Raw genomic sequence first — 57,515 nt, 5'->3', positions numbered from 1 at the left:
GTCCAGCCCGAGCCAACCTGACGGACCCATGTAGGCGGGGTAGTAGAAGCGCGAATCCTGTTCCAGCGCAGCGCGGTCGGACTCGTCGACCTTGACCAGTAGTGAGTGTGGATAGGCGACCATCTCGCCCGTCGACTTCGAATTGCCGCCGTACATCGCGAACATCTTGGGTGCGCAGAACACCGGCCGGCCCCACGACACCTTCTCGAACGCCTCGGGAAAGCTCAGCGCCACCGCTCGCAGCTCGCTCAGGCCGGGGTCGTCATCGTCGAACATGATCGGATGCGGCACGGTGCCACGGTAACCCTCGGGAGCGCGGAAGGCGACCAACCTTCGAGGTGACTGTGGGTCAGGTTGGCGATTCCTGTGCGCCCGGTAATTGTCGCGCGTTATACATTCCGAATGACAGCTGGAAGATGCATTGGTCGGGTCGGGGGACTGGCGGTCGCGCTGGGGATCGGTACCGCGCTGGCGGGGTGGAGCGACTGCCCCGCGTGGGCCGACACCACCGCAGGTGCAGCAGGGTCGACGGCATCATCGCAGCCGGTGGGGGCGCCGTCGGACGCTCCGGCGAAGAAACAGCGCAAACCGGCCAAGCCGAAGCCCAACAAACACTCGGACAAGGCTGACAAGGACAAGGCCGACAAGCCCGAGAAGAAGGTGCAGAAGCCCGCTGCCGCCGACAAGCCCGAGAAGCACAAGGACGACCAGGACACCGGCGGCAGAGCGGACCAGCCGGCACCGCGGGTGAGCGTGCCACGCGTCGCGGCCGCAGTTCCGGCCAAGACCGCGGCGGCGCCGTCGGTGACCGCCGCCGTCACGGCGCAGGCCGGCACGCAGCAGCCCACTGTCAAGGTGGCCGCGCTGTCGGCGGACCCCATCGCCAAACTCACCAAGGCGCTGCGGTCGTTGCAGCTGCCGGTATCACCGCTCAGTTCGACATCGGTGATGGTGGCCCTGGCCGCAGTGCGCGATGAATTGGAACGCAGAACGCTCAAGCCCACCAGTGCCGCAGCGCCACAGTCGGTTTCGACAGTTGCCGACACCACGCCCAACGTGCTGGTGATCGGCGTCGACGGCACCAACCTCAGCCGGGTGCTGGCCGATCCGGCCAACGCCCACTTCTTCGAATTGATGCAGGGCGGCACCACGGCGCCGGCGAGCATCGTCGGGCACACCACCATCAGCAATCCGTCGTGGACCGCCATCCTCACCGGTGTCTGGGGTGAGAAGACGGGCGTCATCAACAACATCTTCAATCCGGCCGTCTATGACCGGTTCCCGACGGTGTTCAACCAACTCGAGACGTTCAACTCCGGTATCCAGACCACAGCGATCGCTAACTGGGACGTCATCTCGGCCATCGCGGTGTCGGGTTCTGTCGGTGCCGACCACGTCGTCAACATCTCGCACATCGTGGGCGACTCCAACTGGTCGCTCACGGACGACGCCGTCGGTGACGCCACCGAGGCCGCCATCGGCGCCGCCGACCCGACCAAGCCGAACTTCGTGTTCAGCTACTTCGTCGGGGTCGACGAGAACGGGCACGCGCACGGCGGCGCGTCGCAGCAGTACGCAGACGCGGTGCGGAATGTCGACCGGAACATCGGCGAGATCATGCAGTCGGTCAACGACTGGGAGGCCGCCACCGGGGAACAGTGGACCGTCATCGTCGTCACCGACCATGGCCACCAGGCCAGCCAGGGCTTCGGGCACGGCTTCCAATCACCCAATGAGACATCGACTTTCGTCATCGCGAACAACCCGGATCTGTTCACTCCCGGTGGCGTCAACCTGAAATACCAGATCGTCGACGTCACGCCGACGGTCGTGACGTTGTTCGGTGGCACGCCCGCCGCGTCCGACGGTGAATCCATCACCAACTTCGGTGGCAGCACCGTCACGCCCATCGACAACGACGCGGCACTGCGCGCCGCCGTGCTGGAAGTGATCGGGAAATACGGGTACCCCAACATCGGCACCGATCTGACGCTCGGCATCCGGACGGTCTTCGCATCCGTGCCCTATTTCCTCAATCAGGGGTTCGACGCGGTCACGGCGCAGCTGGAGTCGATCGCCGACAAGAACATCTTCGTCATCAGCCCGCTGGCGCAGGTGGCGATCGTTCCGGTCAAGGTGATCGGCAGCCTGGCGTACGCGGCGACCAACGTGGTGGCACAGGTTGTCGCGAGGCTGACGGGCGTGACGGGGGCCAGCCTCGTGCCGATCTTCATGCCGCCGCTGCCGCCGCTCGTCGGTACCGAGGACCCGGCCCCGGCAGCTGCTTGCACCGTCCTCGTGGCGTGCGGGCCGGCGTCAGGGATCATCGCGGCTTAGCGGCCCAACCCGTGTCAGTGCCCTTCGCTAGCCTTACCGGGTGAGCTCACCTGACCCTGACGTGCGCCGGCAATGGCAGGAACTGGCCGAAGAAGTTCGCGGCCACCAGTTCCGCTACTACGTCAAGGACGCGCCGATCATCTCCGACGGTGAGTTCGACGCACTGCTGGGACAGTTGCAGCAGCTCGAAGAGACGTACCCCGAACTGCGGACGCCGGATTCGCCGACGCAGCTGGTCGGCGGCGCCGGATTCGCGACCGAGTTCGGGGAGGCCCAGCACCTGGAGCGCATGTTGTCGCTCGATAACGCGTTCAACACCGATGAGCTGACGGCATGGGCGGCCCGGCTCACCAACGAGCTCGGCAGCGACCTCGAGTACCTCTGTGAGCTGAAGGTCGACGGCGTCGCGCTGGCGCTGGTCTACCGCGACGGCAAGCTGGTGCGCGGTGCCACGCGCGGTGACGGGCGTACCGGTGAGGACGTGACGCTCAATGCGCGCACCATCACCGACGTGCCCGAGGTGCTCGTCGGCACCGATGAATTCCCGGTGCCCGCCGTGCTGGAGGTCCGCGGCGAGGTGTACTTCCGCGTCGAGGATTTCGCCGCGCTCAACGCCAGCCTGGTCGAGGAGGGCAAGGCGCCGTTCGCCAATCCGCGCAACAGCGCCGCGGGATCGCTGCGCCAGAAGAATCCGGCCGTGACGGCCCGTCGTCGGCTGCACATGATCTGCCACGGGCTGGGCCTGACCGAAGGTTTCGAGCCCGCGTCGCTACACGACGCCTATCGCGCTCTGAAGGCCTGGGGTCTGCCGGTGTCAGAGCACACCACGCGGGTCACCGGCATTGCCGCGGTGGCCGAGCGGGTCGCCTACTGGGGTGAGCACCGCCACGACGTCGACCACGAAATCGACGGTCTGGTGGTCAAATTGGACGACCGGACCCTGCAGCGGCGGCTCGGCGCCACCAGCCGCGCGCCGCGCTGGGCCATCGCCTACAAGTACCCGCCCGAGGAAGTCACCACCAAGCTGCTCGACATCCGGGTCAGCGTGGGACGTACCGGCCGGGTCACGCCGTTCGCCTACATGGAGCCCGTCACCGTGGCCGGTTCGACGGTCGGTCTCGCGACGCTGCACAACGCCACCGAGGTGAAGCGCAAGGGCGTGCTGATCGGTGACACCGTGGTGATCCGCAAGGCCGGTGACGTCATCCCCGAGGTGCTCGGTCCGGTCGTCGATCTGCGTGACGGCACCGAACGTGAATTCGTCATGCCCGCAACGTGTCCCGAGTGCGGCAGCACTCTCGCGCCCTCGAAGGAGGGTGACGCCGACATCCGCTGCCCCAACACCCGGTCGTGCCCCGCGCAGTTGCGCGAGCGGGTTTTCCACGTCGCGGGCCGTGGTGCCTTCGACATCGAGGGCCTGGGCTACGAGGCGGCGACCGCGCTGCTGGCCGCCGGCGTGATTACCGATGAGGGCGACATCTTCGAGCTCACGGCCGATGAGCTGTTGCGCACCAACCTGTTCAAGACCCAGAAGGGTGAGCTCTCGGCCAACGGCGCCAGGCTGCTGGCCAACCTCGGCAAGGCCAAGCAGCAGCCGCTGTGGCGGGTGCTGGTGGCGCTGTCCATCCGGCACGTCGGTCCGACGGCGGCCCGGGCGCTGGCCGCGGAATTCGGTGATCTGCAAGCGATCACCGAAGCCTCGGAGGAACAGCTGGCCGCGGTCGAGGGCGTCGGCCCGACCATCGCCGCCGCGGTGATCGACTGGTTCACCGTCGACTGGCACCGCGCCATCGTCGACAAGTGGCGGGCTGCGGGCGTCCGGATGGCCGACGAACGCGACGCCGGTATCGAGCGGAATCTGGAGGGCCTGTCGATCGTGGTGACCGGTTCACTGACCGGGTTCTCGCGCGACGAGGCCAAGGAGGCCATCCTGGTCCGCGGCGGCAAGGCGGCCGGCTCGGTGTCGAAGAAGACCGCTTATGTGGTGGCCGGTGACGCACCGGGATCCAAGTACGACAAGGCCGTTGAGCTCGGCGTGCCGATTCTCGACGAGGACGGCTTCCGGCGGTTGTTGGCAGACGGTCCGGACGGGGTCTAGCGGTATCCGCGCCGCATGTCGTCGACGATCAGCGGATGTTCCAGCGTCGACGGCGGTAGGTGTTGCGGTGCCGTGTCGGGTGCGAAGACGGTGGCGGCGTCGAGCACCTGTTGATTCAGGAACCGCAGTGGCGGAGCATCTTTGGGCACCACCGGCGCGGGCGGCAGGGGACCGCGACCGGCCAGGGTGAAGCCCCAATCGCCGAACGTCGGCACCTCCACGTGGTACGGCGTCACCGCCAGTCCCGCCGAGGCGATGGAGGAAACCGTGCGCCAGAACGCGATCGGCGTCGAGTAGGGGCTGCCGGACTGCACCACCAGCAGCCCTTCGGGTGCCAGAACCCGGGCGATCAGGCTGTAGAACTCGGTGGAGTACAGCCGGCCGAGGACCGGGTTGTCCGGGTCGGGCAGGTCGACGATGACGGCGTCGAACCCGCCCGGCGGTATGACGTCCCGGTGGGGGACCCGCAGCCACGTCATGGCATCGTCGAGAATCAGCTGGACGCGGGGATCGTCGAGTGCGCCGGCATTCGCGTCGCGCAGCTTGGTGCGCGCCACCGCGACCACCGCGGGGTCCAACTCGACCTGGACGATGCGGTCGACACCCTTCTGGCGTAACAACTCTCGCGCCGCCAGACCGTCACCGCCACCGATGACCAGCACCGAGCGCGCGCCCCGACCCAGCGCCGGATACACCAGCGACTCGGTGTACCGGTACTCATCGCGTGTCGAGAACTGTAGTCCGCCATCGAGATACAGCCGGGTGTCATCGCCCCGCCGGGTCACCACGATCTCCTGGTACGCCGAATGCTGGTAGGCCACGATCGGATCGGCGTACAGCCGCTGGCGGGACGTGGTCTCGATACCGTCGGCGGACGCCATCAGCGTGGCCAGTACCGCGAACGCCAGCACGAGGACGCTCAGCGCGGCGACGAACTCCCGCCGGCTCAGGATGCGGCGCAGCAGGAACACCGACACCACCGCTGCGGCAGCCAGATTGATCATCCCGGTGGCGGCCGCGCCACGGATCATGCCCAGATACGGCAACACCAGGAAGGGCCATGCCAGACCGCCCAGCAGCGCGCCCAGATAGTCGGCGGCATTGAGATTGGCCAACACCCGCCCGGCGTCGGTGGCCCCGGCGACCCGGCCACGCTGCAGCAGCGTCATCAGCAGGGGTACTTCCGCTCCGACCAATCCACCTATCAGCGCCGTCGCGACACCCAGCACCCAGTCGGAGTCACCGAGGAACGCAAACGTCACATACAGCACCGTCGCTGACAGGCCGCCCACGACGCCCAGCGTCGTCTCGACCGCGATGAAGCTGATGGCCGCGCGCGCCAGCAGCGCCTTGGCCAGCAGCCCACCGACGCCGAGGGCTGCCACGTAGCCCGCGACGATCAGCGACGTCGACACCACGCCGCCGCCGTTGAGGCTCGTCGAAAGGGTCAGCAGCGCAAGCTCGTAGACGATGCCGCACGCGGCGCACGCCGCCACGGCCGCCAAAAGCAGCGCGCGCCACCGGGTTCCGATGACCGGATCGGGCGCTTCAGGGGCCGCCGGGGCCGTGGTGACCATCAGGTGAGCGCGGCGGCGTTGATGCCGCCGATGGCCAGCAACACCACGGCGACCGACAGGGCCGCGGGATGGAATTCCTCGGCGTTGATGTCGTTGCGAAAGTGGCCGGGCGCCAACAACTCCACGACCACCAGGGCCAGACACTGCAGGGCGACGCCGATCAGCCCGTAGATCAGCGTGTCGATCAAACCCTGGCCCAGGCGGTCGGAGCTGGAGTGGATCGCGGTGATGATGACGGCGGCCAGTGAGACATCCATCGCCGCGGTGATCGCCACGGCGTTGGGCCGACGCTCCACGAACACCTGGCGGCGCAGATTTCCGGGCGTCAACACGTCGACCATGACGAAACCGGCGGCCAACACGAGTACGCCCACGAGGAAGTACAGCACCGAGCCGACCACGTTCTGGATGATCGCGTCGGTGTGGACGGTGCCGAAGTCGATGGCGGCCAGGTTCATCGGATTCTCCTCGGAATTGGTGTGGTCACTTGACGCCGCCCGGTCCGCCCGAGCTGCCGCCGGAACTGTGCGACGGTGATCCCGGGCTGAAGCCCGGGCCCAGAAACACGTAACTGCCGTGGTTGTAACCGGAGTTGAGGTTCTCCAGCCGGATGGCGCACGTCTGCCCGGAGCCCGCGCCGACGATCGCGATGGAGTCGCTGTACCGCAGGTAGTAATTGCCGCGATCGGTCGCGCGCGCCTGCGGTCAGTGGGCTCGGGCGAGATCGTCGGCGACGGCGCTCGGCGACCCACTGCACCGGTAGGTGTTGTAGCCGACGTTCTGATAGCGGTCTTTGACGTACGACTCGATGGTGCGGGCGGTGCTGATGCCGATCGCCAGGCAGATCACCGATGCGACCGCGAGCACCCCGGCGAGAATCAACATCCTGCCCCGGGTCATGGCGCCCTACGAACCCGCAGGGGGAGCGGGGTACACCGTGAGCTCACCAGGCGACATGACCTTGCCGGTTGATACCTCCCACGGCGAATTCGGTGACCACTGCTCAAAACTCAGCAGCGCGGCGCGGCCGGCGCTGGCGTAGTCGACGTAGTTCATCTGGCCGTTTTCGGGCAGGCCGGTGGTGCCCTCCGAGGTGTAGTGCGCATCGCCGGTCTCGACCTCGTTGTACTGCACGCCGTCGATGGTGTGCGGGCCGACTGGCTGTAGCGCCAGGTCGGGTCGCTTGGTCCAGAACGCGAGCTCGAGCCGTCCCTCGTCCTCTTCGACGCTGAACCAGATCGGTTCGCCCTGACCGCCTTCCAGCAGATGCTCCCACCAGACGAACGGGCCTTCGCGGTAGGTCACCGAGCCGCGCACCACGTAGTCGACTCCGCCATGGCTGACGATCGCGCCGGGACCCAACTGTTTCGGTCCGAAAACCGGCATCTCGCCGGCCTTCAGCGGGTCCTGGCGGGCGCCGGGCTTGTCCGCTTTCTTGGCCCGGGTGAAGGCGAGCACCACGACGACGACGGCCGCGATCATCAGCACGACGCCGACGACGATCAGGAATGTGCTCACGTGTGCCCTCCAGCGAGATGTCGGCCCACGCTAGCAGTTTCGACGCCGGCGTAACCGTATTCGCGCTGGTGAAGTGGCTGAGAACCAGACGGTCAGCGCAGGATGGTCGCGACGATTCCGGCCAGATATCCCAGCCGCGCGACCTCCGACGGACGGAAGGCCGGTCCGCCCGGGCGGCCGAGCATCACTGCGGTGTGCGGGTCACCCAACGGCGCCGCGGCCAGGGTGGTGTCGATCTCCCGCCAGAACTGCGGCACCCAGTCGCCCGTGGCGTCCAGGGCGGCAGCGTGTTCCAGCGGCAGCCAGGGCGCCGAGTCTGCGAGCGTCTCGGGCGCACCGGGGCTGCCGGCGATGCGGCGGGGTAGTACGCCTTCCTTGCCGCCCGTCACCACGACACACCAGCCGACCCGCAGTACACGCGGTGCTTCGTCGGCCAGCATCTGGAGCCGGGCGGCCTTGCCTTTGGCGGCGGCGACATGGTCGATGAGTTCGAGTTCGCGGTGGGCCTCGAGTAGTCCGGTGTGGGGCCGGATGCTGTCGACGTACACGCCCTTGAGAGCCTCGGCGGCAGTGATCAGGGCATCGGGCATGGCCCCGAGCGGCAGCTCGACCACCAGGTCGTCGACGGCGAAGCCCGGACCGCGCTCGACGACGTCGAGCGACAGGATGTCGGCGCCCACCGAGCCGAGAGCCACCGCCAGGGAGCCGAGGCTACCGGGGCGGTCTTCGAGCTGCACCCGCAGCAGATAGGAGGACACGCGACAACTGTTGCACAGCGTCGTGGCGATGGCAGGACGGGCAGGTGCGGCGCGTGTCACCGGTATATTCCCCGTCGCTTCGCTCGCCTCGGATGCGTTCCCCGCCGCGGGGCCCATCGAGCCCCCCACTAGGCTGTTTCGACGTGTCGAAGATTTCCCGGGACGATGTCGCCCATCTGGCGAATCTGGCCCGGCTCGCCCTGACCGACGGTGAGCTGGACAGTTTCGCAGGCCAGCTCGATGCCATCCTGGCGCACGTCGGCAAGATTCAGGCCGTCGACGTCACCGGTATCGAGGCGACCGGCAACCCCCTCAAAGAGGTCAACATCACTCGGTCCGACGTCGAGGTGCCCAGCCTGACGCAGGACGAGGCGCTGGCCGAGGCTCCGCGAGCAGAGGATGGCCGGTTCGCCGTGCCGCGCATCTTGGGAGAATCACAGTGAGCGACCTGATCCGTTTCGACGCCGCCACGCTCGGCGAGAAGATCGCCGCGGGCGAGGTGTCGGCCACCGAGGTCACCCAGGCGCACCTGGACCAGATCTCCGCCACCGACGAGACCTACCACTCCTTCCTGCACGTGGGTGCCGAGGCGGCACTGGCCGCTGCCGCCGCCGTCGACAAGCAGGTGGCCGCAGGCGAGCCGCTGGCGTCGCCACTCGCCGGAGTTCCGTTGGCGCTCAAGGACGTTTTCACCACCACCGACGCGCCGACCACGGCCGGCTCGAAGATCCTCGAGGGCTGGCAGTCACCGTACGACGCGACCGTCACCGCGAAGCTGCGCGCGGCCGGCATCCCGATCCTCGGCAAGACCAACATGGACGAGTTCGCCATGGGCTCCTCCACCGAGAACTCGGCCTATGGCCCGACCCGCAACCCGTGGGACGTCAACCGCGTGCCGGGTGGTTCCGGTGGCGGTAGCGCCGCGGCGCTCGCGGCGTTCCAGGCGCCGCTGGCGATCGGTACCGACACCGGTGGCTCGATCCGTCAGCCCGCCGCGCTGACCGCGACCGTCGGCGTCAAGCCCACCTACGGCACCGTCTCGCGGTATGGCCTGATCGCCTGTGCGTCGTCGCTGGACCAGGGCGGGCCGTGTGCCCGCACGGTGCTCGACACCGCACTGCTGCACCAGGTGATCGCCGGTCACGACCCGCGCGACTCCACCTCGGTCGACGCCCCCGTGCCCGACGTCGTCGGGGCGGCCCGCGCCGGCGCCGGCGGTGACCTCAAGGGCGTCCGGATCGGTGTGGTCAAGCAGTTGCACACCGGCGAGGGCTACCAGCCCGGCGTGCTGTCGTCGTTCAACGCCGCGGTGGACCAGCTGACCGAGCTCGGCGCCGAGATCACCGAGGTCGACTGCCCGCATTTCGACTACTCGCTGGCGTCCTACTACCTGATCCTGCCGTCCGAGGTGTCGTCGAACCTCGCCCGCTTCGACGCGATGCGGTACGGCCTGCGGGTCGGCGACGACGGCACGCACAGCGCCGAAGAGGTCATGGCCCTGACCCGCGCCGCCGGTTTCGGCCCGGAAGTCAAGCGCCGCATCATGATCGGCACCTACGCCCTGTCGTCGGGCTACTACGACGCCTACTACAACCAGGCCCAGCGGGTGCGCACCCTGATCGCCCGTGACCTGGATCAGGCGTACGAGAAGGTCGATGTACTGGTCACCCCGACCACCCCGACCACCGCGTTCGGCATTGGCGAGAAGGTCGACGATCCGCTGGCGATGTACCTGTTCGACCTCTGCACGCTGCCGCTGAACCTGGCGGGGCACTGCGGCATGTCGGTGCCCTCGGGCCTGTCGCCGGACGACAACCTGCCGGTGGGTCTGCAGATCATGGCGCCGGCCCTGGCCGACGACCGGCTGTACCGCGTCGGCGCGGCCTACGAAGCCGCGCGCGGCGCACTGCCCACGGCCGTCTAGCGCCGAGCGGCCGCACGTTCGGCGAGACCGAGAACCGGCGAGCGGGCAGTATGGGGGGCATGCGGATAGGCGTGCTGACCGGTGGCGGGGACTGTCCTGGCTTGAATGCGGTGATCCGGGCGGTGGTCCGCACGTGCGATGTGCGGTACGGCTCGACGGTCGTCGGGTTCCGCGACGGCTGGCGCGGCCTGCTCGAGAACCGGCGCGAGCAGCTCAAGAACGACGACCGCAACGACCGTCTACTGGCCAAGGGCGGCACCATGCTGGGCACCGCGCGTGTCAACCCCGACAAGCTGCGGGCCGGGCTGGACCAGATCAAACAGACGCTCGAGGACAACGGCATCGACGTGCTGATCCCCATCGGCGGCGAGGGCACGCTGACCGCGGCGCACTGGCTGGCCGAGGAGAACGTCCCAGTGATCGGCGTGCCCAAGACCATCGACAACGACATCGATTGCACCGACGTCACTTTCGGCCACGACACCGCGCTGATGATCGCGACCGAGGCCATCGACAGGCTGCACAGCACCGCCGAATCACACCAGCGGGTCATGCTCGTCGAGGTGATGGGCCGGCACGCCGGGTGGATCGCGCTGAACGCCGGTCTGGCGTCGGGTGCGCACATGACGCTCATCCCAGAACAGCCCTTCGACATCGAAGAGGTGTGCCGGCTGGTGAAACAGCGCTTCGTGCGCGGTGATTCGCACTTCATCTGTGTCGTCGCCGAAGGGGCGCGCCCGGCCGAGGGCTCAATGCAGTTGCGTGACGGCGGAATTGATGAATTCGGGCATGTGAAGTTCACCGGCGTCGCGCAGCAGCTGGCCGTCGAGATCGAGAAGCGCATCAAGAAGGAAGTCCGCACCACGGTGCTGGGCCACGTGCAGCGCGGCGGTACCCCGACAGCCCATGACCGGGTGCTGGCCACCCGGTTCGGGGTCAACGCCGCCGACGCCGCGCATTCGGGGGAGTACGGGATGATGGTGTCGTTGCGGGGCCAGGAGATCGGCCGGGTGCCGCTGGCCGACGCCGTGCGGCAACTGAAGCTGGTGCCGCAGAGCCGGTACGACGATGCCGCGGAGTTCTTCGGTTAGCGGTAGGCCTTCGGCAGCGGCATGCCCAGCTCGGACTCCACCGCACGCAGCCGCGCTGGGTAATCGGTGATGATGCCGTCGGCGCCGGCGGCGATCTGGGCCCGCATGGTGTCGGCATCGTTGATGGTCCACGGAATCACCTTGAGCCCCAGGGCGTGTGCGCGGTCGATGAACCCTCTGTCGGCCACCAGAGCGAAACCGGGATCCTTCGGCGTGAGTCCGTAGGGCACCGAGTAGCCGGGGGACAGGATGTTCGCGCCGACAGCTGCCGCCCCGGTGATCGGATCGCTGACCACCGCCGGATTCACGTCGGCCGTCCACGCCGAGTTCGGCACCCAGGTCGTCTCATCCCACAGCGCCACCAGGGGGATGCCGGGCTCCTGCCGGTGGACCAGGGGCAGCGAGCGCCAGTCGAAACTCTGGATCTCGACCTTGTCGACCTTCTTGGCGGCACGTACGGCGCCGAGGATGACGTCGACGAATTGCTGTGGCGTGGCGGAGGTTTCGGGTTTGTCGGCTTCGATCTTGGTCTCGATGTTGTACCGGACATCAGCGTGATGGGAGTCCGCGAGCGCGAAGACCTGCTCGAGGGTGGCGATCTTGTTGTCGCTGACGACTTCGGCGGCAGGGAATCCGCTGAGCAGCTTGCCGCAGTTCAGCGTGTGCAGCTGCGCACGAGTGAGGTCGTGCACGAGCTTGCCGACGTAGGGGTATTGCGGGTCGCCGCCGAAGGCGGGGCCGGTGTCGGCGCACTTGTCGGCCTGGACGGTCGAGTCGTGCCACACCATGGGCGCGCCGTCCTGGGAGAGGACGATGTCGAGCTCCAGTGTGGTGACACCGAGCTCGATGGCCTTGGTGAACGCGCGCAGCGATTCCTCGGTGGTCTCGCCCCGTCCGCCGCGGTGCGCTTGCAGGTCGAAAGTGCCGGAATCGGCCGACGCGACGGGCATGGCCGTCAGCGCGAAAGTGGTCAGCAGGGTGCCGATGCGTGCGAGCATCCGCGGAGGTTAACCGGGCCGAGGAAATGGCCGGTGAACGACAACTAGGATCGGGCGCATGGCTGACGCAGATCTTCTCGACTACGACGACGTCCTCGCGACGTACGAGCCCGTCATGGGCATGGAAGTGCATGTCGAGCTGTCCACCGAGACCAAGATGTTCTGTGGCTGCGCCAACCGGTTCGGTGCCGAGCCGAACACGCTGGTGTGCCCGGTGTGCCTGGGCCTGCCCGGGGCACTGCCGGTGGTCAACGAGGCCGCCGTCGAGTCCGCGATCCGGATCGGCCTCGCGCTGAACTGCGACATCGCGCCGTGGGGCCGGTTCGCCCGGAAGAACTACTTCTACCCGGATCAGCCGAAGAACTACCAGATCAGTCAGTACGACGAGCCCATCGCCGTCAACGGCTACCTGGACGTTCCGCTGGAGGACGGCAGCACCTGGCGCGTCGAGATCGAGCGCGCCCACATGGAGGAGGACACGGGCAAGCTGACCCACCTGGGTAGCGACACCGGCCGTATCTCGGGCGCCACCACCTCGCTGGCCGACTTCAACCGTGCCGGCGTGCCGCTGGTCGAGATCGTCACCAAGCCCATCGAGGGCGCCGCCGAGCGCGCCCCGGAGATCGCCCGCGCCTACGTGACGGCGCTGCGGGATCTGTTGCGCGGCTTGGACGTTTCCGACGTCCGCATGGACCAGGGCTCGATGCGGTGTGACTCCAACGTCTCGCTCAAGCTCAAGGGCGCGGCGGAGTTCGGCACCCGCACCGAGACCAAGAACGTCAACTCGCTCAAGAGCGTCGAGGTGGCGGTTCGCTACGAGATGCGCCGGCAGGCCGCCGTGCTGCAGTCGGGTGGCACCATCACGCAGGAGACCCGGCACTTCCACGAGGACGGGCACACCACGTCCGGCCGCAGCAAGGAAACCGCCGAGGACTACCGGTACTTCCCTGAGCCGGACCTGGAGCCCATCGCGCCGTCGGACGAGTTGGTGGAGCGGCTGCGCGGCACCATCCCCGAGCTTCCGTGGTTGGTGCGCAAGCGGATTCAGGAAGACTGGGGCATCTCCGACGAGGTCATGCGCGACCTGGTCAACGCCGGCGCGGTGGAGCTGGTGGCGGCGACCGTCGAGCACGGCGCGTCCAGTGAGGCCGCCCGCGCGTGGTGGGGCAACTTCCTGACGCAGAAGGCCAACGAGAGCGAAGTGACGCTCGACGAGCTGGCCATCACCCCGGCCCAGGTCGCCGCGGTGGTCAAGCTGGTCGACGACGGCAAGCTGTCCAACAAGCTGGCCCGTCAGGTCGTCGAGGGCGTGCTGGCCGGCGAGGGTGAGCCCGAGCAGGTCATGAACGACCGCGGACTCGTTGTGGTGCGCGATGATTCGCTCATTCAGGCCGCCATCGACGAGGCATTGGCGGCGCAGCCCGACATCGCCGACAAGATTCGGGGCGGCAAGGTTCAGGCCGCCGGTGCGATCGTCGGCGCGGTGATGAAGGCGACCAAGGGCCAGGCCGACGCGGCGCGCGTCCGCGAACTGGTGATCGCGGCCTGCAGCTAGCGCAGTGCTTCCTGCGGCGCGGGTGCGGTCTTCGGCTTGAGCGATGACACGCCCGCGACGCAGTAGCCCGCGATGACGAAACACACGGCGGCGCACGGCAGATTGCCGGTCGGGGTGCCGGCCCCGGTGACGCCGTCGATGGCGCCGGCGAAGTCCGGCAGTGCGGTCAGCCACAGCACCGTGAAGGTGAGCAGGTACAGGATCCCGAACACCCGGACGTACTGACTCGGGTGCTGGGTCCCGACGCGGCGCGTGATGCGCCAGTCCTGCACCAGGACCGGCACCGCGACGAAGGTGAAGATCGCGACCTCCACACCGAGCACCGCGTACTGCATCGCGCTGTGGTGCGCGGAGAGCAACGTCGGCAGGCTCAGCACACCCATGATCACCGGCGCCAGCACGCTGATGACGGGGATGCGCCAGGCCAGCGACAACAGCCCCGGTGGCGTGCCCGCCGTCACCTCGCGCTCGACCAGCAGATAGACCAGGAACGCGACTGCCGCGGGGCCGACCACGGCCAGGCTGACCCAACTGCTCACCGGTACGCACCCGAGCGTCGGATGATTCAGCGGGTTCGCGGTGTTCCAGACCCACCAGCGCAGCTGCGGTCCGAGATGGTCGAAGACGCCGTACACGCAGCCGTGCACGAAGCCGACGCAGATGGCGCCGACGACCGCGCCCCGCCGTTCGAAGACCCCGGTGGCACGGACGATGTCATAGGCCAGGGTGATGGTCGCCGGGTACAGCGCCACGATGTACAGCGGCAGCCGTCCGTCGACGAAATCGACGCTGAACACGTTGTGCACCAACATCACCCCGAGCCGGGTGCCGGCGAAGATGTCCGGTGGATGCCGGGGCAGTTCGGTCACCAGGGCGTACACCAGCGACGCCAGCCAGATCGCGATCCCCGTGGGGTCTCGGCGCACCCGCCGCAGTGCATACGCCAGCGCCAGCGCTGCGCCGATCAGCATCAGCAACTCGACCACCGGCATGGTCCAGTGGGCCAGGGTCAACGGGTTCCGCAGCTTGACCCAGGAATCGTCATCGCAGGAGAAGCCCAGGTAGCCCGCCAGCCGAGCGAAGTCGGCCGGGCAGGCGCGCATCATCGAGCGACCCCTCGCACGTCGGCTACCAATTACGTCTTGTCGTCGGTGCTACGCGGGAATCCGCCCTGCGGGAACAGCGGGAACACGACGTCGTCGAACTTCTCGACGTCGCCGGCCGTCTTGTTCACCGTGGCGCCCCAGATGTTGCCGTCGGGGGAGAGCTTCAGCGCGAAGACGTGGCCGTGGGTGTCGGTGCGCAGCGCCTCGGGATCACCTGTCACTGCGCCGGTGTCCTTCGCCAACCGCAGCGCCACCGTCTTCTTGGTGTTGACGAGGTTGACCATGACGGTGTTGTCGGTCGCCACGCAGCCGGCGACACCGGGCCGGTCGGGCCAGCTCCACACCGTGGACACCTTCGAGTCCTTGGTGATCTTCTGCAGCCGATCGGCCGTCGGCGTGCGGTCGGTGACATACAGCGCCCCGCTGGCGCCGTCGATGCACAGGGCGCCGCCGGCGCCCATGCCCGACAACGCGGTGGTCGGCGGCGCCTGGCCCACGGTCGTCGGCTGCTCGATGCGCAGCAGCTTGCCCGCCAGCGAAGCCGGATCGGCCGCGGCGGCAGGGTTTCCGGCGTCCCCGGTGAGCACCATGAGGGTCGTCGGGCTGGTGAAGATCAGTGCTCCGGTGTTGCCTGTGGGGCCCTTGGGGATGCCGGTGAGGATGGGCTTGGGGACGTCGCCGTCGGCGATCCGGACCACCCGGTTGTCGGTGGGGGTGGTGATGTACGCGTACATCAGCCGGTCCTGCTGGTAGCTCGGCGACAGGACGATGTCCATCAGGCCGCCGTCACCGGATGCGTCGACCGGAATCACGGTCTTGACCTTGGGTTCCGCGTTGGTGGCGATGTTCTTGACGGCGCCGGTGACACGCTCGGCGACGATGGCCGACTTGCTGTCGCCGCCCATGATCAGGCCGCTGGTGCTCTCGAGACAGCCCTGCAGGACAGCCGGTGCCGGGCATGCCTTCGGGAACGGGTTCGGCGGCAGCGGCGGCGGTGGCGGCGGCGTCGAGCTCGGGGCACCACCGAGGTCGGGCTCGATGGTGAACGGCTCGGAGGCGGCCGAATCGAAACGGGCGCAGCCCGGGAGCGCCAGCAAAGCGATGGCGCACAGCGCCAGGACCCGTCGAGCGGGTGCGGAGCTGGGGCGCTCAGGCCGGCGTCGGGGCTTCGTCAGCGCAGTCTGCGTCGACCGCCGCAATGTCATGCCCGCCAGGTTACGGACTGTTCGGCAGTGCTCGCCACGGTGGGGCCGTGCGCCGGGCGCGGCAAATCCGGTGAACAAGCCGGTCAAACCACCCTTTAAATCCACGGTCAGCGGTGCAACTGCACTTACCCTGGCAATCATGACCAGTACTTCCCATGACCCGCGTGCATGGCAACGGCCCGATGAGTCGGCCGCCAGGCCCGCGTCGGCACGCCTGGTCGATCCCGAAGACGACCTGCCCATCACGACCTACCGCGGTAGTGGCGGTGCGGATGGCGGTGAGGCGGCGGCGACCACCGCCATCCCACGGTTCGACACCGCATCATCGGAAGACGTCACCGAGGTGACCTCAGCGTCGTCTCCGTCGCCGTCCTCGATGGCGTTCGACCTGATGCACGAACCCGAGCCGCTGCCGTACGTGCAACCCCGAGAGAGAAGTACGAAGCAGGGCTCGCAGGATGTATTGGAGCCCGCCGAGATCGAGCCCGACCCCGAGACCGACGCCCGGGTGCGGGTGGCCAAGCGCCGCGGCACCCAGGACCTGGGACTGATGGTGCTGCGGATCGGCCTGGGCGCCTGGCTGGTGGTCCACGGACTGCAGAAGACGTTCGGCTGGTGGGGTGGTCAGGGACTGAACGGTTATGAGCACGCACTGGCCGCCGCGGGCTTCCAGCATGCGGGGGTCCTGACCTACCTCGCCACCGGGGCGCAGATCGGCGCCGGCGTGCTGCTGGTACTGGGGCTGTTCACGCCGGTGGCCGCCGCTGTCGCGCTGGCGTACCTGACCAACGCGCTCGCGGTGGAGGTCGCCGCACAACCCGTGCACGGCTACTTCCCGTACTTCCTGCCCGAAGGGCACGAGTACCTGGTGACCATGATCGTGCTGGCGGCGGGGCTGACCCTGACCGGGCCGGGGCTCTACGGTTTCGACGCCGGACGCGGCTGGGCGCGACGACCTTTCATCGGGTCGGTCCTGTGCCTGCTGATCGGTGTCGGCGCGGGCGTCGGCGTGTGGATGCTGCTGAACGGATCAAACCCGCTGCACTGAGCTCGATCGGCGCTCGACCGGCCTCACTCGTTGTACGGATTGGGCACGACGCCGCCGCTCGCGGCGGTCAGCACCGGCAGTGACGCGAACGTCACACCCGGCAGTCGCAGGTCGGTGCCGTCGGTCAATTCGGCCTTGGCCCATTTGGATCCGTCGAAGCGCAGGCCTTTGATGTCCTGCCACGTCACCGTCCGGCTACCCAGCAGCGACCGTGCCGTCACGCCCTTCTTGTCCGCCACGGTGCGGTAGCGAATCACCATCGCCGACAACAGAATCGGGATGACGAGCAGCACCCCGCACCACGCCGGCCCGGCGAACACCAGGGCCAGCAGTCCGATGGCGAAGAATCCCACCGCCAGATGGGCGACCCCCGGAATCTTGATCACGACGGGTTTGGCTGCGGTCGAAGCGGTTCGGCGGCTCACACCATTCATTCTCCCAGGCGGCGGGTGTCCGGGTTGCCAGGTGTGCCGGCCTGTGGATCTGATTTGACCGCCACTGCGAGCTTGCGAGCGATGAATTTGACCGCAGTGCGCCGCGGGGACTACCGTCCTTGCCATGCAGAACTCGGGATTGCTTGTAGTAACTGGGCGCGTTGGTGCGTGACCAGGCTGAGTAAGCCGACTACAAGCATCGACGCGCAACCCTCGTACAGCCACCCACGCTGACGGGGGTTTTTTGTTTGCCCGGGAACGCCAAACCGAACACGATCAAGAGGACAAGAGTGAGCGCACCCACCACGCGACCGCCAGAGTCGACGCAACAGCAGAACGGTGCTGTCAACGGTCAGCCGAGAATTGTTGCCCCGCAACAGATGACCGGCGCCCAGGCCGTCGTCCGGTCGCTCGAGGAACTCGACGTCGACACCATCTTCGGCATCCCCGGCGGTGCCGTGCTGCCGGTGTACGACCCGCTGTTCGACTCCAAGAAGGTGCGCCACGTGCTGGTGCGGCACGAGCAGGGTGCCGGCCACGCCGCGTCGGGCTACGCCCATGCCACCGGCAAGGTCGGCGTGATGATGGCCACCTCGGGCCCGGGCGCCACCAACCTGGTCACGCCGCTGGCCGACGCCCAGATGGACTCCATCCCGGTCGTTGCGATCACCGGCCAGGTCGGCCGCGGACTGATCGGCACCGACGCCTTCCAGGAAGCCGACATCTCCGGCATCACCATGCCGATCACCAAGCACAACTTCCTGGTCCGCAACGGTGACGACATCGCCAAGGTCATCGCCGAGGCGTTCCACATCGCCGCCTCCGGCCGTCCCGGCGCCGTCCTCGTCGACATCCCGAAGGACGTGCTGCAGGCGCAGTGCACCTTCAGCTGGCCGCCGGTCATCGACCTGCCCGGCTACAAGCCGAACACCAAGCCGCACAGCCGCCAGGTGCGCGAGGCGGCCAAGCTGATCGCCGCGGCGCACAAGCCCGTGCTGTACGTCGGCGGCGGCGTGATCCGCGGCGAGGCGTCCGCGGAGCTGCTGGAACTCGCCGAACTGACCGGCATCCCCGTCGTCACCACCCTGATGGCGCGCGGTGCGTTCCCCGACAGCCACCCGCAGCACATGGGTATGCCCGGGATGCACGGCACGGTGTCGGCCGTGGCGGCGCTGCAGAAGAGTGACCTGCTGATCGCCCTCGGCACCCGCTTCGACGACCGGGTCACCGGCCAGCTGTCGTCGTTCGCGCCCGAGGCCAAGGTGATCCACGCGGACATCGACCCCGCGGAGATCGGCAAGAACCGCCACGCCGACGTGCCGATCGTCGGTGATATCAAGAACGTCATCGTGGATCTGCTCGCTGCTCTGCGTCGTGACGGTGTTGCCGCCGACACGCTGGACCTGGCCGATTGGTGGACCTACCTCCACGGCGTCAAGGACACCTACCCGCTGAGCTACGGCCCGCAGAGCGACGGCAGCCTCTCGCCGGAGTACGTCATCGAGAAGCTGGGCCAGATCGCCGGGCCGGACGCGCTGTACGTGGCAGGTGTCGGTCAGCACCAGATGTGGGCCGCGCAGTTCATCAAGTACGAGAACCCGAAGACCTGGCTGAACTCGGGCGGTCTCGGCACCATGGGCTTCTCCATCCCGGCCGCGATGGGCGCCAAGTTCGCCCGTCCGGAGGCCGAGGTGTGGGCCATCGACGGTGACGGCTGCTTCCAGATGACCAACCAGGAGCTGGCCACCTGCGCCCTGGAAGGGGCGCCGATCAAGGTTGCGCTGATCAACAACGGCAACCTGGGCATGGTGCGGCAGTGGCAGACGCTGTTCTACGACGAGCGTTACAGCCAGACCAACCTGTCGACGCACTCGCACCGCATTCCGGACTTCGTGATGCTGGCCGAGGCGCTGGGTTGCGTCGGTCTGCGCTGCGAGCGCGCCGAGGACGTCGAGGACGTCATCCGGCAGGCCCGCGAGATCAACGACCGCCCCGTCGTCATCGACTTCATCGTCGGCGCCGACGCCCAGGTGTGGCCGATGGTCGCCGCAGGCACCAGCAATGACGAGATCATGGCGGCGCGCGACATCCGTCCGCTGTTCGACAACGAGGATCAGGTGTAAGGGATATGGCGACTACTCACACACTCTCGGTTCTCGTCGAGGACACCCCCGGTGTGCTCGCCCGCGTGGCGGCGCTGTTCTCCCGGCGTGGCTTCAACATCCAGTCGCTGGCGGTCGGCGCCACCGAGCAGAAGAACATGTCACGCATGACCATCGTGGTCTGCGTCGAAGAGCAGCTGCCGCTGGAGCAGATCACCAAGCAGCTCAACAAGCTGATCAACGTCATCAAGATCGTCGAGCAGGAGCCGGACAACTCCGTCTCCCGCGAGCTGGCGCTCATCAAGGTGCGGGCCGACGCCACCACCCGCGGTCAGGTGATCGAGGCGGTCAACCTGTTCCGCGCGAAGGTCGTCGACGTGTCGACCGAGTCGCTGACCGTCGAGGCCACCGGCACCCAGGAGAAGCTCGACGCATTGCTGCGAGTGCTGGAGCCGTATGGTATTCGCGAGCTGGTGCAGTCCGGTGTGGTTTCGTTGGCGCGCGGCCCGCGCGGCATCGGCGCGGCCAAGTAACCGAGCTGGACCCCGAGCAGAACTTCGAACAAGAGAAACAAGGTAAGGAAAAGCAAGTGGCAGTTGAGATGTTCTATGACGACGATGCGGACCTGTCGATCATTCAGGGACGCAAGGTCGGCGTCATCGGCTACGGCAGCCAGGGACACGCGCATTCGCTTTCGCTGCGCGACTCGGGTGTGCAGGTCAAGGTCGGCCTGAAGGAGGGCTCGAAGTCCCGCGAGAAGGTCACCGAGCAGGGCCTCGAGGTCGACACCCCCGCGAACGTGGCCGCCTGGGCAGATGTGATCATGCTGCTCGCGCCCGACACCGCGCAGGCCGAGATCTTCACCAACGACATCGAGCCCAACCTCAAGGACGGCGACGCGCTGTTCTTCGGTCACGGCCTCAACATCCACTTCGGCCTGATCAAGCCCCCGGCCAACGTCACCATCGGCATGGTCGCCCCGAAGGGCCCCGGCCACCTCGTGCGTCGTCAGTTCGTCGACGGCAAGGGCGTGCCCGCGCTGATCGCCGTGCACCAGGACCCCAAGGGTGAGGGCCAGGCGCTGGCGCTGTCCTACGCCAAGGGCATCGGTGGCACCCGCGCCGGCGTCATCAAGACCGACTTCAAGGAAGAGACCGAGACCGACCTCTTCGGTGAGCAGGCTGTGCTCTGTGGTGGTACCGAGGAACTGGTCAAGGCCGGTTTCGAGGTCATGGTCGAGGCCGGTTACGCCCCTGAGATGGCCTACTTCGAGGTGCTGCACGAGCTCAAGCTCATCGTCGACCTCATGTACGAGGGTGGCATCGCCCGCATGAACTACTCGGTGTCCGACACCGCTGAGTTCGGTGGCTACCTGTCCGGCCCGCGCGTCATCGACGCCGACACTAAGGAGCGCATGCGCGCCATCCTGAAGGACATCCAGGACGGCACCTTCGTCAAGCGCCTGGTCGCCAACGTCGAGGGCGGCAACAAGGAGCTCGAGGGTCTGCGCAAGGCCAACGCCGAGCACCCGATCGAGGTCACCGGCAAGAAGCTGCGCGACCTGATGAGCTGGGTCGACCGGCCGATCACCGAGACTGCCTAGTCTCTGACGCCGGAAAGGCCGGTTACGGCACGCGAAACAGCGTGCGGTAACCGGCCTTTCGTCGTTTTCAGTAGACGGTGTATCCGATGGAGGCCAGCGCGCGGGCGACGTTGCGGCCACGGTGTCAGGTACTCGACATTTGTCGCCCCCAGCGCGGAGTGAATGCGGGCGCTCTCTCCCTCGGCACTGTTCGTCTGAAGCCGTCAAGGAAAGTTGACTCCGCCAAATCGCAAGTGCCACAGGAGAGCCGACACGCCGGCGCGAGTAGCGCGCTACCCGCCCAACCGGTCCGCCACCGAGACGACCCGCCGCGCCAGGTGGTCCAGCGCCGCGTAGGTGTTGTCATCGAACTGGCGGATGTTGTCGTGGTTGGCCAACAGGCTCACGCCGTAGGGGTTGCCGTCGGCGAACTTGAGCGGGTCGGTGTAGCCGGGCGGGACGATGATGCCGCCCCAGTGCATCAGGGTGATGTACAGCGAGAGCAGCGTGGTCTCCTGCCCGCCGTGCGCGGTGTTGGTCGAGGTGAACCCGGCGTACACCTTGTCGGCCAGAGCGCCCTGTGACCACAGGCCACCCAGAGAATCGAGGAAGCCCCGCAACTGCGACGCGACCGATCCGAACCGGGTCGGCGAGCCGAAGATCACGGCGTCGGCCCACACGATGTCGTCGCCCGTCGCGGTCGGAAGGTGTTTGGTTGCTTCGTAATTCGCGGTCCACGCCGGATTGTGGGCGAACGACTCGGGGGCCGCGGTCTCGGCGACGGGCCGTAGCCGCACCTGCGCGCCACACGATTCGGCGGTGCTCGCGACCCGCTGCGCCATGGAGCTGCCGTGTCCGGTTGCGGAGTAATAGATCACAGAAAGCTTGGCCATGCGCCAAGCCAACACTATGGCGCGAGCGACGGCAGCGTCTTCACTCCGAATTCACGACGCAGCACGGTGCGCGCGGCATAGAGGCCGGCCATGCCGTGCACGCCGGTGCCCGGCGGGGTGGCCGACGAGCACAGGTAGGCCTTGGGGATCGGCGTGGTCCACGGGTTGACTCGCAGCGTCGGCCCGATCATGGCGGCCTTGAGCGTCGCGCCACCGACGATGATGTCGCCGTCGACGTAATTGGCGTTGTGCCGCGACATCTCGGCGGCCGGCACCGAGCGCGCCGCGAGCACCAGATCGCGGAAACCCGGTGCGGCGTTTTCGAACAACGCCATGACCGTCTCGGTCTGGTCGACGGTCGATCCCGCCGGCACGTGGCAGTAGGTCCACAACGGCCGTCGGCCCTGGGTGTCGATGCGGGATGGGTCCGCCAGGTGGGGCAGTGACGCCAGCGTCATGGGGTGGGCGGCATGGCGGCCCTGCCAGATTTCCCGTTCGGCGTGCGCCATCTGGGCCCGGGTGCCGCCGAGGTGGACGGTCGGTGACGACGCCATCCGCGGGTCGCGCCAAGGGATCTCACCGGAGAGGACGAAATCGATCTTGCAGACCCCGGGACCGAACTTGTACCGCCGCAACGCTTTTGCGTAGCGACTCGGCACGGCCGCCCCGTAGATGTCCAGCAGGGCGGTGGGGGAGGTGTCGTAGATGACGACGCCCTCAGGTGGACTCGTCACCGGCGAGCCGGTGATCAGTTCGCCGCCGTGGGCCTGCAGATCGGCGATCAAGGCATCGGTGATGGTCTGCGTGCCGCCGATCGGCACCGGCCAACCTGCCGTGTGCGCGACAGTGCTCAGCATGATGCCTGCGCCACTGTTGACGGGCGACGGAACGGGGTGGATGGCGTGCGAGCCCACGCCGGTGAACAGTGCCCGGGCATCCTCACCGCGCAGCAGGCCCCATGCCGGGCTGCCCTGCGCCAGGACCCGCAGCCCGGCTCGCACGGTGCTGGGCAGGTCCGGTGGCAGCGACCGCTTGTCGCCGAGGAAGAAGCCGAGCACGCCGTCGACGTGCTCGACCAGCGGGCCGAGCAGCCTTCGCCACGATGAGCCGTGCTCCAGCTCCGCGCAGGTACGGTCCAGCGAGCGGTACCCGATGGCCGCCCGTCCTGAGGCCTTTCCCGTCGCTTCGCTCGCCCCAGCAGGCAGGGGATTGGCGTACGAAATCTCCGGCGTCACCATCTGCACACCACGAGCGGCCAGGTTGAACTCCGCGAAGAACGGTGACGCCACACCCAGCGGATGCACTGCCGAGCAGACGTCGTGCACAACGCCTGAGTATTCGGGGTCGGGGGCGCTGCGGGCGCCGCCTCCGGGAGTCGGCTGGGCTTCGATGACCCGTACCGACAGCCCCGCTCGGGCGCAGATGACGGCCGCCGCCAGTCCGTTGGGTCCACTACCGACGACGGTGACGTCCACCACTCGATGGTAGTGATTGGTAGCGCGGCGGTGCCGCCCACTAGTCTGTGCGCGTGAGCCTTCCTGTCGTACTCATCGCTGACAAACTCGCCGAATCGACCGTCGCCGCACTCGGCGACCAGGTAGAGGTCCGTTGGGTCGACGGACCCGACCGCGAAAAGCTGCTGGCCGCCGTGCCGGAAGCCGACGCCCTGCTGGTGCGCTCGGCCACCACGGTGGACGCCGAGGTGCTGGCCGCCGCACCCAAGCTCAAGATCGTCGCCCGTGCCGGTGTCGGTCTGGACAACGTCGACGTCGACGCCGCCACCGCGCGCGGCGTGCTGGTCGTCAACGCGCCCACCTCGAACATCCACAGTGCTGCCGAGCACGCCCTGGCGCTGCTGCTGTCGGCCGCTCGCCAGATCCCCGCCGCCGACGCCACGCTGCGCGAGCGCACCTGGAAGCGCTCGAAGTTCTCGGGCACCGAAATCTTCGGCAAGACCGTGGGTGTCGTAGGCATGGGCCGTATCGGCCAGCTCGTGGCACAGCGCCTGGCCGCGTTCGGCGCGCACATCGTCGCCTACGACCCCTACGTCTCGCAGGCTCGTGCCGCCCAGCTGGGCATCGAGCTGCTGCCCCTCGATGAGCTTTTGGGTCGCGCTGATTTCATCTCGGTGCACCTGCCCAAGACCAAGGAAACCGCCGGCCTGATCAACAAGGAGGCGCTGGCCAAGACCAAGCCGGGCGTCATCATCGTCAACGCGGCCCGCGGTGGCCTGATCGACGAGCAGGCCCTGGCCGACGCGATCACCAGCGGCCACGTGCGTGGCGCCGGCCTCGACGTTTTCGCGACCGAGCCCTGCACCGACAGCCCGCTGTTCGACCTGCCGCAGGTCGTCGTCACCCCGCACCTGGGCGCCTCCACCGAAGAGGCCCAGGACCGCGCCGGCACCGACGTCGCCGCGAGCGTGAAGCTGGCGCTGGCCGGCGAGTTCGTGCCGGACGCCGTCAACGTCGGCGGTGGTGTCGTCGGTGAGGAGGTCGCGCCGTGGCTGGACCTGGTGCGCAAGCTGGGTCTGCTGGTCGGCGCCCTGGCGCCGGCGCTGCCGGCCTCGTTGAACGTCGAGGTGCTCGGCGAGCTGGCCTCGGAAGACGTTGAGATTCTGAAGCTTTCGGCCATGCGCGGCCTGTTCTCGGCCGTCATCGAGGATCAGGTGACGTTCGTCAACGCGCCGGCCCTGGCCGCCGAGCGTGGTGTCGAGGCAGCCCTCACCACCGAGACGGAGAGCCCCAACCACCGCAGCGTCGTCGATGTGCGTGCCGTGGCGGCCGATGGTTCGGTGACCAACGTGTCGGGCACCCTGAGCGGCCCGCAGCAGGTCGAGAAGATCGTCCAGATCAACGGCCGCAACCTCGACCTGCGTGCCGAGGGCATCAACCTGATCCTCAACTACGGCGACCAGCCGGGCGCTCTCGGCAAGATCGGCACGCTGCTCGGCGGAGCCGACGTCAACATCCTGGCCGCGCAGATGTCTCAGGACGCAGAGGGTGGCGGTGCGACGGTCATGCTGCGGGTGGACCGCGAGGTGCCGGCCGACGTGCTCAGCGCGATCGGTGAGGCCGTCGGCGCCACCACGCTGGAACTGGTGGATCTGTCGTGAAGCTCGCCGTCATCGCCGGTGACGGCATCGGCCCCGAGGTCATCGGGGAGGCACTGAAGGTTCTCGACGTCGTGCTGCCGGGCGTGGAGCGCACCGAGTACAACGTCGGTGCCAAGCGCTACCACGAGACCGGGGAGACCCTGCCCGCGGGCATGGTCGACGAACTCAAGACGCACGACGCGATCCTGTTGGGCGCCATCGGGGATCCGTCGGTGCCCAGCGGCGTGCTCGAGCGCGGCCTGCTGCTGACCATGAGGTTCGCGCTGGATCACCACGTGAACCTGCGGCCGTCGCGGCTGTTCGCCGGTGTCGACAGCCCGCTGGCCGGTAACCCGGAGATCGACTTCGTCGTCGTTCGCGAAGGCACCGAGGGCCCGTACACCGGCACCGGCGGCGCCATCCGCGTCGGCACCCCGCACGAGGTGGCCACCGAGGTGTCCACCAACACGCGGTTCGGTGTCGAGCGTGTGGTGCGCTACGCCTTTGAAAAGGCCCGTGCCCGGCGCAAGCATCTGACCCTGGTGCACAAGAACAACGTGCTGGCCTACGCCGGTTCGCTGTGGACCCGCACGGTCGACGAGATCGGTGCCGAGTACCCGGACGTCCAGACCGCGTACATGCACATGGATGCGGCGACCATCTACATGGTCACCGACCCGGGCCGCTTCGACGTGATCGTCACCGACAACCTGTTCGGCGACATCATCACCGACCTGGCGGCGGCCGTTTCCGGCGGTATCGGCCTGGCGGCATCGGGCAACATCGACGCGACGGGCACCAACCCGTCGATGTTCGAGCCCGTGCACGGCAGCGCGCCCGACATCGCCGGCAAGGGTCTCGCGGACCCGACCGCAGCCATCATGAGCGTGGCGCTGCTGCTGACTCACCTCGGTGAGACCGAGGCCGCCGCCCGCGTGGACAAGGCTGTGGCCGAGCATCTTTCGACGCGCGGCGACGCCAAACTGTCGACGTCGGAGACCGGCGAGCGGATCCGTAGCTTCCTGTAATCCCGTGAACGGCATAACCGGCGTTGCCACCCTCACCAGGCAGTGCTGGCTGTTCGCCATCGGGTCGTCGTTCTTCGCGCTGGCCACGATCCCTGGGTTTTCCTCGGTGGTCGGGGCCGGCGCGTCGAACGTGCTGTGCTTCATCGGATCGTGGTTCTTCACCACGGCCGCGCTGATGCAGTATGTGCAGGCGCCGCCGGGAATCCAATGGTGGTCGGCGGCAATCCAATTCATGGGCACCATCCTGTTCAACGTGAGCACGGGCGCCGCGGTGTGGGCACACGCGGTGCTCGCCGAGCGCCGCTACGTCTGGGCGCCCGACGCCGCCGGCTCGCTGGCGTTCCTGCTCAGCGGTCTGCTTGCGGTCATGGTCGTCGGCCTCTGGTCGCCGAAATCCGTTGACTGGCAGGCATCGTGGATCAACATGATGGGCTGCGTCGCGTTCGAGGTCTCGGCGCTGGCGGCGTTCGTCCGCAAGAGTGGTGTGACGGTCGACGAGTGGCTGGCCAACTTCGGGACGTTCGTCGGGGCGCTGTGCTTCCTGGCGGCCGCTCTGCTGGTGCGGCCAAAGCATGACCCGCAGAAATCTCGTTTGGCGTAGCGCGCCGATACATGATTGGCTGGGCTGCGTGGGGGTACAGCTGAGCCGACGTGATTTCATCGTCGGGTTGGCCGCGACGGGTGTGCTGGCGGGATGCCGGCCCGAGGAGTCGGTCGAGCCGACGAGCTTTGAAGCCCTGGAAGATCGCTACCAGGCGTTAATCGGCGTCTATGCAGTGGATTTGGCGTCATCGGCGACGGTCGAGCACCGCGCCGACGAGCGGTTCGCGATCTGCTCGACCTTCAAAGCGTATGCGGCGGCTCGCATCTTGCAGATGGCCAAGGACGGTAAGGCCAATCTCGATGCCATGGTGCCCATCACTGCTGGTGACATCATCGTCAACTCACCGGTGTTGAGCCCCGCAGTGGGTGCCCGGATGGAGCTGCGGGAGATATGTGCCGCGGCCCTGACCCAGAGCGACAACGCGGCAGGCAACATCATGTTGCGGACCATCGGAGGGCCGTCCGCCCTCACTGATTTCGCCCGTTCGATCGGCGATTCGCAGACGCGGCTGGATCGGTGGGAACCGGCCCTCAACGAGGCTGCGCCCGGCGACCTGCGCGACACGACCACGCCGCGGGCTCTGTGCGGCGGGTATCGCGCCATTCTCGTCGGCGACGCGTTGTCCGGTGCGGCTCAGTTCCAGCTGCAACGGTGGATGGGTGAGACCGCAACGTCGACCCGCCGTTTTCGCGCCGGTCTGCCCGCAGGCTGGACCAGTGCAGACAAGACCGGCAGTGGTGACTACGGGTCGACCAACGACGCCGGGATGCTCATCGGTCCGAAAGGCGAGCGGGTCATGCTCACGGTGCTGATCCGGACGCGCACCCTGCGTCGGGACGCCGGGCCGTTCAATGAGGCGGTAGCGGAGTCCGTGCGATCAGTGCTGGCACGCCTCGGCCACAGTTAGTGTTGGATCGTGGGGATCCGGGAGCTGGCGCTTGTCGCGGCCACTTCCCTGTGTGTCGTGACGGCGTGTTCGACGACCACCTCGGGTACGGCGCGGTTCGGTGGCTCACTGAGCGACCCCGAACCCGACGTCAGCCAGCTGCGGACCGGCAACTACCAGATCAAGCCGAGTACCCCGTTCTTCAGCGCCGGTCCCAACCCCTCGACCCAGTCGATCGTCGAGTCGACCCGGCTGGCCGAATTCGTGGTTGGCCCTTGGGAAGTCGACTCATCGGTGACGACGCTGGTCCCTCTGGGTACGCACTCGGCAGACGCGATGTCTGTCGATCTGGTGCTCGGTCTGTCCGACGCGCCGGTGATGCGGAGCATTGCCCGTGCACACAATCTGGTCGCGGGCTTCGGGTCACGGCGCACTTCTGGGCAACGCGATCCAGCGCTGGACGTCCAGAACACGGTGCTGATATTTCCCGACGAGGGGCAGGCCGCGGCTGCCGCTGCTGAATTCGCGGCGCAGATCGGCCCCGTTGTCGCCGCCGGCGCACCGACCTTTCCGGTCGACGTGTCCGGCACAGGGAACCCGACGCCGGGCGCGGCGGGTATCGACCTCGGCAAGGTCGGTGCTGTGGCAGCATTCACCGCCCGAGGGCGGTACGTGTTCTTCCAGGGAGTCTTTGCGAAACCTTCCGAGACCCTGAGAGCCACCGAGCGGGCGAGGTTCCTGGCGTCCAGCCTTCTCAGCAGGCAGGAATCGCTCATCAAGGGTTTCGCGCCGACCGATCCGGCGAAACTGGCCGACCTGCCGAAAGATCCGAGTGACGACCAGCTGTTGTCGAAGACGCTCACCACACCGGACCAACAACAGGGATTCATGATCGGGACGTGGCGCCCAAGGGCGTGGCTGCACTTCGAGGCGGATCCGGTGACCGCAAGCACCCAGTTCGACCGGGCGGGAATCCAATGGGTGACGCAGCGGTGGGGACGGGTCTACCAGGCGCCCAATGCCGACTCGGCCGCTCAATTCCTCGATTTCATGACGGCGTCCATGATGGGTGATTCCGACGTGCAGATGGCCGGCCCGGTGCCCGGATTCCCTGGTGCACGGTGCTTTTGGCACATGAACGACTATGCGCCGCCCGACGCCAGCGTCACACTGCGTATCGAGAACTGGCATCACAGCTGTGTGGCGCGTACCGGCAAGTTCGTCTTTCAGGTTTTCGCCGACGATGAAACTGATGTGGATCAACAGATTTCGGCGCAATACCGGGTGTTGTCAGGGAAATAGCCGGTTGCCCCGATGAGTTTCGCCTCTGCCGATGGTCTATCTCACTGACAGACAGAATCGACTCGTCAGGAGCTGGAAATGGGCCAGATCAACCTTGCACTGTTCGCCACACTCGACCTCGTCGGGCAGGCTCCCGGTGGTCCCGGCGAAGACCCGGACGGCGGTTTTCCCTTCGAAGGCTGGCAGGCTCCGCTGATCGACGACGTATCGGGCGAGCAGGTCGGCGCCGCCTACGAAGGCACCGATGCGCTGCTTCTCGGCCGGCGGACCTACGACATCTTTGCCGGCTACTGGCCCCATCAGCATGACGAGTTCGGCAACATGTTCAACCGCATCCCCAAGTACGTCGCATCCCGCGGCAAGCCTGACCTGTCGTGGTCCGGTTCCACGCAGATCGGTACCGATCTGGTGGCCGAGGTGCGGGCGATCCGCGAGCGGCACGAGCACGTCAAAGTGGTCGGAAGTTTGAACTTCGTACAGACCCTGTTGCGCGAAAAACTGTTTGATCGGATGGACCTGTGGGTGCATCCTGTGGTCTTGGGGGTCGGCAAGAAGGTGTTCGACGGCGGCGCGGTGCCGTCGAATCTGACGTTGCTTGCGCCGCCCGTGTCGAGCCCTGCGGGAATTGTGTATCTGCAGTACGGGTTGGCAGAAGGTGTTCCGGCGACGGGGGACATGAGTGCGCCAGATCGGGGGGATGCTTGACTGGCACGGACTGGATGCGCGGCGTGCTCGCCGGCGCGGTACTCGGGGGAATCGGCTGGGGCCTGTTCGCTGTCGATGCGGTGGGCGCATCTGGCGGTCACGCGCACCCGGCCCGGGTCGGCGGTGGGTATTTGCCTGTGGCAGTGGGTATTTCGCTGGTGTGCCTGGTTGTTGCCGTGGTGCTGCCGCGCACCCGCGTATTGGGCACCGCTGCCGTCGCACTTGTGGTCGCCCCGATAAGTGGCTGGATCGTGGTCGGTCTGCTGTACCTGCAGGCTCTTGCGATGCTGGCGACATGGCGGTGAGCAGGGGGCTCGCCGATCGCCGTAGGGGGTAAGTATGTCGTTCGAGTATGAAAACTCACTCGACCCGCGCACCGAGCGGAAGGTCGATCCCAGGTATCTGGTCGGCGGTTATGTCCTTGGGCTGGTGGCGATGTCGCTGACGCCGCTGATGTTCTACTGGCTCTTCGTTCCTGCGGGTGCGCTGCTCGTCGCCGCGACAGCCGTTCTGGTCGCGACGGTGCGGCCACAATTCGACGACGTGGCGTGCGGGGCGTTTTTCGCGGCACTGTTCGGTTTGGTGGCGGTGCTCGTGCTGTTCTTTGCCGGCGCTGCGCACTGACCGGCGGCGACGTTCGTGCCGCGGAAAGCTGTGGTCGGAGCTGACGATGTTGTGCGCCTTGTCCGTTGGCGATTTGCGGTCAGCGCCAGTCGTCGATGGCGAATACGCCAGGCCGGCTGTAGCCGTCGGAATTGTGCCGATACATCGCGACCCCCTGGATGTCGGAGCGAAAACCACGGGCCAGCATGCCGCGGTAGGCCTCGTGACGGGCGGTGTTCACGCCGGCGGTCAGGCGTGCCAAACCACGTGTGGCGGAGAGTGTTTCGACAGCATCGAGCAGTTGGAAGAACGCGGCCTCGGCACCCGGGCCGGGACGCGCCGCGCCGAACTTGATGTAGCAGGTGCCGCTGCCCGCTTCGGTGCCTGCGCCGTGGTGGCATACGGCGACACCGGCGAGCGAGGCGTCGTCCCAGAGCAGGACTGTTTCACCCAGTTCCTGATCGGCGACCGCACGGATCTCGGAAGTGAGGTCGAGTCCGTCGTACAGGTTGTTGGTCAGGTCCCTACATTCGGCAAGAGCTGAATCCTGTTCGGCAGCAGTGAGTTCGGAGAAGAGAGTGGCATACGCCGCAGTCTGGTCCGGGTCGACAGGCTTGGACATCACCGCGGTGAGGAACCGCGGCCAGAAGCCGAAACGTTGGTAGAGCCCGACGTGTTTCGGACTTTCCGCGAAGGTGAACAGCCCGGCGTGCGTCGTCTGCCAACGGTCGAAGCAGCCGATGACGGGTTCCAGCAACAGCCGTCCGATGCCACGATCCCATAGGTCCGGGCGGATGGTCAGCGGGCCGAAGAAGCCGACGCTGCCCCAACGCGTCGCGAAGTTGGACCCGACGACCTCGCCCGAGTTCTCGGCTGCGAACGCGGCCGACGGGTCGGTTCGCCACCGGGTTCGTACGTAATCTGCGTCGCCCATGAAGGTCTCGGGCTCGGGGAGGCCGACGAAGGTGCCGAACGCGATGCGCGCGATGTGGTCGGCCGTCGCCAGGTCGTCCTCACGCAGCGGTCGGATACTGATCGTCATGGCTTCCCTTCCGGTCGTTGGCCATCAAATTGCGGTGCTCGATTGTCGCCTTCCGCGCCCGTTTTGCCAACGACAGGTCAGGCGCTGGCCAGCACTTCCGTGTTCACCCCGAGGGCGTCGTAGGTTGCCTTGGCTCGTGCATCGCGAGTGACCAAGACCGCACCGCGCTCACGAGCGGCCAACGCGACCAAGCCGTCATAGGTGGCGCCACCGGCGACGCCACGACGGGCGAATTCGCGATGGGCACCACGTGCGGCGTCGGCACCCAGCTGAAGGGGCTCTGGGAAGTTCTCGTCGATCAACGTCACCGCGTCAGCGGGGTCGACGCGAGCATCGCCGGGCAGACGCGTCAGAACCGAGTATGTCTCGGCCAGCGCATGCCCGCTGAGCCCAAGCCGTCGGCCCCTTGCCCATTGCGAGACCGCGACATGCTGCGGATGCGAGGTCACAAGCAACGGCACCGCGACACTGGTATCGATTGCCGTGACCTGCTGCGACGTCAGCGTCGCCCCGAATCGATGAGCGCGAACATCATTTCATCGGTGACGACTGTGTCTGCGTTGGCGACGAGGCGTCCGTCCTTGTTTCGCACGAGGCGCGCGGAGCGGCCGCCGGGGACAATCTGCAGTCCAGGGCCATATGCCGAAATATCGACCGTCGAACCGGGCGTCAGTCCCAACGCGTCGCGGAGTTGCTTGGGCACCAAGATGCGGCCGCCCGAGTCGATTACCGCTTCCATGGGACTATGGTACCAGTGAAATCCCATTTTTGAGTTTGCGCTGTGCAGAAACGCTCGACACTGTGGAGAGCCTTGTCAGCCCTTCCGGCTAGTCTCGCAGCGTGGCGATAACGTCCGCGGTCCTGCGCTTCCGGCGTCTACAGCAGGAGGCGCCGGAATGGTCGCTGCTGAGGGCCCGAAACGCCGGGCTCATCATCGCCGTGGTCCAGGACTACTTTCCGCCGGAACGTCGTATACGCCCGGCGGCCGAGGTGGTAGCCGAACTCGATCATGATCTCGAACTCCTCCGCGAGACCGGAGCTGAATTCGAATCGACGGCAACAGGATACGTCGCCGCATGGGTGCACGACGGCTACTTGGTCCGGCGTCCCGGCCAGACGCGGGGGACCGAAACGTTGGTGCCATCGGCGGCAGCATTGAACGCTGCCGCAGTGGTGAACGGAATCGATGCGCCGCAGCGCGCCGCGTCGGCGTCACGGCTGGGGTCGATTGCCGCTAACCTCATTGCACTGCAACGTGATTCAGACCCGGTTTCGGCATCGCGGCTGGCACTGCTGCAGTCCGAACGCAAGGCCGTCGAGCAGCGCATTGAAGAAGTCGAACGCGGCGAGTTCGCTGTGCTCGACGCGGAAACGGCAAAGGAGCGGGTCGCCGAGACGCTCGGCCTGGCGCAGGAGATACCCGTGGATTTCGCCCGGGTGCGGTCGACCATCGAAGAATTGAGCCGGGACCTCCGGGCCAAAATCCTTGACGACACCGCTGAGGGCGGTGCGACGTTGAGCAACGTTTTTCGCGGGGTTGATCTGTTGGCGGACTCAGAAGCCGGACGTTCCGTGAACGGCTTCTACGACGTGATCCTCGATGCCGAACAGTCGACCCGTCTTCAGGAAGCGATCACCGCCATCCTGTCACGGGACTTCGCAGCCGAGTTGACCCCTCAGACGCGTACGGACCTGAGCACTCTCCTCACCCGGCTGGAGAACGAAGCAGCCACGGTACGCCAGACCATGATCCTGCTATCGCGATCGCTGCGACATTTCGTGCTCTCGCGCCAATACGAAGAACATCGGCGGCTCCGCCAACTGATTCAGCGCTGCCAGTCGCTGGCTGTGCGAGTGAGTGCACAGCACCGACCCGAGAAGTCAATGAACTTGGAACTCACCAGAATTGGCATGCAGGTTCGTTCGATCGCCGCCCTCAAGCTGCACAACCCGGGCGAAGGCCGGGTGCCTACGGAGTTCGATCGGCATGACACCGACGAGGTCGACTTCGCCGAACTCGCTGCGCAGGCACATGAATCCGACATCGATTTCGAGGAACTCCGCAGCAACATCGTTGCCAGCCTCAGCCGGTCGGCTGGACCGGTCACCGCAGGGCAGGTCCTGGCCGAGTTCCCTGCCACCCAGGGCCTCGCCAGCATCGTCGGCCTGATGGTTCTCGGCGCTGAGCACGGTGCCGTCTCCGCCGACACCAGCGAACGGGTCGCCATGGACCGACGCACCGTTGTGCTTCCGACCATCACCTTCAGCCCCGATGCATTCGAGGATCACCGGTGAATCCCGAAGAGACCTTTCCGTTCGAGGCAAAGCGTGCGCTGGTCCAACTGCTCCGCGGTCCGGTGGTGACGCATGATGCGCATCGACAGCAATGGTCGGCAATTCTCGCCCACCGCAGCGAAATCGAACGCCGACTGGCCGACGTGTTCCTCGACCTCGTCCTCGACGAGGACGACGGCATCGCGTTCACCCGGCCGCAGCCCGCACCCGATGACCCCAAATTCGCTCCACCGCAGGTACTTCGGACAGAGACGCTGACCTTCATGGACACGCTGGTGGTACTCGCGTTGCGCTACCAGTTGCTCGTGGCACCGCCTGGACAACGGGTGATCGTCGATTACGACGACATCGCCGCCGACATGGAGCCCTACCGCGGGCGCTACACCACCGATGCGGGCGGCTTCCGGAAGCGGATCAACGCGTCATGGGAAAAGATGAAGAAGTACTCGCTGATCGCCGCCGCTGACACCGCGGGCCGGTTCGAAGTATCGCCCGTGCTCCGTCAGTTGTTCGACGCGGACGAGGTTGCCCTGGTCGAGGCGGAGTACCAGCGGCTCTTGGACGCCGGTAGCGACCAGGACTCCGATACCGAGGCCGACGATGAGTGAGGACGTGTTCCGGCATGGTCAGCACCGCCTGGCACGTGTTCAGCTGTTCAATTGGGGCACCTATGACGGCTATCACGACCTGTCCGTGGCGCGCCGGGGCTTCCTGATCACCGGTCCCTCGGGCTCGGGTAAGTCCACGTTGTTGGACGCGATCTCCACGGTGTTGGTGCCCCCGACGAAGCTCAGTTTCAATGCGGCCGCGCAGGGCCGCGGCCGCACCGTGGCCTCCTATATCCGAGGTGCGTATGCGCGCGGATCCGACACGGACACCCGCGAATTGCGGTCGCGCTACCTGCGGGAAGGTGCGACCTGGAGCGCCGTCGGGTTGACGATGGCCACTGCCGATCCTGATGGGGATACCGTCACCACCTTGGTCGCGCTGTTCCACCTCAAACGCGGCAGCAATGATCTTGGCGAATCGGGCCGCGCGTTCCTGCTTTTCGACCACGACCTGGACATCACCGAACTCAGACACGTGGTGTCTGACGGCATCGACGTCCGCGGGTTGAAGAAGCGCTGGCCCGATGTTCTCTACAACAAGAGCTACCCCCAGTTTGGTCAGCGGCTCCGTGCCCGGTTGGGAATCGCCGACGAGAACGCGCAACTGTTGCTGCACCGGGCGATGTCTGCCAAAGGGCTCGACAGCCTCGACCGGCTGTTCCGCGACTACATGCTCGACGAACCCGACACTTTTGCCGAAGCTCGTCGCGCCGTCGAGTTCTTCGCCGACCTCGACGAGGCGCATCGCAGGGTCGTGCAGACGCGTGAGCAGATCGCCGCACTGACACCGCTGGAGGAGTGGACCGAAACGCGGGACCGAGAGGCGCAACGGACTCAGGAACTCGGGGAGGAGCAGACAGCGCTCGAGGGCCTCGCCGCGCGCTTCGAGCTGCACCTGGCGCAGGGTTGGCACGCCGACGCTGAGGCCGCGCTCGCTGACGCCGTCACGCGTGACGAACACGCGAGTGCGGCCCGTCATCGTGCTGCCACCGCGCTGAAGGACGCCGAGCGTGCGCGTGACGGAAATCAGTCCCTGCGTGAGCTCACCGATGCCCTGGATAGCGCCGACGAAGCGGTCCGTCGGGTGGTCACGCAGCGCGCCCGATTAGGTGTGGCTTTGCGGTCCTGGGACACGACCGTTCCCGATACCGCCGAAGGCTTCGCCACCATGTGCTCGCAGATCGCAAGGGAGGCAGCTGAACTAGAGGCTGGAGCCGGTGCGCACGACGCCGCCCACAGCGCCCTGATCCTCGCTGCCGCGCGCGCCGACGAACAGGTTACCGACCTCAAACAGCAGATCTCTTCGCTCGCCGGGCAGAAGTCGAACCTGGACCACAAGCTGCTGGCGGCTCGTGAGCTGGTCATGCGCGCGACCGGGCTGCCGGCGCGATCGTTGCCGTTCGCCGGCGAGTTGATCGACGTCATCGATGCGAATTGGGCGGGCGCCGCCGAGCGGGTGCTCGGCGGGCTGGGCCGCACAATGCTGGTCGCCGACGAGCACGCCGCTGATGTCGCCGCTGCCGTCGATGCTGCCCATCTGGGTACGCGGCTGGTGTGGCGGCGCGTGGATGTGCATCGCACACACCGGATTTCGGCTGTCGATGCCGATTCGATCGTGAATGTGCTCCAGATCGCCGAGGGGCCATGGCAGCACTGGCTGCATTTCGAACTCGTATCCCGATTCGACTACCGCCGTGTTGCCGACGCGCGAGAACTGGGCCGGCACCACCGCGCCGTGACCCGCGCCGGACAGACCCGCGACGGCGACCGGCATATCAAGGACGACCGGTCGGCGATCGACGACCGACGGCACTACGTGCTCGGCACCAGCAATGACAGCAAGCTCCAGGCCCTGCGCGACGCCCTGCGCAAGGCTGAATCCGATGCCGGCTCCGCACACCGTCGCGCGCGTGCCGCCCGTGCCGAATCCGAACAGCGTCGGGACCGGGTCCAGTCAGCTCCAGGGATCGTCGCTGTAGAATGGGACGAGCTCGACCTGTTGGCCGCGGAAGCTCACCGTCTCGATGTGGGTGAACGTCTTGCGGCGCTACGGGGTGACGCTGAGATCGACCGCCTGGAAGCTGCCGTGGTGGCGGCGCGAGCCGAGGCGACTCGAGCTGAAAAGGCGTACGACGACGCGCACGAGGCGTTGTACTCAGCGCGCCAGCACGCACAGAATGTCGCATCCCGCATCGACGACCTTCAACGCACAGCGGCGGCCAGCGACGAGCCGTCTCCCGAACTGACCGAGCGCTATCGCGCCCGTTTCGACGATGGCAAGCGTGCACCGCTGCGACTCAACGGCTTTCCCGCTGCCGAACGGGCTGTGGCGAACCAGATTCGGGGCGAATACTCGGCAGCCGAGAAGAAGCTGCTGCAGGCGCAACACGCTATCGAGACTGTGCTGCAGCAGTACCTCAACCGCTGGCCACACCCCGAACTCGCTGCCGAGCACGGATACGCCGACGATGCCGTGGCATTCCTGCGCCGGCTGCGCGCTGATGACCTGCCCAGCGTGGAAAATCGATTCTTCGATCTCAATGATCGGCAGTCGAATCAGAACCTCGGCACGCTCGCGCTCCGAATCCGGCGCGCGCCCGGCGAGATCCGTCGCCGGATCGATGAGGTCAATTCGTCACTGGCACACTCGGAATTCGACCGTGGCCGGTTCCTGAAGATCGACGTCCGCGACTCCCTGCATCCGGACGTGACGGAGTTTCTCGCGGCTATCGCACGCGTGCAGGAGGGGTCGTTGCTTGCTGACGATCGACAGGCTCAGGAGCAACGATTCGAGCGGATGCGGGAACTGCTCGGGCGGCTCGGATCGTCCGATCCTGGTGATGTGGTGTGGCGCAATCGGTGTTTGGACACGCGGCGCCACGTCACGTTCGTCGGTATCGAGATGGATGCCGAGGGCACGGCGGTCAACCACCACGATTCTTCGGACGCGCTGTCCGGTGGGCAGGCGCAGAAGTTGGTGTTCTTCTGTCTGGCCGCGGCCCTTCGGTACCAGCTCGTCGGGTCGGATGCCGACGTGCCCAAGTACGGCACGGTGGTCCTCGACGAGGCATTCGACCGGTCGGATCCTGAATACACCCGCCGTGCGGCAGATGTGTTCGATCAGTTCGGTTTTCACCTTGTGCTCGCCACACCACTGAAGATGATCAAGACACTGCAGGACTACGTCGGCGGGGTAGCCACTGTGTCGATCCGAGATTCGAAGGCATCCCGGTTGGGGGTCGCATCCATCGGTGAGGCGGCTGATGGCTGAGCCACAAAAACTCGTGCTGCCCAAGGACGTCGTGGCGCGGGCACGACGGACGGTGGACCGCCATCTCAAATCGTGGTTGTTCGGTGCTTCCGTCGATGCGTTGACAATAAGACTGGGTAGCCCGAGCGAGGCGGCCGTCGCGGCCCAGCGTGCGGTCGTCGAGAACTGGGTCCATGCCTGGCAAGACTCGCGCCTCGATGTCCGCTGGGAGGAGCGGCGGTGGCCCAGCCTTGGTAGGCAACTGCTACCGGTCGTGGTGACCATCGAGGGTGCGGATGCGATTGTCGCGGCTGCAGGTGAGACCCGACGCTGGCAGTCTCTGCAACAGCGCCGCGCGCAGCTCCAGGCGCTCGATGATGGGCCGCAATGGTCGGCGGTCCTGGTCGAGACGTTCCGGTACTGGAATTCCTTGGCCGACAACGACTTCGACCGGCTCCTGGCTACGGTTCGCTGGTTACGTCAGAATCCGGACTCCGGCCTGCTGATCCGTCAGCTTCCGATTCCCGGTGTCGACACCAAATGGCTGGGTACACACCGCACTGCGGTGACGGCGCTAGCGGTGCCGCTCGGTGTGCCTGAGCATCTGGGACTGCGGGAGCGTGAACTACTGCGGGCGGTTGTCATTGCTGACCCCGCACTGCGGCGAGGTCTTCCACGTATCTTTGCCGCCCCGGATGGTGAGCTGGCGGGGCTTGATTTTGCGGCATCGCAGGTCCTGGTTGTCGAGAACTTGCAGACCCTCGAAGCGCTGCCTGACGTGCCCGGCACGATCGCGGTGTTCGGCTGGGGCGACCATGCCACCGCGGTGGCCGGATTCCCGTGGGTTCGGAATGCGCCGCGTGTCGTGTATTGGGGCGATCTGGACACGGACGGGTTCGACATACTGGCCCGTTTTCGCGCGCAATGTCCTTGCGAGAGCCTGCTGATGGATCAAGCCTCGCTGGAGCGCTGGCGTGACCTTGCCGTGCCTCACGCTGCGGGTGGGTCAGTCGATGTGGCTTGGTTGACCGAAACCGAGCGCGCAGCATTGGACGTGTTGCAGCGCAATGGCCTACGTCTGGAGCAGGAGCGCATTCCGATTGGCGCCGCGGTGGAGTTGTTGATGGCGGCTGGGTCAGTCCGGCCGCGGTGAGGTATCCAGCTGTAGCGATGTATGCCGCGCAATCGCGTCGAAGTCGCTGTCGAAGTGCAGGATTGGAATCTGTTCGCGTATGGCGTGCGCGGCGATGAGGCAGTCGATCAGCCTGCGTACGGTTTCACCGCGACGTCGACAGACGCGGTAAATAGCTGCGGCGTCTTCATGGTCTGTGGGGGACGTCGGTAGAGTCTGTGCGCGTGCCAACAGGCCACGAAGATCCTTGAGGTGTCGGTCGTTTCGGGCCCCGGCGAGGATTTCCATCTGGACGGGGGCGCAGATCGCGATCGGCTCGGCGAGTAGCTCGTCGACTCGCTCGCACACGCCGCTCCCGGTGTTCCTTAGAAACTCGATCCAGGCTGACGCGTCAACGAGGATCATTGGACGCGGTCGCTGCGCAATTCATCGAGATCGGCGTCCCATCCGGACCCGCGGAGTTCTCGGGCCGCTTTGAGGTCCAATGCTTCCTGCGCGAGATTGCGCAATGCAAAGTTCACCGCGTCTCGCTTGCTGGTCAAATGGAACCTTCGCATGACGACCTCGCACGCATGGTCGTCGATGTCGATGTTTGTGCGGGTCATACACCAAAGATACACCGAAGGTTGTGTACCTGCGCTCGAATCCTTCACTGTTCGCTGAACGATGGGGATGCAGGTTGGTGTCAACCGGTTTCGTGGGTGGCGTCAACGTGGCCGCGAGCGCGAACGGGTCGAGGCCATCAAGGGTTGGGAAGCGCTGTGTCAACAGGCGCCCGCGAACACGGCCACGGCCTGGCGCGAGCTTCGCACACGCCCAGATCATCTCGGCACCACCAACTCAAAGGTCGCCTGGCGACGGCAGCGCATGGCGGTGTCGAGATGGACCAATGGCAGTACGAAGTGACCGGCGCGGGGCGACTTTGGTACCTCACGCCCAGCGTTTATGTAGCACGTCTGACAGCCCGATGGCCATGGTGGCGGTACGTCGATTACGCCCGGCGGGACAACTCCCGCGGACACCCGCGAGTCGGCAGAATGCCGTACGAGCTGTGAAGGATTACCTCGACTACACGGCGTTTTCCCGAACAGGCCTGATCAGGTAATTGGTTTCGGCGGAGCACTACACCGTCGACGATGCGACGTACGCCGTCGACAGCCTCGCCGTTGACTGGAACGTGCAGGCCGCGAAGTCCGCGCGAAGCTAGCTCTCCTCAAACCCAGACTGATCGAACTTCAGCGTTTTGGCGTTCTCGGCGACCGTGCGAATCTTGTTCTCGTCGAACCCGTTTGAGTCGACAGCCTCGATTTCGATTCGCACCACTAGTTCAATTCCTTGGTCGCGCAGGTTTGCGATGACCTCATCCGCGATGTTCTTGAAATCGAGCGCGATCTTGTCCGAGCTGAGGGTCTTCACGCCGTAGAAGCGGGTCTTGGCCGGCGGGAACCCGACGTCGACGCCTGGTCCCTTGGCCGGCTGCGGTTTCGTTGGCGACGGACTGGGATCCCCAGATTCGGGGGCAGGCTCTTCTTCGGCACGCTGCTTGGTGGCAACATCGGGGCGCACGAGCAGGAGCGAGTCCGTGGCAACCGGTGCGGAATTGGCATCGCCAGGAATCCACAAGCCGACGTACCGGCCGTCTTGGTAGCCGGTGGCCAACGCGAAAGCATCGGTCTCCCAGATCAGGGGAAGCTCACGGACGCCTTCTTGCAACACTTTCCGATCGCGGAGGCGCGGCATATAAGGATACTGGCAGTACAGCTCCCACAGCGCGCCGAGCGTAACGTGCCCGTCTTTCCAGATCTGTGGGACCTTGTTGATGGCAAGCCGAACGGTCACGGCGGCCTGCTGTGTTGACAGATCCCCGTCGCTGCCGAGACGACGGGACACTCGTTCGGCCAGTGACTCCGACTGTCCTTCCACCTTGGTCTCGCGCAGGATGAAAGGCGCTCCCGGATCGGGCTGTGACGGAATGAGGGCCCACGTAAATGTTTGCAGCAGACGCGATTTGACCGTCTGGTCGGCCGTTGTCTGCCGCTGGGTGGCCTGATCCTTCTGGTTCGTGGTGAGATCCAGATCGGCCTCGTTGGCCAGGACGTGGCTCCAGCCGAGGTAGTCGCGCACCGCGTTGTCGAGCTCTTCGAGTCGTGCTTCGTCGGCGGCCAGAAACACGAGCATGTTGCGGTTGGAGCGGTTCGCAGTGCCACGCTGCTCCGTTGCCTTGTGCGCGAAAGCCTTTGCCGCAGAATCGGTACCCCGCTTGTGTGCGACCTTGGGATGCAGGATCACCAGCCGGGCTTCATCGGTATCAGGAGTATCGGCATTCGATTCCGGGCACACGTGCACACCGGCGAAGTCGCCGCGGGTACGTGCTTGGGCTTGCAGACGGAGCGCGATTTCAGCCCAGACGTCTTCCTTGTGCAGGCGCTCGGCTTGGTCCTTGGCGGTACGAGTGATGTTGGCCTGCAGGTCATACCAGTACTTGCCGGACCCCAAGTAGAAGTAGGTAGCCCGATCGCCGAGCTGAGTCAGCGCGGCATGGAAGTTGCCGGGGACATCGCCGGGCACCGCGGTTCCCAGGAAGACACGTTGGGTTTCGAGCCCCTTGTGCGCCGAGCCGATCGTCGGTACGGCGCCGAAGAACACGGTTCGAGCGAGACGTTTGGTCAGGGACCGCTGACCGAACAGCGGCTTCGCAACGTCGATGCGGGCCGGTTCGGAGTTCGGGCCGTCGACATCGGCGTCGATCACGGCCTTCCACGAATCTTGGAGGTAGCTGGTCAATTCCGAGTTCACCCGTCCGACCGCCAGCGGTATCGAGCCCGGCATGATCAGCGGTGACGAGTCGTCACCGGTCCACAGCGCGTGGATCACGGTGCTCATCAGGCGCAGAACTCCACGGGTGCGCTGGAACCGCTCCAGCGACGACCACTCCTCGTAGAGACGGTCGAAGAGTTCGGGGTGAATGGGATAGGTCCGTTTGATGCGGTCCTCGTAGGCCGGCTCCCGGGATTCTCGCGGGAAGTCGTCGTTGTACTTGCGGTAGAAGTCGACATAGGCGCGCGCGGTAGCGCCGATCGATGCCAGCGCAGCCGCGTCGGGTTGTTGGAACAGTCGTTGCCGCACGATTTGATACGCCTCAAGCGATGATGCAGGACGCCACTGGTCGGCGAGACGGCCAACGACGCGCTGCAGGCGATGTAGGGCCTCCAGTCCGTTGGAGCCGCCGACTTCCTCGGCGCTTCCGGCGATGGGCTCTGAACTGTCGATGGCGTTGGAAGCCGGTATCGAAATGACCAGCAACACGCCGGACGTTCCTTTGGCGGCTTCGGTGAGCGATTGCGCGAAGGTGAACTGGTCATCGAACGTGCCACCGGCGAGGTCATCGCGTCCGACGAGTGAGCGGGCGTAGGCGACCCATTCGTCGATGAGTATGACCGCGGGGGAGTACTTCGCCAGCAGTTCGTGGAGCGCCGCGCCCGGAGGCGTTCGGTTGACATCGGCTTCGGCGACAAGTGCGTACGCCTCCGCGCCGCCCAACTGCCAGGCCAACTCGCCCCACAGGGTGTTGACGTGAGGGCCGTCCGTCTTGGGTTCGCCGGCTGGGCTGAAATGATTGCCGACGATCGCGACGCGGTTCACCATGCCGGCTTGGTAACCGTTGGTGGTCAGCAAGTCTGCGGTCTCCTGCGGGAAATCACCCACCGGAAGCCCGGCCGCGACGTGCCACAGGGCCAGCATCGAGTGCGTCTTGCCGCCGCCGAAATTGGTCTGCAGGTTGATCACCGGCGGCGCGTTGTCGTCGCCGGACAAGCGCCTGACGGCACGGCCGACGAGATCGGTCAGTCCCTCTGTCAGGTAAGTGCGTCGGAAGAACGTCACCGGGTCGGCATAGTCCGAATCCTGTTCTCCGCCGAAGGCAACCTTGTGGAGGTCAGCCGCAAATTCGGAGGACGCGAAGTTTCCCGTCGCAACATCATCGTGCGGTGGCAGCACTTCCCGCCACGGCTGGAGGCCGGCGGCCTCGGGATTGTCGACAGCCGCCTTGAGTACCTTCTTGTCGTCTTTGTCCGCGGTAACTCGGCGCAGATTGCGCTTGATGGTTTGGACTTCGTCCGCCTCGGTGCTGCCGCCGATCAACCGCAGCAGGCGCTCGGCAGTGTCCAAGGTGCGGTAGGCATCGTCGTCGCTGAACGAACCGTTGTGTGCCCACGTGTTTCGCGCCTCCCGAAGCTCAATGGCGAAGGACTCCCCGGCCCTGCCGAGCGCTTCGTTGAATGGGTACCAGCCCTTCCTGAACCCGCCGGTGATGTTGCCTTCGGTCAGCATCCGCAATTGCACCTGCGGGTCGAGTGGCTCGTATGTCTTGGTCGACGGGGCGCCGTTTTTCGAGTCCTTGTTCTGGACGAGTTTGGGCCAGGCCGCGCCGAGGGCTGGGTCGCCCTGTCCGATCACTGAGGAGATGAAGTCGTCCAAGGCAGGCGCGATGACCTCGAACATGCGGTTGATGCGGTCGCGATTGCTCAGCGCCATGTCAGTCGTCTTCCTCGTCGTAGTCCAAGGTGCCCTGTGCGCTCGTTGCCGGAGCATCGGCACGTGCCACATCGAGAATTTCGGGCCAGCTGGTGACCAGGCTGTTGAAGCTCAGCGCGTCCTTGGTCCAGCCGTTGCTCTCGGCGATCCGGAACAGGAGGTGCGCAAGCTCTTTCACCAAATCGGCATCGATCGCTGCGTCCGGTCGGGTCAGCGCGATGCGCAGGAATTCGCCGGCGGGGGTGATGCCGTCGCCTTCCAGCTTCTTGATCAGGTGGTGCAGGACTTCCCAGTTGCTGGTGTGTAGGTCGGCGAGCACGTCGTAGTCGGAGGCCAGGTCAGACGGTTTGATCAGCTGGACCTTGCCGGCCCTGCTGATCAGGATGCCATCACGATCCATAGTGTCGACGGAAGTGTTGCGGGCGTTGGCTAGGTTGTTGGCGTCTCCGAAAGTACCTGTGTCGTAGCCATGTTGGCGATACCAGGCGATGGCGAATCGGCTGGTCGAGTCGAAATCGCCTTCCTGCTCGTTGAGCACCTGGTCGAGAATCTCGTTGATCCGCGCCAGCGCGGAACGCACCGACATCTTGGAGCCGTCGGGTTCCAGCACTGCCGAGTACCGGGAGAACACAGCCATGCCTGGGCCGATGGCGGCTTGGGGTAGGTCGACAGGGGCGATCGCGCCTTGTTGCAATTCTCTGAGTGCGGAGGGCAATTCGGCCTTGAGAGCTTCGATGAACTCGCGGCGGTCGGTGCGTGGTGCGTCTTCAGGGCGCGGGCGTAATGCAAGCACGATTGACGAGGCGAGGGCATTGGTTCCCTGAGAGAGCATCCGGTTGCTCAACTCACTGCGAAGCGGCCATGTCGCGGTGACTGCCCAGCCTGAGCGAATCATGCCTTCAAGCAGTGTCTCCCAGCCGGACGATGCTTCGCCAACCGCCGTGGTCTCGGATTGCTTGAAGGCGTAGTAGACGGTGATCGGGTAGTCGGGGAGTGCGGACTCGCGCGCGTGGCGGAACACCTCCCGGAATCCGTTCTCAAAGAACTCGTGCGCACCCTCCTTGCCGCCGTGCCGGTACTGGTTTGCGACCAACTCGTCAGCTTTGGGAACCAACATCGTGCTGAGAAGGCCAGGATGGATTGCGCGCAACGAGCGTCGTAGCCAGACATAAAAGAAGTCCGATAGATCTGAATAGCCGATGTTGTCGTAGTAGGGGGGATCAGTAGATATAAGCAGGCTGCTGAAGTTGCGGTCTAGGGCCGATTGCTGACTGGCAAGCCCGTCTGCGTTGGCCGCCAAACGCTCGACTGGAATCGAGGTTCGACGTACAGCATCAGTCCAGTTTCCTGTTGACGTCCCGAATAGGTTCGCTTCCGCGTAATCCCAGTTCATCGCAACTGCCTGTCGGGTAAAGACATGCGATGGGGCTTCTTGTTTCACGCTGCTATCCCAGGAGACAATGGCTGCGTTTCTATCGGCGAGCTTCGACACCACGATCCCTAAGTACGTCGCTACCGCGTCGGCGTAGGCCGCAGCGCCGGTGCCGCCGGACTCAAGGCGGTCGCCTTCGGGCATGCCGGCGGCGAGGGCGTCTGCGAGTACTCGTTCGCGGGCCTCGGCGACCAGGTCGCTGAATGTGGTGAGTGCGGTGAGCTGTCGCGATGTGAATAGGTCGGCGAACGTAGTCATGCCGTAATTCGGAGTCTTGAAGTCGCGAGGGTTGTTCGGCAGTTCACCGCCTGGTACGTCGTCTGGCCGCGGAATCTGTGCGGCGGCTTCATGCTCGAGTGACGGTGCCAAATACACGCGCGTGCGATTGCCTTCGGCAACAGTGGCCATCAATTGCGCGCCCATCCGTCCCGCACGGCCTTCGGCGCGAATGTATTTCAGCTCAACTGCGGACCCGCAACCGATGCAGGTGGCGCCGGTGCGGCCAACAGTGCCGTCGGTCTCGGCGGTGGGCGCAGCCTTCGGGTCGCGACCGATGGCGAAGTGAACCGTCCCATCCACCACGGACGGCACGACGTACGCCTCCTTACCCTTCTTCTTGCCGAACCACCAACTGCGGACCAGCGGCATCGCGATACCGCACGCCGGGTTGGGACACGTGACGGTCCGTGCCCAAATCCACGCAATGACAGTCGCTTCCGAACCGTCCGGCAACGTGGCCTTGGGATACAGGTGCCCAATCCGCTTCTCGGCCTCATCACGCATCCACGCCCCGTAGGCCCGCACGTCGGCGGCCAGCCCTTCGGCGCCATTCCACGAGCGGATCTCCGACTCAGCGAGCCCCGGGAATACCGGGGGCCGATCACGGAATTTCGGTGGGATCTCGATCAGTGCCTTATTGATCAGCACTGCAACGGGATTGAGGTCCGATGCGTGTGCCTCCATGCCGAGCCTTTGCGCCTCCAATGGAATGGTGCCGCCGCCGGCGAAAGGGTCGAGGATGGGTGGAGGATTGCCCCCGGTCGACTTGAGGATCTCGGCATGCGCCTCGGCGAGCAGCTTCTCATCTCGAATGTTCTCCCAAACCACAAGACGCTCGATGAGCTTGTGTAGCCGATCGCGCTCCTTGCGCTGCAGTTCGTCGGTGGGGAACTCTTCGGGATTCGAAGACGGGTCATCGACGAGTTGCGCGAACAACACTGCGCGCGCAGCGGCCAGGGGGCGGCGTGCCCACCACAGGTGCAACGTGGACGGGTGACCGTGGCGGATCGATTTCTCGCGAGCCGATTCTTTGTTGATCGCTTCCAGCGGCAGCGCAACTTCGATCAGCTTGCGCTTCGGCACATCAGTAGAGTTCGTCATCAGAATGGCTCAGTTCCCTTGTCCCACATCTTGTTCCAATCGCCTCGTACACCGGTGGCGTCGAAGTCGCCGAGATCCGTTGAGGCGAAAGGATTGTCGAGGTAGCGCACGTCGTCGTACTCGACGCCGCGCGGGTCAACCCGCACCAGGGCGAGCCGATACCGGGGCGCGGCATTCTTGCCGAGCATCACCTCGTTGTGGGTGACGAAGAAATCGGTGGCACCGTCGATACGGGCCTTCACCTCGATGCGGTAGGTGTCCCCGTCCACATCCGCTGACAAGATGTCAAAGCCCTTGTTGTTGAAGACCTGCTCGACCGGCTCGCGGCCCAGCGCCCGTTCGACGGCAAGCACCAGATCGACCCCGCGGCGCTCGACTTCCTTGGTCTCTTTGGCGTGCATTGGCACGGAGGTCGGCAGGTCGGCATCGACCATGCCCACAGGAAGTACCAGTGCGGCGGTGACGATGCGCGGGGGTTTGGTCGACATCAGCGTCTGCCGGTCCAGCAGCTCCAGCCTTCTGCGCAAGCGGGCGTCAAGTTCGACGGCCTTGCGGTTGAGGCTTTCCGCAGACTCTTTGGGCTTGGCCCCGGACTGTTCTTTCTCAGATGCGACTGCGGCATCGAGCAGTAGTCGATCGCGTTCACCCTCAAGCCGTTTGGTCACCAGTTCGCGGGTCTTGGCGAGTTCGGCGGCGCGACGCGGCTGCACCTCGGCCAGATACTCCGGCAGGCGGGTGGTGATGATCCAGCTGGTGGCGCGGTCTTCGGCGTCGGCAAGCCAGGACAGTTGGCGGGCTGCGGTGACTGCCGGCGTCTCCGGCGCAGCGACACAGTCCAGGTAGGGAGCGGGTCCGGCCGGCCTGACGGCGCCCTGGCTGTCCACGTATGCATAGCCGAACCGCCTGGACACCGAAGCGCCGGTAGCGTCGGTCACCTCTTCGGTGACACCCACAAGGAGCTGCGGCTCGTCCAGCGTCGCCGACACCAACACGGTCCCGTTGGTGAGAGTTTCACTGAAGCGACGGATCGCTTCGTGCATCACCGCGTCGTGGAGGGGGTGGCCTGGGGCGAGCAGATCAGCGCGGGTGAGTTCTTCGGAATGTACGTGTCCCAGGTCGAAGGTCACGCGGTCGTATCTGGTGGGAACGGGCCCGAACTTGCCGTCGCGCAAAGGTGCTGGGACGTTGGTGATTTCGTATCGGCCGCGCTCACGTTTGGTGATGCGTCCGCCGAGTCGGGTGAAGGCCGCCTTGAAGGCCATCTCGATGTAGTGGGGCTGCAACCGGCGTGCTCGCGCGTCGTCCATGGCCGCGCGCAACTTCTCCAGCTCGGCCTCGGCGAGATGGTCGGACGCCAGGGCACGTTCTTCGAGCAGTTCCTTGAGCCCGTCGGAGACGTTGTGATCGATGACTTGCTGCATCTTGGCGCGTGTCTCGGGCAGCTCGCCGTAGCGAATGGCCTCCAACAGCAGGTCGCGCAGCGGGGTCTCGTTGAACGCTTCGCCTAGTACGTCGAAAACTTTGCCGCCGTAGGCTTCCCGCTGTTCTTCGATCTTTTCGAGCAGGCGGACGAAGACGTCACCCTCGCGGGTGTTGCTGGCCACGATGTTCCACAGCCGGCAGACTTCCTCCTGGCCGATGCGGTGGATACGGCCGAACCTTTGTTCGATGCGATTCGGGTTCCAGGGCAGATCGTAATTGACCATCAGGTGCGCGGCCTGCAGGTTGAGTCCCTCGCCGGCGGCATCGGTGGCCAGGAGGATTTGGCAGTCTCGGTTCTTGGTGAATTCTTCGGTGATCTGGCGGCGCTCCCGACGCCGGACCCCACCATGAATGGCCTGCACGGCAGCAGGTTTCCCGAGCAGCGAGCGGATCCGGCCGGCCAGGTAATCGAGGGTGTCGCGATGTTCGGTGAAGATGATGAGCTTGCGCGGCCATCCGTTGGTATCCGTCGTCAGTGCCTCGTCGTGAAGGATGTTGCTCAGCTCGGTCCACTTGCGATCGGTACCGGAATCGCGAACTTGTTTGGCGGCGCGGGTCAGCTCCGACAGTTCGAGCAACTCGGCGTCGAGTTCGTCCACCGTCTGCGCTGCAGTAGCGGCATCGAGCAGTTCCTCTTCGAGCGCTTCGATCTCTTCGGAGTTGTAGTCGTCGGTGTCAAGGGCATCGACATCGACGGTCGGTTCGTTCTCGACGTAGGTGCCGTTGACGATTTCCTGCTTCTTGCGCTCGAGCCGTTCGGTTCGGCGGACCAGGCTCTTGTAGATCGCCTCGGGGCTGGACGCGAGTCGTCGTTGCAGCACGGTGAGCGCGAATCCGACTGTGTTCTTGCGCTTTCCGCCCACCCGGTCGGCGCGGTTCATGCCTTCGCGGACGTAGGCGGTGACCTGCTCGTAGAGCGAATGTTCAAGGGCGGTCAGCTCATAGGGCACTGTCTCGGCACGGCGCTCTGGGAACAGCTTCTTGCCGTCGAAGGTGAGGAGGTCCTCCTTGACCATTCGGCGCATGATGTCGGCGGTGTCGGTGGCCTTGGTGTTCCTGCCCTCGAACCGGTCACGGTCCAGCAGAGTCAGGAAGAGATTGAAGTCCTCGTTCTTGCCTGAGTGCGGCGTCGCCGTCATCAAGAGGAGATGACGCGTGATCCGGCCGAGAAGCTCGCCGAGCTGAAAACGCTTGGTCTTCTCCAGCTTTCCGCCGAAGTAGTGGGCGCCCATGCGATGCGCCTCGTCGACGATCACCAGATCCCACTCGGTCTCCGTGAGCTGAGCCTGCAGTTCCTCGTTGCGGGACAGCTGGTCCATACGGGCGATGAGCAGCGGGTTGGTCTCGAAGACGTTGAGGTCGACGTGGGCATCGATGAGCTGGTTGGTCAATAGGTTGAACCGCAGCCCGAACTTGAAGAACAGTTCGTCCTGCCACTGTTCCACCAGGCCACCCGGGGCGACGATCAGGCATTGGCGGACGTCGTCACGCAGCAGGAGTTCCTTGATGTAGAGACCCGCCATGATGGTCTTGCCGGCACCGGGATCATCGGCGAGGAGGAATCGCAGCGGCGTCCGGGGGAGGAGTTGTCCGTAGACCGCGCGGATCTGATGCGGCAGTGGACGCACGTCGCTGGTGGCCACCGCCAGCATCGGGTCGAAAAGTCCTGCGAGGCTGATTCTTTGGGCCTCGGCTACCAGTTTGTAGTCAGATGCTGATGCGTCGAATGGTCGGCTGGCCGCCGCGGCTGCACGCAGCTGGTCCTGGTCTTTCCTGAAGACGACTTGCTGACCGAGCGCACCGTTGTTGGTCCGGTACGTCAGCTCGACTGCCTCGGTGCCGTGCTGTTGGGCGGCGAGCACGGTGACGATTTCAGCGGGGATCAGTCCTTCGATGCGGAGTCCCGATTTGAGCTCTTCTAGCTGCACACGACCTCCAGGCATGACTTCTTGGAGGTGTTCGCTGTCGTCTGCAAACCGGTGTCGCCCGAGAGCGCGTTGCGCGCAGGGGTATGCCAACCGTCAGACATGTCGACTGGCCACCCCGACGCTCCCTTCGTCCGTCGGGAGAGCCATGTATAGATGGTGCAGCCGACAAGTCGGCATATTACGCCATCTATAGATGGTCGACGCCGGAATGGCGTATCGGCAGATTGCAGGGGTGCCGCAGTCCGAGATCGAGCGAAAGCTCGCTGGTGCTCTCGGTCGACGGTTGGCGGGGCTCCGGGAGGAGCGTGGACTCACTCAAGAAGCCCTGGCTGAAGCCAGCGGTATCAGCCGGAATCACTACCAGCTGCTGGAAAGCGGCATCAGCAACCGAAAGACCAAGCGCCCGGCCAATCCGCGGTTATCAACGTTGGTGGCGCTCAGCGATGCATTGGGTATGTCGGCAGCGAAGTTGGTGGCCGAAGTCTTGAGTGAGCGCGACTGAACTGGGTTCATTCCATTGGGTGGGCGCCGATCGACGCCAAGTAGCGTCTCCGATGTTCCGGCGCCCGAAGATGAGCTTGTATGGGTGCCCGGTGGCCTTGACCGGCTTGGCGCCACCGTGACACCTTCCGGACCCGTGGTTTCGAGCCCGATCCGATACCAATCCGTAAGCGAGGAGCGATTCGCTCACCCTCCGTCCGTTGGCAACAACCTACGCTGGCCGGTATGTCCAAGTCCGCACGTGGCAAGCAACCCAAGCGTCACCTTCGGTCGGTGCCGACTCCGCCTTCGATCAGACCTGAGGACCAGCCGCTGTTCCAGGCGTTGCGGTCTGCTCTGCGCTCTGACCAGCCGCTGGCACTGCTCGAACTCGTGAGTGGGCTGATCACTGCCACCGACCCACGATCTCGCAATCCTTGGGCTCGCGATGACGATGGCCCGAGTCTCGACGCGCTGGTCGACTCGCTGATCGGTACCTCTTTCGCGCAGACCACGGCCGCGCTGACTGTCATCCGCGAGATGGTGCCCGACCAGGAGATCGCGGCGCGTATTGATCGCGAATTGACTACACGCCGCCAACGTTGCCGAATTGGCTTGGCGCGCTGGCGGATACCCGCGCCGACCCGGAAGTGTGGTTCCTGACGCACGTTCTCGGTGACGGTGACGACTATTTCTTCGGCGCGACGCTCCCCGGCGGCCGGCAGTTGACGGCGCTGGTTTATGTGGACCACAACATGGGCACGGTGGTCAAAGACGCGTTCGTCATTCCGGAAGCGATCTCAGTCGTGCTGCGGCAGCTGCAACCGTCGATTGAAGACGGGCAGACACTCTCGCGGTTCCATCCGGCCGACGCGCGGGCGATAGTCGAGAAGGCTATCGACCACGGTTCGCGACTGTTCCCGCCACCGGAATCCGATTCCTGGCCCATGTGCCGGCCACTGGTCGAATGGCTGGTCCGGATGCAGCCTGCCGGAGGCGCGGTTCCGGAACGTCATGAATGGACTGACAAGGAGAGAACGGCAATCGCCGACGATTTCTTCGCCTCGCGGTTCGGTGACGCCATGGATACCGCCGATGCGCACGGTCTGCTGGACTCGATCTTGTGGTTCGCGACCGAGTGGGGACCCGGTGACCCCTACCGGTGGAGCCCCGTCAACGTAGAGATCCTTCTCGTGGATTGGGCTCCGCGAAAGATAGTGGCGGATACGGGTTATCTCGCACAATTACCCAGTCTGTTGCGTGCCTTCATCGCCTACTGCCACCACCGCCAAGGCATCAGCGCCACCCTCACGGCCGACACCTTGGCGTCCGTCGGCAGATGGGAAGGCGAATTTCAGCGGATGATCCGGACGGATCGTCCGCAGGGTGCGGCGGCGCTGGCCGCCCGGTTGCTGGGGGAGGGCTTCGGCGGCTTCGCCGATGACGACCCAAGCTTCGCAGAGATCATGCTCGAGCGCTTGGACGCGATGGTCGGCGGCCATTTCCAGTTGCAGAATCTGACCGACGAGCCATTGGACGATGAGCCGTTTGACTGGGCGGGCATAGCCGACGACATCCGGCCCGCCGTCGAGACGGTGCTGGCCCTGTGCGACCGCTGCGCAGACGAGCTCTTCGATGTCGAGCACCGGACGGCGATGCGTCGCTTCCTGGGCCGTGCTGCGGTGGCCGATCCAGCGATCTTCCGTCGTAAGGCATCGTTGGAACGCGGAGCGGCCACCGTGGCCTGGGTGATCTGCCGAGCCAACCACTCCATCGGCCGATTCGGCACGCCCCCGGTCACTGAACTGCTGGGGTGGTTCGGGGTCAAGGGCAGTGTTTCGCAGCGTGCCGAGCCGTTGTTACGTGCGAACGGGGTTGCCCCACATTCGGCTTACGGTGACATGAGACTCGGCGCGGCGGACTTGCTGACCGCCGCGCGACGTCGATCGATCATTCAAGTGCGAGATCGCTACCAGGGGAGTGCGGGGTGAACGTGGCGGTCTTCGTCTCTACACCGAGCGTGGGGGTTGCCGAGCTTCGCTTCGGCGTGTCGGCTCGTCAGGTCCCACGGTCGGCTTGAGATGGGCCGATAGCACCGGCGATACCGCATCCCAGATGGGTATGCAGCAAGCAGACCGGGACTGGAGTGACGGCTGTGACTATTGCCGACCGGGCCGCTTTTGACTGCGCGTCAGCGCAGACAAAGTGCGAGTGGTGACCTGCGTAGACGCACACTCAATGCTCGGCGGGGGCGGGAACGGGCTTGGCGCGCAACGGGTCTGCGGCCACCGGGACCAACGGCACGGCCAGCACCGGGAACAGCGCGCACACCGCGAACGCGGCCGGGAACCCGAAGGCTCCGATCAGGGCGCCGAACACCGGCGGCACGATGCCTGCCGTCAGCAATTGCGTCGTGTTCTGCACACCCAGCGCCCGGCCACTCCAGAACGGCCCGGCGATTTCGGCAATCGCGGTGAAGGACAACCCGTTATCGGTCACGGTAACCACCGACGCCACCACCATCAGGAAAACCGCGACCGGCCAGTGCAGGTAGTCGCACAGCGCCAGCAGGCCCATGGTGGCACCAGCCAGGACGGCGATCACCCGCACCGGATGCAGCCGCGAACCGGTCAGGTCCGACCACCGGCCGGCGCCGATTCGCCCTGCGGCACCGCACAATTGGGCCACCGTAACCATCGCGCCCGCCGCGCCGGCCGACCAGCCGTGCGCTGTCATCAGCCACACCAGCGAGAAGGTCCACACCAGGCACTGCGGCGCGACCAGCAACACCGACACGGCATGGATGCGCGCCAGTACCGACGACCCGCGGTAGGGATTGGCCAGATCGGTTGCGGGGGCGGAGGATCGGGGCGGCCGGGGCGGATCGATGACGCCGATGACGGTCACCACGGCGGCGACCAGACAGGCGATCGCGGGGAACAACAGCGCGGCCGATACCCCTGACGACTCGGCCAGGCGCGGAATCACCAAGGCGCCCAGCCCAACTCCGAGTGGCTGCGCCGTCTGGCGGATGCCCATCACGAGCCCGCGTTGCTCGGGCGGGAACCAGCCGACCACCAGCCGGCCGCTCGCGGAATTGGAACTCGCGGCCGCCATGCCGCCCAACAACAGGAAGGCTCCGACCGCTACCAACGAGTCGGCCCACGCCGCCGCGAACGCCGCCGCCGAGGTCAGCAACGACCCGACGGTCAGCACGAACCGTTCGCCGACCCGGTCGACCACCCAGCCCCACGCGATGAGCGTCAGGACCATGCCGAAGCTCGGCATGGCGGAGACCAGGCCGGCACGCGACAGGTCGAGGCCGCGCTCGCCGTGCAGCGTCGGGATCAGGAAGGCTGCGCCGTTGATGAAGACGTTGGCGCACATCGTCGAGCCGAGGGCGATCACCAGCATCGACCAGCGGCGGACGGCTGAGACGTTGGTGACCATGGCTTCATGGTGCCATCACGGTTCTCAAGATATGAATCTGTTTCTCAATATTTGAGAACAACTAGGGTCGGCAACATGGCTCAGCGCGCGTACTTCTCACGTTTGACGGCGGCCTTGGTGGCCGGCCTGATGCTGGTGGCGGCACCGATACCCACGGCATCGGCAGCTGCGCCGAACTGGTCGGGTCTGGACGCCCGGGCATTCGCGGACCGGGTGCCGCCGCCGGGCGGGCTCATCCGGACCGTCCCGCTGAACCCCGAGCTGTCGGTCGCCGGTGCGGCCCGCGCCTACCGAATCCTGTATTCGACCACCGACCAACACAATTCGCCGGCGGTCAGCACCGGCGTGGTGTTCGTGCCGCCCGGCGAGGCCCCGCCGGGCGGCTGGCCCGTCATCGCCTGGGCGCACGGCACCGTCGGCCTGGGCGACGACTGCACGCCCTCGGCGCAGCCGCGCAGCGCACGCGACAACGAATATCTGAGCCACTGGCTGAGTGAGGGTTACGTCGTCGTCGGTTCCGACTACACGGGTCTGGGCACCCCGGGTCTGATGAGCTACCTCAACAGCGTCGCCACCGCGCACGCCATCATCGATTCGGTGATCGCCGCGCATCACATGAACCTGCCGCTGTCGCCGAAGTGGGCTCTGGTCGGGCAGTCGCAGGGTGGCGCGGCGGCCGTCGCGAGCGCGCGGTGGGCCACCGAATTCAGCAAGGGGAGCGGCCTCGACTACCGCGGCGTCGTGGCGACCGGCACCCCGGCGAACATCGACGACGTCATCATCACGGCAGGCCCTGACATGGTGCTGCCGCCCGGGTTGGGTCCCATCGCGTCGGCCTACACGGCCTACATCCTCGCCGGCTTCCGGGAGCTCCGCCCGGACGTCAACAGCGTGCTCACGCCTGCCGGCCTGACCGCGGCGAACCAGGCCGAGACCCTGTGCACCGCACCACTGAGCGCGGCGGTGGCCGGCCTCACGCCGCCACAGTTCTTCTCCGCCCCACTGGCATCGCTACCGGGCATGCGCGGCGCGCTGGCCGACTTCATGGGCACGCCGGTCACCGGCTACGACCGGCCGATCTTCCTCGGCGTCGGCCTGAAGGACCGTGACGTGCCGCCGTCGTCGACCCTGAAGTTCGCCGATCAGCTCAAGGCCAACGGCCAGGACGTGGCGCTCTACGTCTACCCCGAAGACGACCACTCCAGCACTGTGCTGACCTCGATGGCCGACTCCACCCCGTTCCTTCAAGCCCAGTTCGCGGGCTGACCAGCGGGCCTCACTAGGCTGGGCGGATGCGCCTAGGTCGAATTGCCAGTCCAGACGGCGTCGCTTTTGTGGTGATCGAGGGCGACCCGAACTCCGATGCGGTCTGCAAAGAAATCGCTGAGCAGTACCTGTCCCGCAACCCCACCTTCACCGGACGCTCCTGGCCGCTGGCCGACGTCCGGCTGTTGGCGCCGATCCTGGCCAGCAAGGTGATCTGCATGGGCAAGAACTACGCGGCGCACGCCCGTGAGATGGGTAGCGAGCCGCCCGAGGATCCGGTGATCTTCCTCAAGCCCAACACCGCGATCATCGGGCCGAACATCCCGATCCAGTTGCCCGCAGACGCCAACCCGGTGCACCACGAGGGCGAGCTGGCGGTGGTCATCGAACGTCCGGGCAAGGACATCCCGGCCGCCAAGGCCAAGGACTACATCCTCGGCTACACGATCGCCAACGACGTCTCGGCACGTGATCAGCAGAAGAAGGACGGCCAGTGGATGCGGGCCAAGGGGCACGACACGTTCTGCCCGGTCGGCCCGTGGATCGAGACCGCGGTGGACCCGGCCGATCTGGACATCCGCACCGAGGTGAACGGCGAGAAGCGGCAGGACAGCAACACCGCGCTGCTGCTGCACGACGTCGGCGCCATCATCGAATGGGTCTCGGCCGTCATGACGCTGCTTCCCGGCGACATCATCCTCACCGGAACCCCCGAGGGCGTCGGCCCCATCGAGGACGGCGACACCGTCAGCATCACCGTCGATGGTATCGGCACCCTCTCCAATCCTGTTGTGCGTAAAGGGAAATAACGTGACCACACCTGTCAGGGTTCGCTTCTGCCCGTCGCCGACCGGCACGCCGCACGTCGGCCTGGTCCGCACCGCGCTCTTCAACTGGGCGTACGCGCGACACACCGGTGGCGACTTCGTCTTCCGCATCGAGGACACCGATGCCGCGCGCGACAGCGAGGAGAGCTACAACGCGATCCTCGACGCCCTGCGCTGGCTCGGGCTGAACTGGGACGAGGGCCCCGAGGTCGGCGGACCCTACGAGCCGTACCGGCAGTCGCAGCGCGGCGACCTCTACCGCGACGTGATCGCGAAACTGCTTGCCGCGGGCGAGGTTTACGAGGCGTACTCGACGCCGGAGGAGGTGGAGGCCCGGCACCTCGCGGCGGGTCGTAACCCCAAGCTGGGCTACGACAACTACGACCGTGACCTCACCCCGGAGCAGAAGGCCGCGTTCGAGGCCGAAGGCCGAAAGCCCGTGCTGCGCCTCAAGATGCCCGACGCGGACATCACCTGGGTTGACCTGGTGCGCGGCGAGACGACCTTCGCCGCCGGCGTGGTTCCGGACTTCGCGATCACGCGCGCGAGCGGAGAGCCGTTGTACACCTTGGTCAATCCGGTCGACGACGCGCTGATGAAGATCACCCATGTGCTGCGCGGCGAGGATCTGCTGCCGTCGACGCCGCGGCAGATCGCGCTGTACCAGGCGCTGATCCGGATCGGTGTCGCCGACGCGGTCCCGCAATTCGCCCACCTGCCAAGCGTTCTCGGTGACGGCAACAAGAAGCTGTCCAAGCGCGACCCGCAGTCCAACCTGTTCCTGCACCGCGACCGCGGATTCATCCCCGAGGGCCTGCTGAACTACCTGGCGTTGCTGGGCTGGGGCATCGCCGACGACAACGACCTCTTCAGCCTCGACGAGATGGTGGCGGCCTTCGACGTGGCCAACGTCAACTCGAACCCGGCGCGGTTCGACCAGAAGAAGGCCGACGCCATCAACGCCGAGCACATCCGCCGGCTGGCTCCGGAGGACTTCGCGAAACGACTGGACGCGTTCCTGAAGCAGCATGGCCACGACACCACATTGGACGCCAAGGGTTTCGCCGCGGCGGCCGAGTTGATCCAGACCCGCATCGTCGTCCTCGGCGACGCGTGGGACCTGGTGAAGTTCTTCAACGACGACGCCTACGTGATCGACGAGAAGTCGGCGGCGAAGGAACTCAAGCCCGAGGCTGCCGAGGTCCTGGACGCCACGCTGAGCGCCTTGGCGGGCGTCGGTGAGTGGAACACCGCCCACATCGAGGCCGCGCTCAAAGCGTCGCTGCTCGACGGCCTGGAACTCAAGCCGCGCAAGGCGTTCGGTCCCATCCGGGTGGCGGTGACCGGCGCGACCGTCAGCCCGCCGCTGTTCGAATCGATGGAACTGCTCGGACGTGACCGCAGTCTGGCGCGGTTGCAAGCGGCCCGAAACGGGCTGTGAGCGGGCGATTTAAAGACAAGGCCAACTGTTTGGTAGTCTGCTCGTCGGCCCGGAAAGCAGAAAGCGGCGAACATCCGCTGAGGTTTTCGGTCCGAAGATGCCCCTGACCTGCGGTGATGGGCATCAAGTGGGGTATGGTGTAATTGGCAACACAGCTGATTCTGGTTCAGCCATTCTAGGTTCGAGTCCTGGTACCCCAGCTGCCGGAGCGATTAGGTCAGCCAGCACAACTGAGCTAAGCTATCGCCTCGGAAGTTCTAGCCCCCGTCGTCTAGCGGCCTAGGACGCCGCCCTCTCACGGCGGTAGCGTGGGTTCGAATCCCATCGGGGGTACGTACGAACGCCGGACCTGACAACAGGTCCGGCGTTCTGTCTTTTCCCGGTCTACTTACCGCCGGCGAAGAATCCGATGTCCCGCCGTCCCTTGCCGACCGACGGCTCAGGATCCGCGCCGAGGGTGTGGGCGAGCAGTTCGTGATAAACGTCACGGAAGTCGACGGTCGTCTTCAGATCGCCGTCGG

General features: G+C 65.9%; 49 protein-coding genes, 2 tRNA genes and 1 pseudogene (2 of these 52 cut by a window edge). 30 read left to right on the top strand and 22 right to left on the bottom strand.

Annotation, left to right across the window (positions count from 1 at the left end):
• A protein-coding gene (locus EB75_RS10305) for an MmcQ/YjbR family DNA-binding protein (protein WP_073695327.1) crosses the window boundary here: on the bottom strand, nt 1-291 show its 5' portion. It extends 105 nt beyond the left edge of the window; 291 of the gene's 396 nt are visible here — the first part of the coding sequence; its start codon is at nt 289-291; its stop codon lies beyond the left edge, outside the window.
• A 111-nt stretch (nt 292-402) separates the two neighbouring features.
• Between EB75_RS10305 and EB75_RS10300 the strand changes: the two genes are divergently transcribed.
• On the top strand, nt 403-2,337 hold the full coding sequence (locus EB75_RS10300; protein WP_073695306.1) for an alkaline phosphatase family protein: 1,935 nt from the start codon (nt 403-405) through the stop codon (nt 2,335-2,337).
• A 40-nt stretch (nt 2,338-2,377) separates the two neighbouring features.
• Nucleotides 2,378-4,435 (top strand): NAD-dependent DNA ligase LigA, encoded by a 2,058-nt coding sequence (gene ligA / locus EB75_RS10295; RefSeq protein WP_073695305.1) that lies wholly within the window; start codon nt 2,378-2,380, stop codon nt 4,433-4,435.
• Here the strand turns inward: ligA and EB75_RS10290 are convergent.
• The 5 genes and pseudogenes from EB75_RS10290 to EB75_RS10270 all read right to left on the bottom strand — a co-directional run bounded on the left by EB75_RS10290 (nt 4,432) and on the right by EB75_RS10270 (nt 8,288).
• The gene (locus EB75_RS10290) at nt 4,432-6,012 is read right to left on the bottom strand and encodes a polyamine aminopropyltransferase (protein WP_073695304.1); all 1,581 of its coding nucleotides are present in this window, start codon (nt 6,010-6,012) and stop codon (nt 4,432-4,434) included. The genes ligA and EB75_RS10290 overlap by 4 nt on opposite strands.
• Nucleotides 6,012-6,470, bottom strand: coding sequence for a DUF350 domain-containing protein (locus EB75_RS10285; RefSeq protein ID WP_073695303.1), 459 nt, complete (start codon nt 6,468-6,470; stop codon nt 6,012-6,014). The genes EB75_RS10290 and EB75_RS10285 overlap by 1 nt, the downstream gene beginning before the upstream one ends.
• Nucleotides 6,471-6,495: 25 nt before the next feature.
• Nucleotides 6,496-6,912: pseudogene (locus EB75_RS10280) on the bottom strand (DUF4247 domain-containing protein).
• Nucleotides 6,913-6,918: 6 nt separating this feature from the next.
• Nucleotides 6,919-7,530, bottom strand: coding sequence for a DUF4178 domain-containing protein (locus EB75_RS10275; RefSeq protein ID WP_073695302.1), 612 nt, complete (start codon nt 7,528-7,530; stop codon nt 6,919-6,921).
• 92 nt (nt 7,531-7,622) lie between these two features.
• Nucleotides 7,623-8,288 carry an ACT domain-containing protein gene (locus tag EB75_RS10270; protein ID WP_073695301.1) on the bottom strand — a complete coding sequence of 222 codons (666 nt, stop codon included), beginning with the start codon at nt 8,286-8,288 and terminating at the stop codon, nt 7,623-7,625.
• A gap of 143 nt (nt 8,289-8,431) precedes the next feature.
• On the opposite strand from EB75_RS10270, the gene gatC reads away from it, so the two are divergent.
• Genes gatC through EB75_RS10255 form a run of 3 tightly spaced genes read left to right on the top strand, consistent with a single transcriptional unit; the run spans nt 8,432 to nt 11,303 of the window.
• Entirely contained in the window at nt 8,432-8,731 is a 300-nt protein-coding gene (gene gatC, locus EB75_RS10265) for an Asp-tRNA(Asn)/Glu-tRNA(Gln) amidotransferase subunit GatC (RefSeq protein ID WP_073695300.1), read from the top strand.
• Entirely contained in the window at nt 8,728-10,212 is a 1,485-nt protein-coding gene (gene gatA, locus EB75_RS10260) for an Asp-tRNA(Asn)/Glu-tRNA(Gln) amidotransferase subunit GatA (RefSeq protein ID WP_073695299.1), read from the top strand. Before gatC ends, gatA begins: the two co-directional genes overlap by 4 nt.
• Before the next feature lie 59 nt (nt 10,213-10,271).
• Nucleotides 10,272-11,303 (top strand): ATP-dependent 6-phosphofructokinase, encoded by a 1,032-nt coding sequence (locus EB75_RS10255; RefSeq protein ID WP_073695325.1) that lies wholly within the window; start codon nt 10,272-10,274, stop codon nt 11,301-11,303.
• Here the strand turns inward: EB75_RS10255 and EB75_RS10250 are convergent.
• Nucleotides 11,300-12,253 carry a glycerophosphodiester phosphodiesterase family protein gene (locus tag EB75_RS10250; protein ID WP_142239530.1) on the bottom strand — a complete coding sequence of 318 codons (954 nt, stop codon included), beginning with the start codon at nt 12,251-12,253 and terminating at the stop codon, nt 11,300-11,302. The genes EB75_RS10255 and EB75_RS10250 overlap by 4 nt on opposite strands.
• A 106-nt stretch (nt 12,254-12,359) precedes the next feature.
• On the opposite strand from EB75_RS10250, the gene gatB reads away from it, so the two are divergent.
• Nucleotides 12,360-13,856: an Asp-tRNA(Asn)/Glu-tRNA(Gln) amidotransferase subunit GatB gene (gene gatB / locus EB75_RS10245; RefSeq protein WP_073695297.1), complete on the top strand. Its 1,497-nt coding sequence runs from the start codon at nt 12,360-12,362 to the stop codon at nt 13,854-13,856.
• Here the strand turns inward: gatB and EB75_RS10240 are convergent.
• Both EB75_RS10240 and EB75_RS10235 read right to left on the bottom strand, forming a co-directional pair.
• On the bottom strand, nt 13,853-14,962 hold the full coding sequence (locus EB75_RS10240; RefSeq protein WP_073695296.1) for a hypothetical protein: 1,110 nt from the start codon (nt 14,960-14,962) through the stop codon (nt 13,853-13,855). The two genes, gatB and EB75_RS10240, sit on opposite strands and share 4 nt — an antisense overlap.
• Nucleotides 14,963-14,991: 29 nt before the next feature.
• Nucleotides 14,992-16,167: a PQQ-dependent sugar dehydrogenase gene (locus EB75_RS10235; protein ID WP_217267685.1), complete on the bottom strand. Its 1,176-nt coding sequence runs from the start codon at nt 16,165-16,167 to the stop codon at nt 14,992-14,994.
• Between the two features lie 139 nt (nt 16,168-16,306).
• Between EB75_RS10235 and EB75_RS10230 the strand changes: the two genes are divergently transcribed.
• Nucleotides 16,307-17,215, top strand: coding sequence for a DoxX family protein (locus EB75_RS10230; RefSeq protein WP_073695294.1), 909 nt, complete (start codon nt 16,307-16,309; stop codon nt 17,213-17,215).
• Nucleotides 17,216-17,238: 23 nt separating this feature from the next.
• Here EB75_RS10230 and EB75_RS10225 read toward each other — a convergent pair whose 3' ends face one another.
• Nucleotides 17,239-17,649, bottom strand: coding sequence for a PH domain-containing protein (locus tag EB75_RS10225; protein WP_073695293.1), 411 nt, complete (start codon nt 17,647-17,649; stop codon nt 17,239-17,241).
• Between the two features lie 290 nt (nt 17,650-17,939).
• Between EB75_RS10225 and EB75_RS10220 the strand changes: the two genes are divergently transcribed.
• The 3 genes from EB75_RS10220 (at nt 17,940) to ilvC (ending at nt 21,354) form a co-directional block, all read left to right on the top strand.
• Nucleotides 17,940-19,772, top strand: a complete 1,833-nt coding sequence (locus EB75_RS10220) for an acetolactate synthase large subunit (RefSeq protein ID WP_073695292.1) — start codon at nt 17,940-17,942, stop codon at nt 19,770-19,772.
• A gap of 5 nt (nt 19,773-19,777) precedes the next feature.
• Complete coding sequence (gene ilvN, locus EB75_RS10215; RefSeq protein ID WP_073695291.1) at nt 19,778-20,284, top strand: acetolactate synthase small subunit; 507 nt, start codon at nt 19,778-19,780, stop codon at nt 20,282-20,284.
• Nucleotides 20,285-20,352: 68 nt separating this feature from the next.
• On the top strand, nt 20,353-21,354 hold the full coding sequence (gene ilvC / locus EB75_RS10210; protein ID WP_174557650.1) for a ketol-acid reductoisomerase: 1,002 nt from the start codon (nt 20,353-20,355) through the stop codon (nt 21,352-21,354).
• Between the two features lie 272 nt (nt 21,355-21,626).
• Here ilvC and wrbA read toward each other — a convergent pair whose 3' ends face one another.
• Nucleotides 21,627-22,226, bottom strand: coding sequence for an NAD(P)H:quinone oxidoreductase (gene wrbA, locus EB75_RS10205; RefSeq protein ID WP_073695324.1), 600 nt, complete (start codon nt 22,224-22,226; stop codon nt 21,627-21,629).
• A 14-nt stretch (nt 22,227-22,240) separates the two neighbouring features.
• Nucleotides 22,241-23,701: a phytoene desaturase family protein gene (locus EB75_RS10200; RefSeq protein WP_073695323.1), complete on the bottom strand. Its 1,461-nt coding sequence runs from the start codon at nt 23,699-23,701 to the stop codon at nt 22,241-22,243.
• A gap of 53 nt (nt 23,702-23,754) precedes the next feature.
• Here EB75_RS10200 and serA point away from each other — a divergent pair, with 53 nt between their 5' ends.
• The 8 genes from serA (at nt 23,755) to EB75_RS10160 (ending at nt 30,469) form a co-directional block, all read left to right on the top strand.
• Nucleotides 23,755-25,341, top strand: coding sequence for a phosphoglycerate dehydrogenase (gene serA / locus EB75_RS10195; RefSeq protein WP_073695289.1), 1,587 nt, complete (start codon nt 23,755-23,757; stop codon nt 25,339-25,341).
• A complete protein-coding gene (locus tag EB75_RS10190; protein WP_073695288.1) occupies nt 25,338-26,348 on the top strand; it encodes a 3-isopropylmalate dehydrogenase in 1,011 nt (336 codons plus the stop codon). The genes serA and EB75_RS10190 overlap by 4 nt, the downstream gene beginning before the upstream one ends.
• 13 nt (nt 26,349-26,361) lie before the next feature.
• A complete protein-coding gene (locus EB75_RS10185; protein ID WP_073695322.1) occupies nt 26,362-26,949 on the top strand; it encodes a hypothetical protein in 588 nt (195 codons plus the stop codon).
• A gap of 28 nt (nt 26,950-26,977) precedes the next feature.
• Nucleotides 26,978-27,859 (top strand): class A beta-lactamase, encoded by an 882-nt coding sequence (gene bla, locus EB75_RS10180; RefSeq protein WP_073695287.1) that lies wholly within the window; start codon nt 26,978-26,980, stop codon nt 27,857-27,859.
• A gap of 9 nt (nt 27,860-27,868) precedes the next feature.
• Complete coding sequence (locus EB75_RS10175; protein ID WP_073695286.1) at nt 27,869-29,140, top strand: DUF7373 family lipoprotein; 1,272 nt, start codon at nt 27,869-27,871, stop codon at nt 29,138-29,140.
• A 78-nt stretch (nt 29,141-29,218) separates the two neighbouring features.
• On the top strand, nt 29,219-29,845 hold the full coding sequence (locus EB75_RS10170; protein ID WP_073695285.1) for a dihydrofolate reductase family protein: 627 nt from the start codon (nt 29,219-29,221) through the stop codon (nt 29,843-29,845).
• Entirely contained in the window at nt 29,842-30,150 is a 309-nt protein-coding gene (locus EB75_RS10165; RefSeq protein WP_142239523.1) for a hypothetical protein, read from the top strand. The genes EB75_RS10170 and EB75_RS10165 overlap by 4 nt, the downstream gene beginning before the upstream one ends.
• 34 nt (nt 30,151-30,184) lie before the next feature.
• Nucleotides 30,185-30,469, top strand: coding sequence for a hypothetical protein (locus EB75_RS10160; protein WP_073695283.1), 285 nt, complete (start codon nt 30,185-30,187; stop codon nt 30,467-30,469).
• 79 nt (nt 30,470-30,548) lie between these two features.
• On the opposite strand, the gene EB75_RS10155 is transcribed toward EB75_RS10160, so the two are convergent.
• The 3 genes from EB75_RS10155 to EB75_RS10145 all read right to left on the bottom strand — a co-directional run bounded on the left by EB75_RS10155 (nt 30,549) and on the right by EB75_RS10145 (nt 32,229).
• A complete protein-coding gene (locus tag EB75_RS10155) occupies nt 30,549-31,490 on the bottom strand; it encodes a GNAT family N-acetyltransferase (RefSeq protein ID WP_073695282.1) in 942 nt (313 codons plus the stop codon).
• Between the two features lie 77 nt (nt 31,491-31,567).
• The gene (locus EB75_RS10150) at nt 31,568-31,993 is read right to left on the bottom strand and encodes a type II toxin-antitoxin system VapC family toxin (protein ID WP_073695281.1); all 426 of its coding nucleotides are present in this window, start codon (nt 31,991-31,993) and stop codon (nt 31,568-31,570) included.
• Nucleotides 31,990-32,229 carry an AbrB/MazE/SpoVT family DNA-binding domain-containing protein gene (locus EB75_RS10145; RefSeq protein ID WP_061001016.1) on the bottom strand — a complete coding sequence of 80 codons (240 nt, stop codon included), beginning with the start codon at nt 32,227-32,229 and terminating at the stop codon, nt 31,990-31,992. Before EB75_RS10145 ends, EB75_RS10150 begins: the two co-directional genes overlap by 4 nt.
• A gap of 101 nt (nt 32,230-32,330) precedes the next feature.
• On the opposite strand from EB75_RS10145, the gene EB75_RS10140 reads away from it, so the two are divergent.
• From EB75_RS10140 to EB75_RS10125, 4 genes are read left to right on the top strand one after another with little or no spacing between them, the layout of a single operon-like run.
• The gene (locus tag EB75_RS10140; RefSeq protein ID WP_061001015.1) at nt 32,331-33,785 is read left to right on the top strand and encodes a DUF3375 domain-containing protein; all 1,455 of its coding nucleotides are present in this window, start codon (nt 32,331-32,333) and stop codon (nt 33,783-33,785) included.
• Nucleotides 33,782-34,393 carry a DUF4194 domain-containing protein gene (locus tag EB75_RS10135; RefSeq protein ID WP_234785328.1) on the top strand — a complete coding sequence of 204 codons (612 nt, stop codon included), beginning with the start codon at nt 33,782-33,784 and terminating at the stop codon, nt 34,391-34,393. The genes EB75_RS10140 and EB75_RS10135 overlap by 4 nt, the downstream gene beginning before the upstream one ends.
• Complete coding sequence (locus EB75_RS10130; protein ID WP_073695280.1) at nt 34,386-37,664, top strand: ATP-binding protein; 3,279 nt, start codon at nt 34,386-34,388, stop codon at nt 37,662-37,664. The genes EB75_RS10135 and EB75_RS10130 overlap by 8 nt, the downstream gene beginning before the upstream one ends.
• Nucleotides 37,657-38,796: a DUF3322 domain-containing protein gene (locus tag EB75_RS10125; RefSeq protein ID WP_142239522.1), complete on the top strand. Its 1,140-nt coding sequence runs from the start codon at nt 37,657-37,659 to the stop codon at nt 38,794-38,796. Before EB75_RS10130 ends, EB75_RS10125 begins: the two co-directional genes overlap by 8 nt.
• Here EB75_RS10125 and vapC read toward each other — a convergent pair.
• From vapC to EB75_RS10100, 5 genes are all read right to left on the bottom strand, one after another.
• Nucleotides 38,779-39,180 carry a type II toxin-antitoxin system VapC family toxin gene (gene vapC, locus EB75_RS10120; RefSeq protein WP_061001011.1) on the bottom strand — a complete coding sequence of 134 codons (402 nt, stop codon included), beginning with the start codon at nt 39,178-39,180 and terminating at the stop codon, nt 38,779-38,781. The genes EB75_RS10125 and vapC overlap by 18 nt on opposite strands.
• On the bottom strand, nt 39,177-39,380 hold the full coding sequence (locus EB75_RS10115; RefSeq protein WP_064860469.1) for a type II toxin-antitoxin system VapB family antitoxin: 204 nt from the start codon (nt 39,378-39,380) through the stop codon (nt 39,177-39,179). The genes vapC and EB75_RS10115 overlap by 4 nt, the downstream gene beginning before the upstream one ends.
• 598 nt (nt 39,381-39,978) lie before the next feature.
• The gene (locus EB75_RS10110) at nt 39,979-43,308 is read right to left on the bottom strand and encodes a Swt1 family HEPN domain-containing protein (protein ID WP_174557649.1); all 3,330 of its coding nucleotides are present in this window, start codon (nt 43,306-43,308) and stop codon (nt 39,979-39,981) included.
• Between the two features lies 1 nt (nt 43,309).
• Nucleotides 43,310-46,120 (bottom strand): DUF1156 domain-containing protein, encoded by a 2,811-nt coding sequence (locus EB75_RS10105; RefSeq protein ID WP_073695278.1) that lies wholly within the window; start codon nt 46,118-46,120, stop codon nt 43,310-43,312.
• Nucleotides 46,120-49,530: a helicase-related protein gene (locus EB75_RS10100; protein WP_073695277.1), complete on the bottom strand. Its 3,411-nt coding sequence runs from the start codon at nt 49,528-49,530 to the stop codon at nt 46,120-46,122. The genes EB75_RS10105 and EB75_RS10100 overlap by 1 nt, the downstream gene beginning before the upstream one ends.
• Before the next feature lie 193 nt (nt 49,531-49,723).
• Between EB75_RS10100 and EB75_RS10095 the strand changes: the two genes are divergently transcribed.
• The 3 genes from EB75_RS10095 to EB75_RS10090 all read left to right on the top strand — a co-directional run bounded on the left by EB75_RS10095 (nt 49,724) and on the right by EB75_RS10090 (nt 52,001).
• Nucleotides 49,724-50,032 (top strand): helix-turn-helix domain-containing protein, encoded by a 309-nt coding sequence (locus tag EB75_RS10095; protein ID WP_083612137.1) that lies wholly within the window; start codon nt 49,724-49,726, stop codon nt 50,030-50,032.
• 224 nt (nt 50,033-50,256) lie between these two features.
• Nucleotides 50,257-50,673 (top strand): hypothetical protein, encoded by a 417-nt coding sequence (locus EB75_RS29940; RefSeq protein ID WP_286150140.1) that lies wholly within the window; start codon nt 50,257-50,259, stop codon nt 50,671-50,673.
• Complete coding sequence (locus EB75_RS10090) at nt 50,613-52,001, top strand: hypothetical protein (protein ID WP_286150139.1); 1,389 nt, start codon at nt 50,613-50,615, stop codon at nt 51,999-52,001. Before EB75_RS29940 ends, EB75_RS10090 begins: the two co-directional genes overlap by 61 nt.
• A 244-nt stretch (nt 52,002-52,245) precedes the next feature.
• Here the strand turns inward: EB75_RS10090 and EB75_RS10085 are convergent, their stop codons facing one another.
• Entirely contained in the window at nt 52,246-53,460 is a 1,215-nt protein-coding gene (locus EB75_RS10085; RefSeq protein WP_073695276.1) for an MFS transporter, read from the bottom strand.
• 129 nt (nt 53,461-53,589) lie between these two features.
• On the opposite strand from EB75_RS10085, the gene EB75_RS10080 reads away from it, so the two are divergent.
• The 5 genes from EB75_RS10080 to EB75_RS10060 all read left to right on the top strand — a co-directional run bounded on the left by EB75_RS10080 (nt 53,590) and on the right by EB75_RS10060 (nt 57,327).
• Entirely contained in the window at nt 53,590-54,726 is a 1,137-nt protein-coding gene (locus tag EB75_RS10080) for a prolyl oligopeptidase family serine peptidase (protein WP_142239529.1), read from the top strand.
• Nucleotides 54,727-54,752: 26 nt separating this feature from the next.
• Nucleotides 54,753-55,535 carry a fumarylacetoacetate hydrolase family protein gene (locus EB75_RS10075; RefSeq protein WP_061001004.1) on the top strand — a complete coding sequence of 261 codons (783 nt, stop codon included), beginning with the start codon at nt 54,753-54,755 and terminating at the stop codon, nt 55,533-55,535.
• Between the two features lies 1 nt (nt 55,536).
• On the top strand, nt 55,537-56,994 hold the full coding sequence (gltX, locus tag EB75_RS10070; protein ID WP_502689357.1) for a glutamate--tRNA ligase: 1,458 nt from the start codon (nt 55,537-55,539) through the stop codon (nt 56,992-56,994).
• Between the two features lie 128 nt (nt 56,995-57,122).
• A tRNA-Gln gene (locus EB75_RS10065) sits at nt 57,123-57,194 on the top strand.
• 60 nt (nt 57,195-57,254) lie between these two features.
• Nucleotides 57,255-57,327: transfer RNA gene (locus EB75_RS10060), tRNA-Glu, on the top strand.
• Between the two features lie 51 nt (nt 57,328-57,378).
• Here EB75_RS10060 and EB75_RS10055 read toward each other — a convergent pair.
• Nucleotides 57,379-57,515, bottom strand: partial view of a DUF1501 domain-containing protein gene (locus tag EB75_RS10055; RefSeq protein ID WP_073695273.1) — the 3' portion only. Its footprint extends 1,078 nt past the window's final position; 137 of the gene's 1,215 nt are visible here — the last part of the coding sequence; its start codon lies off the right edge, out of view — the gene reads right to left on this strand; it ends in the stop codon at nt 57,379-57,381.

The sequence above is a fragment of the Mycobacterium sp. ST-F2 genome (assembly GCF_001905655.1).
In the GTDB taxonomy this organism is placed as follows: Bacteria; Actinomycetota; Actinomycetes; order Mycobacteriales; family Mycobacteriaceae; genus Mycobacterium.
The sequence above is the reverse complement of the archived record's forward strand: the minus strand, read 5'-3'. Positions and strand labels throughout refer to the sequence as shown.

What these genes read in the sequence shown, in the direction of transcription:
- EB75_RS10300 (WP_073695306.1), top strand. Translation starts at nt 403, where the DNA reads ATGACAGCTGGAAGATGCATTGGTCGGGTCGGGGGACTGGCGGTCGCG.
- EB75_RS10290 (WP_073695304.1), bottom strand. Translation starts at nt 6,012, where the DNA reads ATGGTCACCACGGCCCCGGCGGCCCCTGAAGCGCCCGATCCGGTCATC.
- EB75_RS10285 (WP_073695303.1), bottom strand. Translation starts at nt 6,470, where the DNA reads ATGAACCTGGCCGCCATCGACTTCGGCACCGTCCACACCGACGCGATC.
- EB75_RS10255 (WP_073695325.1), top strand. Translation starts at nt 10,272, where the DNA reads ATGCGGATAGGCGTGCTGACCGGTGGCGGGGACTGTCCTGGCTTGAAT.
- EB75_RS10250 (WP_142239530.1), bottom strand. Translation starts at nt 12,253, where the DNA reads ATGCCCGTCGCGTCGGCCGATTCCGGCACTTTCGACCTGCAAGCGCAC.
- gatB (WP_073695297.1), top strand. Translation starts at nt 12,360, where the DNA reads ATGGCTGACGCAGATCTTCTCGACTACGACGACGTCCTCGCGACGTAC.
- EB75_RS10240 (WP_073695296.1), bottom strand. Translation starts at nt 14,962, where the DNA reads ATGATGCGCGCCTGCCCGGCCGACTTCGCTCGGCTGGCGGGCTACCTG.
- EB75_RS10235 (WP_217267685.1), bottom strand. Translation starts at nt 16,167, where the DNA reads ATGACATTGCGGCGGTCGACGCAGACTGCGCTGACGAAGCCCCGACGC.
- EB75_RS10230 (WP_073695294.1), top strand. Translation starts at nt 16,307, where the DNA reads ATGACCAGTACTTCCCATGACCCGCGTGCATGGCAACGGCCCGATGAG.
- EB75_RS10225 (WP_073695293.1), bottom strand. Translation starts at nt 17,649, where the DNA reads ATGAATGGTGTGAGCCGCCGAACCGCTTCGACCGCAGCCAAACCCGTC.
- ilvN (WP_073695291.1), top strand. Translation starts at nt 19,778, where the DNA reads ATGGCGACTACTCACACACTCTCGGTTCTCGTCGAGGACACCCCCGGT.
- ilvC (WP_174557650.1), top strand. Translation starts at nt 20,353, where the DNA reads ATGTTCTATGACGACGATGCGGACCTGTCGATCATTCAGGGACGCAAG.
- wrbA (WP_073695324.1), bottom strand. Translation starts at nt 22,226, where the DNA reads ATGGCCAAGCTTTCTGTGATCTATTACTCCGCAACCGGACACGGCAGC.
- EB75_RS10170 (WP_073695285.1), top strand. Translation starts at nt 29,219, where the DNA reads ATGGGCCAGATCAACCTTGCACTGTTCGCCACACTCGACCTCGTCGGG.
- EB75_RS10160 (WP_073695283.1), top strand. Translation starts at nt 30,185, where the DNA reads ATGTCGTTCGAGTATGAAAACTCACTCGACCCGCGCACCGAGCGGAAG.
- EB75_RS10155 (WP_073695282.1), bottom strand. Translation starts at nt 31,490, where the DNA reads ATGACGATCAGTATCCGACCGCTGCGTGAGGACGACCTGGCGACGGCC.
- EB75_RS10145 (WP_061001016.1), bottom strand. Translation starts at nt 32,229, where the DNA reads ATGGAAGCGGTAATCGACTCGGGCGGCCGCATCTTGGTGCCCAAGCAA.
- EB75_RS10130 (WP_073695280.1), top strand. Translation starts at nt 34,386, where the DNA reads ATGAGTGAGGACGTGTTCCGGCATGGTCAGCACCGCCTGGCACGTGTT.
- EB75_RS10125 (WP_142239522.1), top strand. Translation starts at nt 37,657, where the DNA reads ATGGCTGAGCCACAAAAACTCGTGCTGCCCAAGGACGTCGTGGCGCGG.
- vapC (WP_061001011.1), bottom strand. Translation starts at nt 39,180, where the DNA reads ATGATCCTCGTTGACGCGTCAGCCTGGATCGAGTTTCTAAGGAACACC.
- EB75_RS10115 (WP_064860469.1), bottom strand. Translation starts at nt 39,380, where the DNA reads ATGACCCGCACAAACATCGACATCGACGACCATGCGTGCGAGGTCGTC.
- EB75_RS10110 (WP_174557649.1), bottom strand. Translation starts at nt 43,308, where the DNA reads ATGGCGCTGAGCAATCGCGACCGCATCAACCGCATGTTCGAGGTCATC.
- EB75_RS10105 (WP_073695278.1), bottom strand. Translation starts at nt 46,120, where the DNA reads ATGACGAACTCTACTGATGTGCCGAAGCGCAAGCTGATCGAAGTTGCG.
- EB75_RS10095 (WP_083612137.1), top strand. Translation starts at nt 49,724, where the DNA reads ATGGTCGACGCCGGAATGGCGTATCGGCAGATTGCAGGGGTGCCGCAG.
- EB75_RS29940 (WP_286150140.1), top strand. Translation starts at nt 50,257, where the DNA reads ATGTCCAAGTCCGCACGTGGCAAGCAACCCAAGCGTCACCTTCGGTCG.
- EB75_RS10085 (WP_073695276.1), bottom strand. Translation starts at nt 53,460, where the DNA reads ATGGTCACCAACGTCTCAGCCGTCCGCCGCTGGTCGATGCTGGTGATC.
- EB75_RS10080 (WP_142239529.1), top strand. Translation starts at nt 53,590, where the DNA reads ATGCTGGTGGCGGCACCGATACCCACGGCATCGGCAGCTGCGCCGAAC.
- EB75_RS10075 (WP_061001004.1), top strand. Translation starts at nt 54,753, where the DNA reads ATGCGCCTAGGTCGAATTGCCAGTCCAGACGGCGTCGCTTTTGTGGTG.